At 60.5% G+C, this 57,413-nt stretch carries 47 protein-coding genes and 1 pseudogene (2 of these 48 running past the window's edge); 23 read left to right on the top strand and 25 right to left on the bottom strand.

All coding sequences use genetic code 11. From position 1 onward, the window contains the following. On the top strand, positions 1–165 hold the final stretch of the coding sequence (locus tag BCF11_RS27355) for a hypothetical protein (RefSeq protein ID WP_143751228.1). It extends 177 nt beyond the left edge of the window; the window shows 165 of its 342 coding nt (coding positions 178–342); the start codon falls outside the window, past its left edge; the stop codon is at positions 163–165. 94 nt (positions 166–259) lie between these two features. Here BCF11_RS27355 and BCF11_RS01510 read toward each other — a convergent pair whose 3' ends face one another. Next, a complete protein-coding gene (locus BCF11_RS01510) occupies positions 260–1,129 on the bottom strand; it encodes a LysR family transcriptional regulator (protein WP_098493184.1) in 870 nt (289 codons plus the stop codon). A gap of 109 nt (positions 1,130–1,238) precedes the next feature. Between BCF11_RS01510 and BCF11_RS01505 the strand changes: the two genes are divergently transcribed. After that, positions 1,239–1,679, top strand: coding sequence for a multidrug/biocide efflux PACE transporter (locus BCF11_RS01505; protein ID WP_098493183.1), 441 nt, complete (start codon positions 1,239–1,241; stop codon positions 1,677–1,679). Positions 1,680–1,751: 72 nt separating this feature from the next. Here the strand turns inward: BCF11_RS01505 and BCF11_RS01500 are convergent, their stop codons facing one another. The 8 genes and pseudogenes from BCF11_RS01500 to BCF11_RS01465 all read right to left on the bottom strand — a co-directional run bounded on the left by BCF11_RS01500 (position 1,752) and on the right by BCF11_RS01465 (position 8,433). Beyond that, positions 1,752–2,009, bottom strand: a complete 258-nt coding sequence (locus tag BCF11_RS01500; RefSeq protein ID WP_098493182.1) for a DUF1488 family protein — start codon at positions 2,007–2,009, stop codon at positions 1,752–1,754. A 275-nt stretch (positions 2,010–2,284) separates the two neighbouring features. Further along, positions 2,285–3,477 (bottom strand): annotated as a pseudogene (locus tag BCF11_RS01495) (ISL3 family transposase). A 213-nt stretch (positions 3,478–3,690) separates the two neighbouring features. Continuing rightward, a complete protein-coding gene (locus BCF11_RS01490) occupies positions 3,691–4,746 on the bottom strand; it encodes an adenosine deaminase (protein WP_098493181.1) in 1,056 nt (351 codons plus the stop codon). 102 nt (positions 4,747–4,848) lie between these two features. Continuing rightward, complete coding sequence (locus BCF11_RS01485) at positions 4,849–5,577, bottom strand: amino acid ABC transporter ATP-binding protein (RefSeq protein WP_098493180.1); 729 nt, start codon at positions 5,575–5,577, stop codon at positions 4,849–4,851. Further along, a complete protein-coding gene (locus BCF11_RS01480) occupies positions 5,558–6,214 on the bottom strand; it encodes an amino acid ABC transporter permease (protein WP_098493179.1) in 657 nt (218 codons plus the stop codon). The genes BCF11_RS01485 and BCF11_RS01480 overlap by 20 nt, the downstream gene beginning before the upstream one ends. After that, on the bottom strand, positions 6,211–6,891 hold the full coding sequence (locus BCF11_RS01475; RefSeq protein ID WP_098493178.1) for an amino acid ABC transporter permease: 681 nt from the start codon (positions 6,889–6,891) through the stop codon (positions 6,211–6,213). The genes BCF11_RS01480 and BCF11_RS01475 overlap by 4 nt, the downstream gene beginning before the upstream one ends. 23 nt (positions 6,892–6,914) lie before the next feature. After that, the gene (locus tag BCF11_RS01470) at positions 6,915–7,667 is read right to left on the bottom strand and encodes a transporter substrate-binding domain-containing protein (protein ID WP_369827830.1); all 753 of its coding nucleotides are present in this window, start codon (positions 7,665–7,667) and stop codon (positions 6,915–6,917) included. 28 nt (positions 7,668–7,695) lie between these two features. Further along, positions 7,696–8,433 (bottom strand): GntR family transcriptional regulator, encoded by a 738-nt coding sequence (locus BCF11_RS01465; RefSeq protein WP_098493176.1) that lies wholly within the window; start codon positions 8,431–8,433, stop codon positions 7,696–7,698. A 215-nt stretch (positions 8,434–8,648) separates the two neighbouring features. Between BCF11_RS01465 and BCF11_RS01460 the strand changes: the two genes are divergently transcribed. Both BCF11_RS01460 and BCF11_RS01455 read left to right on the top strand, forming a co-directional pair. Continuing rightward, positions 8,649–9,128, top strand: a complete 480-nt coding sequence (locus BCF11_RS01460; RefSeq protein ID WP_098493175.1) for a GNAT family N-acetyltransferase — start codon at positions 8,649–8,651, stop codon at positions 9,126–9,128. A gap of 59 nt (positions 9,129–9,187) precedes the next feature. After that, positions 9,188–10,294, top strand: a complete 1,107-nt coding sequence (locus tag BCF11_RS01455) for a mechanosensitive ion channel family protein (RefSeq protein ID WP_098493174.1) — start codon at positions 9,188–9,190, stop codon at positions 10,292–10,294. Positions 10,295–10,300: 6 nt separating this feature from the next. On the opposite strand, the gene ppc is transcribed toward BCF11_RS01455, so the two are convergent. Beyond that, entirely contained in the window at positions 10,301–13,180 is a 2,880-nt protein-coding gene (gene ppc / locus BCF11_RS01450; RefSeq protein WP_098493173.1) for a phosphoenolpyruvate carboxylase, read from the bottom strand. A gap of 253 nt (positions 13,181–13,433) precedes the next feature. Between ppc and hemC the strand changes: the two genes are divergently transcribed. From hemC to BCF11_RS01425, 5 genes are all read left to right on the top strand, one after another. Continuing rightward, a complete protein-coding gene (hemC, locus tag BCF11_RS01445; RefSeq protein ID WP_098493172.1) occupies positions 13,434–14,375 on the top strand; it encodes a hydroxymethylbilane synthase in 942 nt (313 codons plus the stop codon). A gap of 49 nt (positions 14,376–14,424) precedes the next feature. Then, on the top strand, positions 14,425–15,204 hold the full coding sequence (locus BCF11_RS01440; RefSeq protein ID WP_098493171.1) for a uroporphyrinogen-III synthase: 780 nt from the start codon (positions 14,425–14,427) through the stop codon (positions 15,202–15,204). Continuing rightward, complete coding sequence (locus BCF11_RS01435) at positions 15,201–16,400, top strand: uroporphyrinogen-III C-methyltransferase (protein ID WP_098493170.1); 1,200 nt, start codon at positions 15,201–15,203, stop codon at positions 16,398–16,400. The genes BCF11_RS01440 and BCF11_RS01435 overlap by 4 nt, the downstream gene beginning before the upstream one ends. Positions 16,401–16,404: 4 nt before the next feature. Further along, entirely contained in the window at positions 16,405–17,601 is a 1,197-nt protein-coding gene (locus BCF11_RS01430; protein WP_098493169.1) for a heme biosynthesis protein HemY, read from the top strand. A gap of 212 nt (positions 17,602–17,813) precedes the next feature. Further along, positions 17,814–19,139: a hemolysin family protein gene (locus BCF11_RS01425; protein WP_098493168.1), complete on the top strand. Its 1,326-nt coding sequence runs from the start codon at positions 17,814–17,816 to the stop codon at positions 19,137–19,139. Between the two features lie 36 nt (positions 19,140–19,175). Here the strand turns inward: BCF11_RS01425 and BCF11_RS01420 are convergent, their stop codons facing one another. From BCF11_RS01420 to BCF11_RS01410, 3 genes are all read right to left on the bottom strand, one after another. Further along, positions 19,176–20,057 (bottom strand): hypothetical protein, encoded by an 882-nt coding sequence (locus tag BCF11_RS01420; RefSeq protein ID WP_143751227.1) that lies wholly within the window; start codon positions 20,055–20,057, stop codon positions 19,176–19,178. A gap of 186 nt (positions 20,058–20,243) precedes the next feature. Continuing rightward, the gene (locus BCF11_RS01415; protein ID WP_098493166.1) at positions 20,244–21,026 is read right to left on the bottom strand and encodes a 3-hydroxybutyrate dehydrogenase; all 783 of its coding nucleotides are present in this window, start codon (positions 21,024–21,026) and stop codon (positions 20,244–20,246) included. 20 nt (positions 21,027–21,046) lie between these two features. Next, on the bottom strand, positions 21,047–21,787 hold the full coding sequence (locus BCF11_RS01410; RefSeq protein WP_098493165.1) for an acetoacetate decarboxylase: 741 nt from the start codon (positions 21,785–21,787) through the stop codon (positions 21,047–21,049). A gap of 565 nt (positions 21,788–22,352) precedes the next feature. Here BCF11_RS01410 and BCF11_RS01405 point away from each other — a divergent pair. Next, positions 22,353–23,681, top strand: coding sequence for a dicarboxylate/amino acid:cation symporter (locus BCF11_RS01405; RefSeq protein WP_098493164.1), 1,329 nt, complete (start codon positions 22,353–22,355; stop codon positions 23,679–23,681). 107 nt (positions 23,682–23,788) lie between these two features. Here the strand turns inward: BCF11_RS01405 and BCF11_RS01400 are convergent, their stop codons facing one another. Next, positions 23,789–25,477 (bottom strand): peptide chain release factor 3, encoded by a 1,689-nt coding sequence (locus BCF11_RS01400; RefSeq protein WP_098493163.1) that lies wholly within the window; start codon positions 25,475–25,477, stop codon positions 23,789–23,791. A 327-nt stretch (positions 25,478–25,804) separates the two neighbouring features. Between BCF11_RS01400 and BCF11_RS01395 the strand changes: the two genes are divergently transcribed. After that, positions 25,805–27,226: an alkaline phosphatase family protein gene (locus BCF11_RS01395; protein ID WP_098493162.1), complete on the top strand. Its 1,422-nt coding sequence runs from the start codon at positions 25,805–25,807 to the stop codon at positions 27,224–27,226. Between the two features lie 10 nt (positions 27,227–27,236). Here the strand turns inward: BCF11_RS01395 and BCF11_RS01390 are convergent, their stop codons facing one another. Beyond that, entirely contained in the window at positions 27,237–27,470 is a 234-nt protein-coding gene (locus BCF11_RS01390; RefSeq protein ID WP_098493161.1) for a hypothetical protein, read from the bottom strand. A 235-nt stretch (positions 27,471–27,705) separates the two neighbouring features. Here BCF11_RS01390 and hrpA point away from each other — a divergent pair, with 235 nt between their 5' ends. The 4 genes from hrpA (at position 27,706) to BCF11_RS01370 (ending at position 33,992) form a co-directional block, all read left to right on the top strand. Further along, positions 27,706–31,665 carry an ATP-dependent RNA helicase HrpA gene (gene hrpA / locus BCF11_RS01385; RefSeq protein WP_199110703.1) on the top strand — a complete coding sequence of 1,320 codons (3,960 nt, stop codon included), beginning with the start codon at positions 27,706–27,708 and terminating at the stop codon, positions 31,663–31,665. 111 nt (positions 31,666–31,776) lie between these two features. Further along, positions 31,777–32,343, top strand: a complete 567-nt coding sequence (dcd, locus tag BCF11_RS01380; RefSeq protein WP_038490827.1) for a dCTP deaminase — start codon at positions 31,777–31,779, stop codon at positions 32,341–32,343. Position 32,344: 1 nt separating this feature from the next. Continuing rightward, positions 32,345–33,565 carry a DUF2863 family protein gene (locus BCF11_RS01375; protein WP_098493159.1) on the top strand — a complete coding sequence of 407 codons (1,221 nt, stop codon included), beginning with the start codon at positions 32,345–32,347 and terminating at the stop codon, positions 33,563–33,565. 214 nt (positions 33,566–33,779) lie between these two features. After that, positions 33,780–33,992 (top strand): DUF1653 domain-containing protein, encoded by a 213-nt coding sequence (locus BCF11_RS01370; protein ID WP_098493158.1) that lies wholly within the window; start codon positions 33,780–33,782, stop codon positions 33,990–33,992. Positions 33,993–34,066: 74 nt separating this feature from the next. Here BCF11_RS01370 and BCF11_RS01365 read toward each other — a convergent pair whose 3' ends face one another. Together BCF11_RS01365 and BCF11_RS01360 are read right to left on the bottom strand one after the other, a co-directional pair. Next, positions 34,067–36,331, bottom strand: a complete 2,265-nt coding sequence (locus BCF11_RS01365) for an arginine/lysine/ornithine decarboxylase (protein ID WP_098493157.1) — start codon at positions 36,329–36,331, stop codon at positions 34,067–34,069. A gap of 361 nt (positions 36,332–36,692) precedes the next feature. After that, the gene (locus BCF11_RS01360) at positions 36,693–37,205 is read right to left on the bottom strand and encodes a dihydrofolate reductase (RefSeq protein ID WP_098493156.1); all 513 of its coding nucleotides are present in this window, start codon (positions 37,203–37,205) and stop codon (positions 36,693–36,695) included. A gap of 361 nt (positions 37,206–37,566) precedes the next feature. On the opposite strand from BCF11_RS01360, the gene BCF11_RS01355 reads away from it, so the two are divergent. The 6 genes from BCF11_RS01355 (at position 37,567) to BCF11_RS01330 (ending at position 48,556) form a co-directional block, all read left to right on the top strand. Then, complete coding sequence (locus BCF11_RS01355; protein ID WP_199110701.1) at positions 37,567–39,126, top strand: glucan biosynthesis protein G; 1,560 nt, start codon at positions 37,567–37,569, stop codon at positions 39,124–39,126. Positions 39,127–39,179: 53 nt separating this feature from the next. Beyond that, complete coding sequence (mdoH, locus tag BCF11_RS01350; RefSeq protein WP_369827720.1) at positions 39,180–41,714, top strand: glucans biosynthesis glucosyltransferase MdoH; 2,535 nt, start codon at positions 39,180–39,182, stop codon at positions 41,712–41,714. Positions 41,715–41,778: 64 nt separating this feature from the next. Then, entirely contained in the window at positions 41,779–43,374 is a 1,596-nt protein-coding gene (locus BCF11_RS01345) for a glucan biosynthesis protein (protein ID WP_098493153.1), read from the top strand. Positions 43,375–43,698: 324 nt separating this feature from the next. After that, positions 43,699–45,582, top strand: a complete 1,884-nt coding sequence (locus BCF11_RS01340) for an ABC transporter ATP-binding protein (RefSeq protein WP_098493152.1) — start codon at positions 43,699–43,701, stop codon at positions 45,580–45,582. Positions 45,583–45,814: 232 nt separating this feature from the next. Then, positions 45,815–47,071 carry an efflux RND transporter periplasmic adaptor subunit gene (locus tag BCF11_RS01335; RefSeq protein WP_233212331.1) on the top strand — a complete coding sequence of 419 codons (1,257 nt, stop codon included), beginning with the start codon at positions 45,815–45,817 and terminating at the stop codon, positions 47,069–47,071. A gap of 15 nt (positions 47,072–47,086) precedes the next feature. After that, on the top strand, positions 47,087–48,556 hold the full coding sequence (locus tag BCF11_RS01330) for an efflux transporter outer membrane subunit (RefSeq protein WP_233212330.1): 1,470 nt from the start codon (positions 47,087–47,089) through the stop codon (positions 48,554–48,556). A gap of 6 nt (positions 48,557–48,562) precedes the next feature. Here BCF11_RS01330 and BCF11_RS01325 read toward each other — a convergent pair whose 3' ends face one another. The 3 genes from BCF11_RS01325 to BCF11_RS01315 all read right to left on the bottom strand — a co-directional run bounded on the left by BCF11_RS01325 (position 48,563) and on the right by BCF11_RS01315 (position 51,547). Next, entirely contained in the window at positions 48,563–49,357 is a 795-nt protein-coding gene (locus tag BCF11_RS01325) for a thymidylate synthase (protein WP_098493150.1), read from the bottom strand. A 66-nt stretch (positions 49,358–49,423) separates the two neighbouring features. Beyond that, positions 49,424–50,431: a M48 family metallopeptidase gene (locus BCF11_RS01320; RefSeq protein ID WP_098493149.1), complete on the bottom strand. Its 1,008-nt coding sequence runs from the start codon at positions 50,429–50,431 to the stop codon at positions 49,424–49,426. Positions 50,432–50,443: 12 nt separating this feature from the next. Then, positions 50,444–51,547 carry a YjgN family protein gene (locus tag BCF11_RS01315; protein ID WP_098493148.1) on the bottom strand — a complete coding sequence of 368 codons (1,104 nt, stop codon included), beginning with the start codon at positions 51,545–51,547 and terminating at the stop codon, positions 50,444–50,446. A gap of 300 nt (positions 51,548–51,847) precedes the next feature. Here BCF11_RS01315 and BCF11_RS01310 point away from each other — a divergent pair, with 300 nt between their 5' ends. Next, the gene (locus BCF11_RS01310; protein WP_098493147.1) at positions 51,848–52,399 is read left to right on the top strand and encodes a polymer-forming cytoskeletal protein; all 552 of its coding nucleotides are present in this window, start codon (positions 51,848–51,850) and stop codon (positions 52,397–52,399) included. On the opposite strand, the gene BCF11_RS27350 is transcribed toward BCF11_RS01310, so the two are convergent. Beyond that, positions 52,396–52,608 carry a hypothetical protein gene (locus BCF11_RS27350; protein ID WP_143751226.1) on the bottom strand — a complete coding sequence of 71 codons (213 nt, stop codon included), beginning with the start codon at positions 52,606–52,608 and terminating at the stop codon, positions 52,396–52,398. The genes BCF11_RS01310 and BCF11_RS27350 overlap by 4 nt on opposite strands. On the opposite strand from BCF11_RS27350, the gene purU reads away from it, so the two are divergent. Next, a complete protein-coding gene (purU, locus tag BCF11_RS01305) occupies positions 52,600–53,469 on the top strand; it encodes a formyltetrahydrofolate deformylase (RefSeq protein WP_098493146.1) in 870 nt (289 codons plus the stop codon). The genes BCF11_RS27350 and purU overlap by 9 nt on opposite strands. 88 nt (positions 53,470–53,557) lie before the next feature. Here purU and tal read toward each other — a convergent pair whose 3' ends face one another. From tal to BCF11_RS01285, 4 genes are all read right to left on the bottom strand, one after another. Then, positions 53,558–54,493, bottom strand: coding sequence for a transaldolase (gene tal / locus BCF11_RS01300; protein ID WP_098493145.1), 936 nt, complete (start codon positions 54,491–54,493; stop codon positions 53,558–53,560). A gap of 130 nt (positions 54,494–54,623) precedes the next feature. Next, positions 54,624–55,769, bottom strand: a complete 1,146-nt coding sequence (locus BCF11_RS01295) for an ABC transporter ATP-binding protein (protein ID WP_098493144.1) — start codon at positions 55,767–55,769, stop codon at positions 54,624–54,626. A gap of 111 nt (positions 55,770–55,880) precedes the next feature. Next, the gene (locus tag BCF11_RS01290) at positions 55,881–56,774 is read right to left on the bottom strand and encodes a carbohydrate ABC transporter permease (RefSeq protein WP_098493143.1); all 894 of its coding nucleotides are present in this window, start codon (positions 56,772–56,774) and stop codon (positions 55,881–55,883) included. Beyond that, positions 56,764–57,413: the 3' portion of a carbohydrate ABC transporter permease gene (locus BCF11_RS01285; protein WP_098493142.1), read on the bottom strand. 304 nt of this gene lie beyond the right edge of the window; only the last 650 of its 954 coding nucleotides appear in the window; its start codon lies off the right edge, out of view; it ends in the stop codon at positions 56,764–56,766. The genes BCF11_RS01290 and BCF11_RS01285 overlap by 11 nt, the downstream gene beginning before the upstream one ends.

Genomic DNA, 57,413 nt, shown 5'->3' with positions numbered 1-57,413 from the left:
AAAGGAGAGAGTGGTGGTTGCTGCTTACTGATGGGGTTTGGCGGTCCGGCTTCGCTGCAGGCGGGCATTGGAGCGGGCGTTGCGGTTATAGCTGGAGAGGAAGCCGCGCGTCTTGAGTTCTTTGTGCAGCAGGAAAACGGCGAGCAGGGCGGCGAAACTGGCTGAGGCAAGGATGATTAACATTTTTTGTCGGCTTTCTGAGTGATACAGGAGCAGAGCAAAATTCGCGCCAGATAGGCTTATTCTTCACCCCGGCCGTTCATCGCGCCATCAGCGTATCCAGCAGCCAGCTGCCGGCCGGCCCCAATCCGCGGCGGCGCGACCAGACTGCATCCACCTGTATGCTTTTCGGCCAGCCGCGCACCTGCAGTTCCAGCAGGCTGTTGGCGGCAAAGCGCTTGGCCAGCCAGTACGGCAGTTCGGCCCAGCCAAAGCCCAGTTCTGTCATTTCCAGCAGCAGCAGATAGCTGGAGGCAGTCCAGGAGCGGCCTCGGCGGCGCTGCACCGCGTCGGCGCTGTCTTCGCCATAGGTGCTGAGACGCAGCTCGCGCGCGTTGTGCAGCATTTCGGTAGTAATGTGGCGCGCCTTGGCGAGTGGGTGCTGCTTGCCGACATACAGGCCGATGGCCGAGCGGTCGGGCACCGATTCGAAGCCGATGTCGGGCGGGTAATCCGCCTGCGCCGCCACCAGCCCGAGATGGGCGCGCCCTTCTTGCACCAGCGCTACCACGTCGTTGCGCTCCGCAATCAGGCATTCCAGCTCCAGTTCGGGATAGCGCTGTTCAAAACTGGTGAGGATTTCTTCAAAGCGGTCCGACTGGTAAGTATCGGACAGCACCAGGGTCAGCTGCGGTTCGAGGCCGTCGGCCAGCCGATGGGCAGAGCGTTCCAGGCGGTCGCTGGCCTCGATCACCTGCTGGGCGTACACCAGCATCGCCTGGCCCTGGGGCGTCAGGCTGGGACGGCGGGTGGCGCGGTCGAACAGGGTCAGGCCGAGGTCGATTTCCAGGTTGGCGATGGCCTCGCTGACGGTAGATTGCTGCTTGCCCAATTTGCGCGCCGCCGCGGAAAACGAGCCCAGCGTCGCCGCTTCGACAAACATGAACAGGGTTTCCAGCGAATGGCGCATGGCGTAATGGCTCCAATGTATCGGTTTAACCGATGGTAACTAGTTTTATAGTATCAGCTTAATCGAAGAAAATCCTTGCATCAGACATTTCTGAAGCAACGGAGGCAATATGAATACCAATAAAACCTGGGGTGAGCGCATCACTCACGCGCTGATTTTCGAAGCGTTGGCAGTCGGCCTGACCGCGCCGGTCTTGTCGTGGGTAATGAAAATGCCGATGGCGCACGCGGGCGCGCTGACGCTGATGATCTCGCTGGTGGCGATGAGCTGGAACATGATTTTCAACGCCATGTTCGACCGCGTCGAACGGCATTGGCGCATAGTCCGCACCATGGCGGTCCGGGCGGTGCATGCTGTCACGTTCGAACTGGGCCTGGTGGCGATCGTGGTGCCGCTGGTGGCGTGGTGGCTGGACATGAGCTTGCTCGATGCACTGATCCTCGACATCGGCTTACTGATGTTCTTCCTACCCTATACTTTCCTGTTCAATCTGGGCTACGACAAGCTGCGCGAAGCGCTGTTGAAGCGGCGCGCTCTGCTTAACAATTGAAGCGGAATGTGAACCGCCGTTGCAGGCCGTGATTGCCTGCGATGGCTTGAGGAATTCCGGGCAGCGTCCGGATTATTGAAAATAGCCGGTGCTGACCACCAGCGGTTTTCCTTCCAGGCCGGCGCTAATCAGGCGGCGGGCGACGCCTTCGATCTTGCTCTGGAAAGCCCGATAGGTATCGAGCAGGTCGAGCTTGGGATCTTTCGAATGCGACAGGTCGGAAAGGGTGGTTGCCGGCACCAGGCATTGATATTGTTTGAACTCGACTGTTACCGAAAACAGGATCCCGGCTTTAGTGAGAAGAGGTGCAGCAAGTACGTTGTCCATCATGTTCTCCACGATAATACGGTTGCGCAGAGTCAGACGGGATCGATAGGGCAGGCTATCTGGCTGCCTCTCAATGATGTACGCAAACTGTCCCGGTGGCAAGGACTATGCAAGCGCTGGTTTTGAGTTTTGTTATGCACTTCCCGAATATCAGGTATGTGAACTATAAAGCATACAAACATGGGTCGTATTGCTATAGTCACACCTGTCTCCTCCAACACCTCCTAGGTTTGGATTCAGCCCGCAAGCCTTAGCGCTGCGGGCTTTTTTTTGGTTCTTCACGGATTACCGGGATAGGCGGCTTTAATCTTCAGGAAGAAGAAGGCGCTATCCCGGTATCCGTATGCCATGCGCTTCATCACTTTGATGCGATTGTTAATTCCTTCGAGCTGCCCTGTGTGCATCGGCCAGCGTACCCTGGCTATGATTCCACGCCAGTAGATTTTGAGCTTTTTGGCAAATTTCTGTAGTGGCTCGATGCTACTGTCATGGGCCATCTTTAGCCAGGCGCGCCAGGCGTTGCGCCAATGCCAAGCGCTAGTGGCCTGCCATAGTTCCTTCAGACTGGCCTTCATAATGTAGACCGTCATCAATGCTTTGTTTGCAGCTAGCAGTTCGTCCAATTTCGGCTGCTGCTCGGACGGCACGTTGCTGCGATTGCGCAACAACAGCCATCGGGCGCGCTTGACGACACGCCTCATAGGGAGATCGCCTTTAAGGCGATTGGCCTCGTCCACGCGCACCCTGTCGATCACCTCCCGACCGTATTTGGCAATCACATGAAACAGGTCGTAGACCACTCTGGCTTGCGGGCAATGCAGCTGGACTTCGAGGTCGAAAGCCGTATTCATGTCCATGGCCACTGCCTTTATATCGGCGCAACGCGCCGGCCCTAGCCATTCACAGAACACGCGAATTGCCTCTCTGCTACGACCCTCGCCAACCCAGAGAACGCGGCGCGTGTCGGCATCGAGGACAACCGTGGCATAGCGATGTCCTTTGAACAGCGCGAATTCATCCATCACTAGCCTGGTTGGCTGGGCGTCAGGCAGCTCAGCCAATTTACCCTCCAGGCGTTGTCGGTCGATCTTGCGCACCGTTTCCCAGTGCAGCCCGGACAGCTTGCAGACGTGAGCCGCAGGTAGCTTCTCGCACCATAGACCAACGAATTGGGCCAGACGCTGAGTAATGCGTGCGTGCCGATCCAGCCACTTCACACGCTCGGTGCGTGTGCCACAGGAATCGCAGCGCAGCCGCCGAAGATTCACCTGCAGCCACACAGAATCGCCGAGCATCGGCATGTCACGTATGAGGTCTCGTGAACTTGGGAACAAGATTGCTCACAGCCGGAGCAAATCATTGGCGCGCCGTCAGTGGGCACAAGGCTGATCCAAGTGTCGTCGTCGCGTCGGTCAAAATTCCAGACGCGAAAGCCTTCCCAGAATGGGAGGTCAAGATTATTATCCGTCATTGAAAGCGGTGGGGTTGGGTAGAAACTGTTGGTCGCACAACAAGTTTAAACTTACTTCACCGCTTTCCCATTTCTAGATTACTTCCCGATAATCCGTGAAGAACCTTTTTTTTGTCCGCGGCGCGCATATGAAAAACCCGCCACGCCAGACTGGCGAGGCGGGTTGCGGTAAGTCCGCCAGCGTCTCAAACGGCGCCGGCTAAACCAGCGGAATCAATGCGCCATGCAATAGCCATCCAGCTCCAGCAGCAACTGCTGTTTGGCCGCAGCCGGCAGGAAAGTCGCTTCAAAGGCATTCCGCGCCAGCATCACCAGTTCGGTGCGGCTCAGGCGCAGCGACGCCGCCACCGCCAGGAAATTGGCATTCATGTAGCCGCCGAAATAGGCCGGATCGTCAGAGTTGACGGTGACCGCCAGGCCGGCGTGCAGCAGGCGCGCCAGGTTGTGCTTGCGCATGTCGTCGACCACGCACAGCTTGAGGTTGGAGAGCGGGCATACCGTCAGCGGAATGCGCTGTTCCGCCAGGCGTTTCATCAGGGCCGGATCTTCTTCGCTGCGGACGCCGTGATCGATGCGCTCGACATGCAGCATATCCAGCGCATCCGAAACGTATTGCGGCGGACCTTCTTCGCCGGCATGGGCGACCAGGTGGAAGCCGAGTTCGCGGCAGCGCGCGAACACTCGCGCAAATTTTTCCGGCGGATTGCCGCGCTCGGCTGAATCCAGGCCGATGCCTATCCACAGGTCGCGGTACTCGGCGCGCAGCGGCAGCGCTGCTTCCAATGTGGCGAAGGCGTCTTCTTCCGACAGATGGCGCAGGAAGGACATGATGATGGCGCTGCTGAAGCCGTGCTGGTCGCGCGCCTCGCGCAAGGCGCGAGCGATGCCGGCGAACACCACCTCGATGGCGATGCCGCGCTCGGTATGGGTTTGCGGGTCGAAGAAAATTTCAGAATGGCGGACATTGTCGGCGCGCGAGCGGACGATGTAGGCCATGGTCATGTCATAAAAATCCTGCTCGGTCTGCAGCACGGCGGCGCCGGCGTAGTAGAGGTCGAGGAAGGATTGCAGGTCGGTGAAAGCGTAGGCTGCGCGCAGTTCCTCGACCGACGCGTAGGGTAGAGTGACGTTGTTGCGTTGTGCCAGTGCAAACAGTAATTCTGGTTCCAGCGTGCCTTCGATATGCAGGTGCAATTCCGCTTTCGGCAAGCCTTCGATGAAGGAAACAAGGTCTGCTGCAAGCGGCGGGGTGGTGCTTATTGAATTCATGTGTGCTTCCATTATTAACGGTGCCTAATCCGCAATTTTACAGAATTGCGCAAGCGTTCCCCCGTTTTTGCCAACAAGCTGCCATTTTCAGGCAGCCTGCCGTCAGTTGGCAGCCCCCAGAAACTGCTGCAGCTCGGCCGTTTTCGGATGTGCAAAAATCTCTTCCGGCGGCCCGATTTCATGCACTTTTCCCTGATGCATGAACACCACACGGTCGCAGACTTCGCGGGCGAAGCGCATTTCATGGGTCACCATCAGCAAGGTCATGCCTTCTTCCGCCAGGCTGCGCACCACGGTCAGCACTTCGTTCACCAGTTCAGGGTCCAGCGCCGAGGTAATCTCGTCGCATAGCAGCGCCTGCGGCTGCATCGTCAGCGCACGCGCAATCGCTACCCGCTGCTGCTGGCCGCCGGACAGCTGGTCCGGGTAGGCGTCGAATTTTTCCGCCAGGCCGACCCGCGCCAGGTTGTCTTGCGCCGACTTGCGAGCCGCCGCTTCGCTAGTGCCTTTGACGATCATCGGCGACAGCATCACATTGCGGCCGACTGTCAGGTGAGGAAACAGGTTGAACTGCTGGAAGATCATGCCGACCTTGAGGCGCAGCGCGCGCAGTTCCAGCTCGCTCTTGCCCAGGTGGGCGCCGCCGACGCTGATATTGCCCTCGTCTATGCTTTCCAGGCCGTTGATACAGCGCAGCAGGGTGCTCTTGCCGGAGCCGCTCTTGCCGATGATGGCGATCACTTCGCCGGCTTCCACGTCCAGCCGGATGCCCTTCAGCACCTGGTTGTCGCCGAAGCTCTTCTTTACATTGTCAATCGCGATGAGTGCCATTGAATTTCCTTTCCAGAGACTGACTGTATTTGGACAGCGGCCAGCACAACGCGAAGTACATCAGCGCGACCACGGCATACACCGTGAACGGCTGGAAGGTGGCGTTGGTGATCATGGTGCCGGCTTTCGACAGCTCGACGAAGCCGATGATCGAGGTGACCGCGGTGCCTTTGACGATTTGCACGCTGAAACCGACGGTAGGCGGAATCGCGATGCGCAAGGCTTGCGGCAGGATCACATGGCGCATCTGCTGCAGATAGGTCATCGCCAGCGACGACGATGCTTCCCACTGGCCGCGCGGAATCGCTTCCACGCAGCCGCGCCAGATTTCCGCCAGGTAGGCGCTGCTCCAGCAGGTCAGCGCCAGGCCCGCCGCCAGCCAGGCCGGAACGTCGAGGCCGAACAGCGCCAGGCCGAAAAAGGCCAGGAACAATTGCATCAGCAACGGCGTGCCCTGGAACAGTTCGATGTACATCTTGGTGACGCGCCGCAGCCAGGTCTGCTTGGAGGTGCGCAGGAACAGCACGATCAGGCCGAGCAGGCCGCCGAGGGCAAACGAGGCCAGCGACAGCAGCACGGTCCAGCGCAAGGCCAGCAGCAGGTTGCGCACGATATCCCACAGTGAGAACGAAATCATGCAGCCCCCTTTGGCGTCCGCCGTCCGAACAACAGGTTGCCGAGCAGGTGCAATAACTGGCGTAGGCCGATGGCCAGCAACAGGTAGATGGCGGTGGACAACAGATAGGATTCAAACGAACGGAAATTGCGGCCCTGGATGAAATTGGCCGCGTAAGCGAGTTCTTCCACCGCGATCTGCGAGCAGACCGCCGAACCCAGCATCACGATCACCACCTGGCTCGACAGAGCCGGCCAGATCTTTTGCAAGGCCGGCGGCAGGATCACGTGGCGGAAGATCTGCATGCGGGTCATCGCCAGGCTGAGGCCGGCTTCGATCTGCCCGCGCGCCACGGCGGCGATGCCGGCGCGGATGATTTCGCAGCTGTAGGCGCCCAGGTTGATCACCATGGCCAGCAAGGCCGCTTCCATCTCGGAGATTTGCAAACCGACTCCGGGCAGCCCGAAAAAGATGAAAAACAGCTGGATCAGGAACGGCGTGTTGCGGATCAGCTCGACATAGGCGCTGACCAGCGGCCGCAGCCAGCGCGGTCCCTGGGTCTTGGCCCAGGCCGCACAGATGCCGACCGTGATGCCGAGCACACCGCCGATGGCGATCAGCTCGATCGTGACCAGCACGCCCTTGATGAGCACGGCGGGATAGTCGAACGCGGCCAGGAAATCAAAATGGTAGCTCATGAGACTGGTTCCGCAGCTGGCAATTACAGGTTGGCCGGCAGCGGCAGTCCCAGCCACTTGACGCTGATCGCGTTCAGTTCGCCGTCCTTCTTGGTTTCCGCCAGGATGGCGTTGACCTTGTCGAGCAGCTTCTTCTCATCTTTGTTGAGGCCGATCGAGCATGGCGAATTCTTGATCAGGAATTTTGTTTCGGGCTTCTTCGGCGGATTCTTGGCGATGATCGCCGCCGCCACCACGTTGCCGGTTGCTACCAATTGAACCTGGCCCGAGAGGAAGGCGCTGATGGTGCCGTTATTGTCTTCATAACGCTTGATAGTGGCGCTGGCTGGAGCGATCTTGCTCAGTTCCAGGTCTTCCACCGCGCCGCGGGTCACGCCCACGGTCTTGCCGGCCAGGTCGGCCGCGCTGGCGACTTTCTGATCGGCGCCGCCGAACACGCCGTTATAGAAAGGAGCATAGGCTTCGCTGAAATCGATGACTTTTTCGCGCTCCGGGTTCTTGCCAAGGCTGGAAATGATCAGGTCTACCTTCTTGGTTTGCAGGTAAGGCACGCGGTTGGCGCTGGTGACCGGCACCAGTTCGACCTTGACGCCCAGTTTCTTGGCGATCAGGGTGGCGACGTCGATATCCAGGCCTTGTGGCTTGAGATCGCTGGTGACCGAGCCGAACGGCGGGAAGTCCTGCGGCACCGCGACCTTCAGCACACCGCTCTTGACGATCTGGTCAAGCGCATCGGCCCGGGCGGTGCTGCTGAACAGGGCGGTAACGGCGACCATGGCAAACAGAATCTTGGGAAATTTCATGTTAAAACTCCTTCAGCTGGGGTGGTATTGCGAATGACTGCTTGTCGAAATTTTCATTGAGCGGCGCCAGCGCCTGCTGCAGCGGCGACAGCGGGCCACGGCCACTATGCAGCGACTCTTCCAGGCCCGCTTCAACGTTGCATAAATGGCTGTGCATCAATTGTTCCGCCTGCTCCAGGTCGCCGTTTTCCAGGGCGGCGACGATGCCGACGTGTTCGGCGCAGGATTGCCTGGCGTGATGCGATGACTGGTATTGCATGGCGGTCAGCGTGGTGCGCGTGGTCAGGTCGCGCAGCGTGTCGGCCAGCAATGGATTACCGAACGATTCGCACAGGCAGACGTGGAAATCGCCCAGCAGGAAGCTGCGGCCGGCGACGTCGTCGCCTTCCAGCGCCGCCTGTTCGCGCTCGACATGCAGGCGCAGGGCACGGATCGCTTCCGAGCTGATCGGCCGCGCATGGCGCAGCAGGCCCAGTTCCAGCACCCGCCGTGCTTCAAAAGCGGCGCGCGCATCTTCCGGCGTCGGTTCGATCACATACCAGCCGCGGCGCGCGCTGACCGTAACGATCCCGCGCGTCACCAGCCGCGTCAGCGCTTCGCGGATCTGGGTGCGGCTGACGCCAAACAATTCCGCCAGCTGCTGCTCGCCCAGACGGGTGCCGGGCGCAAGTTTGCGCGCCAGCATCGCTTCGGTGATCCGTTCGGCGATCTGGGTGGAGGATTTGGCGGTGGCGGTCATGCCGGACTACCAGCAAGTCGTATGCCAGGTGATATTTGAGACTGATGCACCAATCTGATATACAAGATTGATGTATCAGCTCACCAAATTGGTAAGCGCTGTCGATAATTGTCACTAAAACAGGGAGTAGCTGCGCTTTTTTGGCACCTGCCGGGGATTGCCGGCATTGATATAAAATCAGAAACATTCATCAATACTGAACCAGGATCAAGAACATGACTCAGATAGTGAACGCCGATTTCGCCAATGCGCGCCATGCCACTGCAATTGTGGAGCTGTTGAACGGTTATGCAATGGACGCCATGGGCGGCGGCCAGCAACTCACCAATTTCGTCAAAAGCAACCTGGTCGCCACCCTCGGCAAAAGAAACGATGTCCATGTGGTGCTGGCCTTTGCCGGCGACGAGCCGGCGGGAGTGGCGATCTGCATTGAGGGATTCTCGACTTTTGCCTGTCAGCCGCTGCTGAATATCCACGATCTGGCGGTTGCGGAGAAATTTCGCGGCCGCGGGATTTCGAAGCAGCTGATCGCGCAGGTTGAGCAGGTAGCGCTCGGACTGGGCTGCTGCAAGATCACCCTGGAGGTATTGGAAGGCAACCAGCGTGCCCAGGCGCTCTATAAGTCGACCGGGTTTGCCGCTTATGAACTGGATCCGGCCATGGGCAAGGCAATGCTGCTGCAGAAAAAACTCTAGTCCGACGCCGGCCGTGAGTAGCGGGGATGCCGGATTCGATCAAATAATGGAGTCCCTGGATGAATCTGAGCATTTTTCCCGAGTTGCAATACCTGGAAGCCGGCCTTTATGTGCTTGGCGCTGCCTTGTTAGCGGCGCTGCTGGCCGGCGTGCTGCATCGTGTGGGTATCATGCTGCTGCGGCGGATGGGCCGGAACCGTCCCTACCTCACGAATGCCAGTTTTATCGCTTATCGCGCCAGCCAGGCGTGCCTGATCCTGTTCGCGGTCCGCCTGGTGCTGACCGGGGCGCCGGACGAGACTCCGTGGCTGCTGCCGCTGTCCTATCTGACCTCGGTAGCGCTGATCGCCGCCTTGACCTGGCTGGCGATGCGCTGCATCCGGGCGTTAAGCGCCACCGTGGTCCAGCTCAACCCCGTCAGTGCCGCCGATAACCTGAAAGCCCGCCGTATCGTGACCCAGACCAGGGTGCTGACGCGTAGCGCCTACTTCATTACCGGCCTGCTCGGCTTGAGCTTCGTTTTACTGACCTTGCCCGGCGCCCGTCAGTTCGGCGCCAGCTTGCTGGCCTCCGCCGGGATAGCGGGCCTGGTCGCCGGCATCGCGGCGCGGCCGGTGCTGGGGAATTTCATTGCCGGCATGCAGATTGCGTTTTCGCAGCCGATCTGCATCGACGATGTCTTGATCGTCAAAGGCGAGTGGGGGCGGGTCGAAGAAATCACCGGCAGCTTCGTGGTGGTGCGGATCTGGGATGAAAGGCGCCTGATCGTGCCTTTGCAATGGTTTATAGAAAACCCGTTTGAAAACTGGACGCATAAATCCTCGACCATCCTCGGCACGGTTTTCCTGTGGCTGGATTTCGCTGTCCCGGTGCCCGCCGTGCGCGCCGAATTCGAGCGCATATGCAAACAATCGCTATTGTGGGATGGCCGAGTTTGCGTGCTGCACGTGACCGACGCCAGCGAGCGCGCCATGCAGTTACGCTTGCTGGTCAGCGCGAAGGATTCTGGCGCGGCCTTCGACTTGCGCTGCGCCATTCGTGAAGAGATGATCGCTTTCATCGCCCGGCGCTATCCGGAGAGCCTGCCGCGCTTGCGCGCGGCGCTCGACGCCGAGCCGGTCAAAGCGACCGATCCCGACGTTGAGCCGCCCGCCGCTTCCAGCTAACCGTGGTCAGCCGGTATTGCGCAAGCCCGCAGCAATCCCGTTGATGCTCAAGTGGATGCCGCGCTTGACCCGCTCTTCTGTCGTGCGGCCAGCAGCGGTCACGCTGCGGTGGCGCTTGATCAGCTCGACCTGCAAGTGATTCAGCGGATCGAGATAGGCGAAGCGGTTCTTGATCGAACGCGCCAGCAGCGGATTGCCGGACAGGCGGTCCTTGGCGCCGGTGATGGCCGACAGGATGCTGCTGGTGCGCTCATGTTCATCGACGATGCGCTTGAAGATGCTGTTGCGCAGCTTGCGGTCGGTGACCAGCCCGGCGTAGCGCGAGGCCACCGCCAGGTCGGTTTTCGACAACACCATATCCATGTTCGACAGCAGGGTGGCGAAGAACGGCCATTCCTTGTACATCACGCGCAGGGTCGCCAGTTTCTGGCTTTTCAGCTTGGCGTCTTTGCCGCTGTCGTTATCTTCGTCCAGCCAGCTTTCGATGGCGCTGCCGAAGCCGTACCAGCCCGGCAGCAGCAAGCGGCACTGGCCCCAGGAAAAGCCCCATGGAATCGCCCGCAGGTCTTCGATGCGGCGCGTCGATTTACGCGAAGCAGGGCGCGAACCGATATTCAGTTCGGCGATTTCGGCGATCGGCGTGGCGGCGAAGAAGTAGTCGGTGAAGCCCGGGGTTTCATACACCAGGTTGCGGTACGACTGGTAGGCGCGTTCCGACAAGCCATCCATCAGTTCTTCAAACTCGCCCAGCTTTTTCATCTGCTTGCTGTCGGCGGTGTTCGGCATCAGGCTGGCTTCCAGCGTCGCCGCCACCAGCAGCTCCAGGTTGCGGCGGCCGATTTCCGGATTGGAGAATTTGGAAGCGATGATTTCGCCTTGTTCGGTCAGGCGGATCTGGCCGTTGACGGTGCCTGGCGGCTGCGCCAGGATCGCCTGGTAGCTTGGGCCGCCGCCGCGGCCGACGGTGCCGCCGCGGCCATGGAACAGGCGCAGCTTGACGCCGGCCTGGTCGAACACGCGCACCAGCTGGATCTCGGCCTTGTACAGTTCCCAGTTGGAGGTGAGGAAGCCGCCGTCCTTGTTGGAATCGGAATAGCCCAGCATCACTTCCTGCAGCTTGCCTTGCTTGGCGATCAGGCGCGCCACCGGTGGCAGCGCCATGAACTGTTCCATGATCGCAGCCGCGCGGCGCAGGTCGGGAATGGTTTCAAACAGCGGGATCACCATCACTTCCAGCGTGCCGCTATCCTTGCCATCCTTGCTCGCCTTGTCCTTGCCTTCAGGACGCAGCAAGCCGGTTTCCTGCTGCAGCAGTAACACTTCCAGCAGGTCCGACACGGTTTCGGTATGCGAGATGATGTAGTTGCGGATCGAGCGCGCGCCGTAGCGCTTGCGCATCTCGCCTGCCGCGCGCAGGATCGATAACTCCGAAACGGTCTCGTCGGAGTAATCGATATACGGCGAGTACAGCAGGCGCGGCTTGGCCAGTTCGGCCAACAGCAGGTCGATCTTCTGTTCTTCGCTCAGCTTGTCGTAGGCGCCTTCCACCTGCGCCTGCGCGAACAGCTCGGTCAGCACCCGTTCATGCACATCGGAACTCTGGCGCATGTCGAGCGAGGCCAGGTGGAAGCCGAAAATCTCGGAGGCGCGCTTGAGCGTCGCCAGCCGCGGCTTGATCAGGGCGCTGCCATGGTGGGCGCGCAGCGAGTCTTCGACGATCTGCAATTCGCGGGTGAATTCCTGCGGCGCCATATAGTGGGCCGCGGCGCCGACTTCCTGGCGCAAGATGTTGGTGGCGCCCAGTTCGCGCGCGGTCGAGGCCAGCCGCGCGTAAATCCCGATCAGAGCGCGGCGATAGGGTTCGTCGGCACGATGGTCCGAGGTGTCCGGCGAATTTTCCGCCAGCGCCAGCAATTCCTGGTTGACGCTAACCATCAAGGTCGAGACCGATAGTTCGGCGCCGAGGGCGTGCACTTCTTCCAGGTAGAAATCGAAAATGGTGGTCGATTGCCGCGTCAGCGCGCGCTGCATGGTGCCAGCGTTGACGTTCGGATTGCCGTCGCGGTCGCCGCCGATCCAGCTGCCCATCTGCACGAACGGCGCCAGTTCGGTGCTGCCCTGGCGGCCGCGGGTCGGGAACTGGGTGGCGATTTCGCCTTCGATGTCGTCGTACAGCGCCGGCAGTTCGCGCAGGAAGGTGATGCGGTAATAGGACAGGGCGTTTTCGATTTCATCGGCCACGGTCAGCTTGGTGTAGCGCAGCATACGGGTCTGCCAGAGGGTGGCGATGCGGCCGCGCAGCAGTTCAGTATTATCGCGCAGTTCCTTGGCGGTCAGCGGACGGTCGCGCTCGGCAAGCAGGCGGGCGATTTCGCGTTCGGCGTCGAGGATGCTCTTGCGCTGCACTTCGGTCGGATGGGCGGTCAGCACCGGTGAAATCAGCGCATCCTTGAGGAAGTTGCGCACGGTGGCGCCGGAAACGCCGGCGTCATCCAGTTTGCTCAAGGCATGGGCGACGCTGCCGGCTTGCGCGGCCGAGCCGGCCAGCAGGTGGGCGCGGCGGCGGCGGTTGTGATGCTGGTCTTCGGCGATATTCGCCAGGTGCGAAAAATAGGAAAATGCCCGCACCACCGAATTGGTCTGGTCGCGGGTGAGTTTTTTTAGCAGCTTGTCGAGATCGGCGCCGGCTTGCGGGTCCGACTCGCGGCGGAAACGCACGGCCGTCTGGCGGATGGTTTCTACTACTTCAAATACCGCATCGCCCTCTTGTTCGCGCAGCACGTCGCCCAGCAAGCGGCCCAGCAGACGGATATCTTCCTTGAGCGGCGCATCTTTGTTGGGAGGGGATTTTTTTACCTGGACAGCAGAATTCAATTGTTTTGCCATAATAACGAGTGCAATCAGCTTTTCTGGGGTGAGGGACGAAGGGCGTGTAACAGTTGCTAAGGGGTCAAACGCTTGCGATATAACTATTCCGATATAGGATGTACAACTGAGGCTACAGGGAGCGCATGTTAAAATCCGCAGTGGAAACAATGCATTTCGTTGGGCGTTTTTGATATGGCTTGTTAGCGGTCAGATAACTCTGTCCGGCGACGTCTGCTGCATCAAGATGCATGGCTAATACCTGAAAGAACCTGTGTCGAAAATATCCTCCCCCTCCAAGTTGATCATTGCATCGCGTGAAAGCCGTCTCGCCATGTGGCAAGCGGAACACGTGCGTGCGCGCTTATCTGCATTATATCCAGACTGTAATATAGAAATCCTCGGCATGACCACCCGCGGCGATCAAATTCTTGACCGCACCTTGTCCAAGGTGGGCGGCAAGGGCCTGTTTGTGAAGGAGCTGGAAGTGGCGATGGCGGAAGGCCGCGCCGACCTGGCGGTGCATTCGCTGAAAGACATGCCGATGGATCTGCCGCCCGGCTTTGCGCTGGCGGCCGTGCTGGAGCGGGAAGATCCGCGCGATGCTTTCGTTTCCAATGACTACGCCGGACTGGAACAGTTGCCGGCCGGCGCCGTGGTCGGCACCAGCAGCCTGCGCCGCCAGTCGCTGATCGCCGCGCGCTTTCCGCATTTGCAGATCAAGCCCTTGCGCGGCAACCTCGACACCCGGCTAGCCAAGCTCGATCGCGGCGAGTACGCCGCCATCATCCTGGCCGCCGCCGGCCTGAAACGGCTGGGTCTGGCGGACCGGATCAAGGCGCTGATCGAGCCGGAACAGAGCTTGCCGGCGCCGGGGCAGGGCGCGATGGCGATTGAAATTTGTGAGGACCGCGCCGATCTGCAGCACATCCTGGCGCCCTTGAACCATTTGCCGACCGCGCAGGCGGTGACAGCGGAGCGTACCTTGTCGCGTGCTTTCGGCGGCAGCTGCCAGATTCCGCTGGCAGCCTTCGCCACCATAGATGGCGGCCAGATGCGCTTGCGCGCCATGATCGGCACCCCGGACGGCAAACATGTGGTGACCGCCGACGCCAGCGGCGCGGCCGATGCAGCGCAGGCGCTGGGCGGAAAAATTGCCGAGGAGTTGGCGGCGCAGGGTGCGGCGGCAATTCTCGCGCTTTGCCGGGAGGCCTAGTGCGCCACATGCCATTCCCGCAAGCAGTGCGGCCAGCCATCTAGTATCTATGTCGCCTAGCCCATCTCCCATCATCATCACCAGGCCGGCGGCGCAAGCTACGGCGCTGGCGCAACAGATTGCGGCGCGCGGCCGCCAGCCTATTGTCTTCCCCTTGCTGGAAATCCTGCCTTTGCGCGACAGCGCGCCTTTGCAGGCGGTGCTGGCGCGGCTCGACGACTACGCCTTGGCGGTGTTCGTCAGTCCGAACGCGATCGACGCCGCCATGCGCCATGTGTCCAGCTGGCCGCGGCAGGTGGCGATCGGCATCGTCGGCGAGGGCAGCCGGGCAGCGCTGGCGCAGTACGGCCTGACTGCGCAAAACGCCACTATCTTCAGTCCGCCCGATCCGGCCCGCACGGATTCGGAAGGCTTGCTGCAGGCGCTCGACCTGGACGCCTTGCGCGGCGCCAAAGTGCTGCTGGTGCGCGGCGAAAGCGGCCGCGAATTTTTTGCCGATGCCTTGCTGGCGGCCGGCATCCAGGTGCAGGCGATTGCCGCCTATCGACGCCAGGCGCCGCAGCTGGACCAGGCGCTGGCAACCCGGCTGCAGCAATTGCTGGACAGCCGGAATGACTGGATAATCACCAGTTCGGAGGCGCTGCGGCATCTGCTGGAGCTGGTGCGGCAGGTCGAAAGCGGCAGCGGTGTTGCAAAAATCCAACAGCAGCATCTCCTTGTGCCACATGCCCGTATTGCCGAAACTGCACATGCGCTTGGATTTAGCGACGTTACTCTCACCGGCTCAGGCGACGAACGGCTGCTAGCCGCGTTACAATTCCCGCTATGAACGAATCGATACCCACTCCAGAATTGAACCAGTCCGCTGGTCCCGCCGCCAGTGCGGCGACATCGCCGTCCTCGGGAGCGCAGCCGGTGCTGCAGCCTTACCCGATCAACAGCGGCAAAGGCGGCGGCAGGCCGCTGGGCCTGGTGTACCTGGCTTTGCTGCTGCTGGCCGTGCTGCTGGCCGGCCAGTGGTGGGTGATGCATAGCGAAAATAACAAGCTGCGCCAGGAAATCGCGCGCCGCCTGCAAGCCGGCGACAGCACCAATACCGAAACCAAGGTGCTGGTGAAGTCGGTGCAGGACGGCGCCAAGGAGTTGCAAGGCAAGGTCAGCGTCTTGGAAAGCAAGCAGCTGGAGTCGCAAAGCCAGCAACTGGCGCTGGAGCAGCTGTACAAGGATCTGTCGAAGAATGGCGATGAGCAAGCCTTGTCGGAAGTGGAAGAAGTGCTGTCGACCGCCAGCCAGCAGCTGCAACTGGCCGGCAATGTCCAGGGCGCGCTGATCGCTTTGCAGAACGCCGACAAGAACCTGTCGCGCTCCGACAAGCCGCAATTCATCATCGTGCGGCGCGCCATCGCCAGCGATATCGAAAAACTCAAGGCTCTGCCGACGCTGGACGTGACCGGCATCGCCGTGCGCCTGGACAGCGTCATCGGCCAGATCGACAGCATGCCGCTGCTGTCGGATGAAAAGCCGGTGGCCGGCGTCAGCCAGCCGAGCAACCAGGCGCCGCTCAGCAGCAAGGCCAAGCCGGCCAAGGCTGCCGCCAACCCCAATATCGCCAAGTCGCAGGCCGCCACCGACGCTGCCGTGACCGACTGGAAAAACCGCGTGCACGACCTGTGGCAAAGCTGGAGCTCTGAAATGTGGACCGAAATCAGCCAGCTGATACGGGTGCGCACGGTGGCGACGCCGGATGCCTTGCTGTTGTCGCCGACCCAGGCCTACTACGCCCGCGAGAACCTGAAGCTGCGCTTGCTGAATGCGCGCCTGGGTCTGTTGTCGCGCAATGAATCGGCTTTCCGCAGCGACCTGATTGCGGCGCAGGAAACCATCACCAAGTATTTCGACACTCGCGCCAAACAGACGCAGACCGTGCAGACCATGCTGAAGCAGGTCCAGAACAGCAATCTTTCGATCACCATGCCGGCGCTGGACAGCCCCACGGCGATCCGTACTTACAAAGGCAAGCCATAGTCATATGCGATTCTTTCTCCGGCTTGTAGCTCTGTTTGCGGTCGCCATCGGCCTGGCTGTGTTGGCGCGTTACAACCCCGGCAACGTGGTGCTGTTTTTCCCACCTTACCGGATCGACCTGTCATTGAATTTCTTTGTCGTCCTGCTGCTGCTTCTGTTCATCCTCCTGTATGTGGTGATCCGCACCATCCGCGTGACCCAGAAGCTGCCTGCGCGCGTGATCGGCTATCGCCGCCACAAGCGCGAGACCACAGCCAACAACGCCTTGCGCGATTCTCTCAAATCCCTGTTTGAGGGCCGCTTCGGCCAGGCTGAAAAGGCCGCCACGCGTGCCGCCGAACTGCAGGACAACCTGGGCGTGGCGGCGCTGATCGGCGCTCGCGCCGCGCATCGCATGGGGCAACCCGAGCGGCGCGATATCTGGCTGGCCAGCATCGAGGACGACGAGCCGCTGAAAACCGCGCGCCTGATCACCACCCTGGATCTGCTGGTGGACGAACACAAGTCGCAGGCGGCGCTGCAAGCCGTGAGCGAGCTGAATGCACGCGGCACGCGCCATATCCACGCCTTGCGGCTGGCGCTGAAGGCTAACCAGCAAGCCAAGAACTGGCCGGAAGTGTTGCGCCTGGTGCGTACGCTGAACAAGCATGATGCCTTGCATCCGGCATTGTCGACGCGCCTGCGCGAACTGGCTTATGACGGTTTGCTGTCGGACGATGTGCACGATGCCGAATCGATCACGCGCCTGTGGGCCACCGTGCCTAACGAAGACCGCAGCAAGCCGTTCATCGCCATGCGCGGCGCCGGCGCCTTCAACAAGTGCGGCCTGCACGCCGAAGCACGTGCCATTGTCGAAAAATCCATGGCGACGGAATGGGATCCGCGCCTGCTGGCGACCTACCGCGACGCCGTCGCTGCCGAAGGTACGCCGGAATTGCTGGCGCAGATCGAGCATTGCGAACGCTGGGCCGCCAAGGCGCCGAACGACGCCGAGCTGGCGCTGACCCTAGGCAGCTTCTGTTTCAAGCAGAAATTGTGGGGCAAGGCCCAGCGTCACCTGGAACAGGCTTTGTCGGACGCGGTAGCGCCGGTCACGGTGCGTGAGGCGCATCTGCGGCTGGGACAGTTGCACGAAGCGATCGAGCAGCCGGAACTGGCGGCCGAGCACTACCGGCAGTGCGCGCTGGCGACAGCACTGTAACTGGAAAAATGATCAGGCGCCGACTGTTTGCGGCGCCGAGGTGGGGCAGGGTTTTATGTGCTGATGGCGCGTAAATGACTCTGCCCCATTTTTATTGACGGGCTTTTTCTCTTTTGTCAAACAGGCTTCGTGATGTGTAAAAACGCCGATTTTGTCGAAATGGCCATGCTCGCCTATACTAATGGTCCGTCATTACCTGTGAAAGAGATTCATTGAACAACCTGCTACTGGTTATCGCAGCATTATTTTTGGTAGCCCTCAACGGTTTTTTCGTTGCTGCCGAATTCGGTTTAGTCAAATTACGCCAGACGCGCATCCGCGCCATCGCCAAGACCCAAGGTTTGCGCGGCCGCATCCTGGCCATCGTGCACCGCCAGCTGGACGCTTACCTGTCCGCCTGCCAACTCGGTATTACCCTTGCATCGCTCGGCCTCGGCTGGATCGGCGAGCCGGCCTTCGCCAGCCTGCTGCAGCCGCTGTTCGGCCTGCTCGGCGTCAGCTCGCCGGAACTGATACACGGCGTCTCGTTTTTCTTCGCCTTCTTCCTGATTTCCTTCCTCCACATCGTGATCGGCGAACTGGCGCCGAAGACCGTCGCCATCCGCAACCCGGAAGTCATCGGCCTGTGGTGCGCCCTGCCGTTGTACGGCTTTTACTGGGCCATGTATCCCGCAATCTGGGCGCTCAACGCCAGCGCCAACTGGATCCTGCGCGTGGCCGGGCTGGCCGCCGCCCATGGCCACGATGCGCAGTATTCGGCCGACGAACTGAAGCTGATCCTGCGCGGCAGCCACCACATCGGCGAAAAATTCAACCGCGACGAATGGAACGTGCTGGCGCAGTCGCTCGACTTCAGCGAGCTGGAAGTGTCCGACCTGATGCGCCCGATCAATGAGATCACGGCGCTGCACCAGGCCGCCAGCCTGCAGGAAAACCTGCAGACCATCTATCGCCACCGCTTTAGCCGCTACCCGTTCTTCGACCAGGACGGCGTCAACGTGCTGGGCGTGATCCATCTCAAGGACTTGTTCATCGCGCAGCAGGAAGGCAAGCCGATCGACGGCCTGAACGCTTTCCTGCGGCCGGTGGAGTACGTCTCGCCGCGCATGCCGGCGCTCGAACTGTTCCGCCGTTTCCGTACCGGCGCGCCGCATTTCGCCATCATCGGCAAAAAGGGCAGCAAGCCGGAAGGTTTCATCACGCTCGACAACATACTGGGCGCGATGGTGGGCGAGATCCGCGACGAATTCCGCCGCAACGACAATGAATGGAGCCGCCTCGACGACGGCACCTTGCTGGGCAAGGGCAGCCTGCCGATCTTCAGCCTCGAACGCATCCTCGGCATCGACGTCGTCATCGACGGCGATGAAGACGTCGATTCGGTCGGCGGCCTGATCATGGCCAAGCTCGGCGATCTGCCGCATGAAGGGCAGAAGATCGCATTCGACGGCTTCGACATTGTGGTCAAGAAAATGAACGGTCCGCGTATCGTGCTGGTGAAGGTGTATCCGGCGCCGCGCGCGCTCGACCTCGGCTAATGCGCAGGTAGGCACCACAGCCGCGCTATTGATCAATTACGGCAGAAACGCCCCCAGCCGCACCGACCAGCTTGCCATCGGCGTGGCCGACCAGGCTGCGCGGTTGAACAGGTAGAGGCGCTGGCTGCGCAGCTTGTCAGGCCATGGCTGTTCATCCAGCGAAAGCCCCAGGCTAGGCTGGCATTCCGGGCGCGGAAAGCGGCCGTCGTGGATCAGGATCTCTTGCGTGCGCTTAACGTCGCCGCTCATGCGGAACGCCATCGGCACCACCTCGTCGACCGGCAGGTCGGCCAGCCAGGCGTCACCCACGCACCAGGATGCCTGCGCAGTGATCGACAGCGCGACATTGTCCGGCAGCGCAATCCGGCTGCGCTGGATGACGTCGGCCAGGAACGGTTTCTGGCTATGTGCGACGTCAAAATCCAGCTGCACTACCTGGCTCGGGCTGCGCTTTGCGGCTGCTGCAATAGCCCTGACGATGGTCTGTTTTTGTCGCTCGTTGAGAGCCGGCTTGTGGGGCGTGCGCGCCATGTCGATGTGGACGATGGGGACTACCGGTGCTTTCGGCTGCAGGTTGCCGGCGGCATACCATTCCGGCGGCAGGCGCAAGGGTTGCTGGCGGCGCCGCACGGTGGCGCTGCCGTCGCGCAGCAGCACGGTGGTGTCCAGTACGGCGACGCCTATGCGTTGCGCTTGCAGGTCGGCGCCTGCGGCGTCGCCTGCTTCGGAGGATTTTGAGGATCTGGCGCTGTTGGCAAGCCAGGAGCGGATGTCGTCGGGCCGTTCCCAGACCCACAGCATCAGCGGCGGCAATGCGGCCAGCGCTGCCTGCCTGCTGGCGAATGCCGGCGCTGAAACGGACGCAGTAGCGGACGCAGAAGCGGGCGCTTTCGCCGGGAGGCTTTTTGCCGGCAGCATCGGGCTGCCGGTCAGCAGTAACAGGCAGCATGTAAGCCGCAAACGGCGGGCAGTGCGGGGCAAATAATAAGATGCGCTCAAAATGAATTCCAGGATCAGTGTTTTGCAGCATCGCGCATTGATAAAAAAAGGCAAGAACTGCTTCTTGCCTTTTTGTTCACGCCAATGATTGCAAGGTAGTAATAATTACTGCATGAACCAGCCGTGGCTGACCACGATCGACTGGCCGGTCAGCGCATTCGATTCGAAGCCGCCGAGGAAAATCGCAGTCTGGGCGACGTCGTGGGTGGTGGTGAACTCACCGTCCACGGTGTCTTTCAGCATGACAGTCTTGACCACCTGGTCTTCGGTGATGCCGAGTTCCTTGGCTTGTTCCGGAATCTGTTTTTCCACCAGCGGCGTGCGGACGAAGCCGGGACAGATGACGTTGGCGCGGATCTGATTCTTGGCGCCTTCCTTGGCGACCACTTTCGCCAGGCCGATCAAGCCGTGCTTGGCGGTGACGTACGGCGCTTTCAGCGGCGAAGCTTCGTGCGAGTGGACCGAGCCCATGTAAATGATCGAACCGCCGTTGCCCTTTTTGATCATCTCGCGCATCGCGGCGCGGGTCGTCAGGTAGGCGCCGTCCAGATGGATCGCCAGCATTTTTTTCCAGTTGTCCAGGGTCGAGTCGACGATAGGGGCGATGATCTGGATCCCGGCATTGCTGATCAGGACATCGATGCTGCCGTAGGCGGCGACGGTGTCGGCGATGCCTTTGTCTACCTGCGCTTCGTCGGTGACGTTCATGGCTACCGCCATGGCGATGCCGCCCGACTGCGTGATTTCATTGGCGGTTGCGGTGGCGGCATCGAGCGCCAGGTCGGCGATCACGACCTTGGCGCCGGCGCGGGCGTATTCGATGGCGATTTCCTTGCCAATGCCGCTGGCGGAACCGGTGATCAGTGCGACTTTATCTTTGAGTGACATGGTATTCCCTTTTGATGTGGTTACTTGGCGAGATAATCATAAACGACGGTGCCCAGCGGCAGCGTCAGGTCGGACAGGATGTGCACCGCGGAGATGACTTCCAGCACCGGCAGGTCGGCGATAGGGGCCAGTGCATGCGCATGCAGGTCGAGCGCGCCGGGCCCGCTCCAGGCGCCTTTGACGGTGATGTCGGTCAGGCTGTACTGTACCAGTTCGCAGATGCGCGGAGTGCCGTCGACATGCGGAATGATCTTCAGCAGGAAGGCTGGCGTTTCCAGCGATTTCTTGATGACGTCGTTGTCGAGCGTCTTGTGCTTGAAGCCCATGGTGCCGGTGGCGATACGGAAATCGCTGTAGTCCAGCGTTCCCATCAGGGTATCGGTATGGACCTTCAGTTCCGGATTGCCGAGTTTCTTGGGGAAGCCCCACAGTTCACGGCCGCCGGCGATCGGCGGGTGATCGTTCAGGTACATGCTGTGCACATAGCCGCCGGCGACGCCGTCCAATGTTACCGGGATGACCTGGCCCGATTCGCAGTAGTGGCCGAAGCCGGTGGAGTCCGGCATCTTGATGAATTCGAACTTGACGATGGGCTCGACAAACTGCAGCGGCGCCGGGATGATTTTCTTGAGTGCTTCAGGATCGGTGCGATAGGTGATGATCAGGAATTCGCGATTGACGAAGCGGTAAGGACCGGGTGGAAAGGCCGGATTGTGGATTGGCATCGCAAAGGCATTTTTGCGGACATCGTTTTCAGTCATATATCTTCCTCGTTATGAAAAGACCTGCTGTACGGCTTGTCTGAGACAGCTTGAACAAGCGAAAGGTTGCCATTACTTTCCATCTCCCGCGGCGCGCCGGTTTACGGTTGCACAGCACGATTGCAGCTTGCTTAAATTGAAATTGAACATATGCGCCTCCACGGCCCAAGATACACACACATTGTGACAAGACTATCTCAAGTCCCGTTTGGCAAATATCTCATGCGGGAATTTACTTGAAGAGCAATACAGCACAGAATGCAATTATATTCACTGTCGCCGTTTCAAGTTGTGCACTGCAAGATGATTGCACAAAATGCAATTTCCTGCCGATGCGCTTAAATAATAACTTGAGCGGTGGTAGCGTTATCAGATAAAGTTGCGCTCTTTTTTCCATCTTTCGGTTTCAGGTGTCGGGGAGGATGCGCTGGCGGATCGATGGCTCAAAAATACAGCAGTGCCCGCAACAAGATAAGCAGCAAGGCAGTAAGATCAACGCCGGCGCCGTCATCTCGGCAGCGGCGATATTCTAAAAAGAACGTAATCTAATCGGAGAGGACAAAAAATGGCAAAACCAGCGTTCTACAAATCACTCTATGTACAGGTATTGACCGCCATCGTGATCGGCGTCGTGCTGGGGCATCTCTATCCGGAAACCGGGGCGGCCATGAAACCGCTCGGCGACGGTTTCATCAAATTGATCAAGATGATCATCGCTCCGGTGATTTTCTGTACCGTGGTGATCGGCATCGCCGGCATGGAAGACATGAAGAAGGTCGGCAAGACCGGCGGCCTGGCCCTGTTGTACTTTGAAATCATGAGCACGGTGGCGCTGATCCTGGGCATGGTCGTGGTTAACGTCTGGCATCCAGGCACCGGCATGCACATCGATCTCACCACACTGGACACCAAGAGCCTCGCTGCCTATACCGGTCCCGGCAAGATGGAATCGACGGTCGATTTCTTCTTCCACATCATTCCAGGCAGCTTTGTCGACGCCTTTGCCAAGAACGAGATCCTGCAAGTGCTGCTGATTGCGATACTGTTTGGCTTCTCGCTGCATAAATTCGGCGGCCGCGGCACGCTGGTGTTCGATTTCATCGAAAAATTCTCGCATGTGCTGTTCGGCATGGTCGGCCTGATCATGAAGGTCGCACCGATCGGCGCCTTTGGCGCGATGGCTTTCACCATCGGCAAATACGGTGTCGGTTCGCTGCTGTCGCTGGGTCAGCTGATGGGCGCGTTCTACCTGACCTGCCTGCTGTTCATCTTCGGCGTGCTGGGCGTGGTCGCCAGGGTGCACGGCTTCAGCGTCTGGAAGTTCGTCAAGTACATCAAGGAAGAACTGCTGATCGTGCTCGGCACCTCGTCGTCGGAATCGGTGCTGCCGCGCCTGATGGGGAAACTGGAAAACCTGGGCGCCAAGAAGTCGGTGGTCGGCCTGGTGATCCCTACCGGCTATTCCTTCAACCTGGACGGTACCTCGATCTATCTGACCATGGCCGCGATATTCATCGCCCAGGCGACCGATACGCCGATGTCGCTGATGCAGCAGTTGACCCTGTTGGCGGTCTTGCTGCTGACTTCTAAGGGCGCTGCAGGCGTCACCGGCAGCGGCTTCATCGTGCTGGCAGCGACCCTATCCGCAGTCGGCCACGTGCCGGTCGCGGGCCTGGCGCTGATCCTTGGCATCGACCGCTTCATGTCGGAAGCGCGGGCCCTGACCAACACTATCGGCAATGGCGTGGCGACGCTGGTGGTGGCGAAATGGACCGGCGAGCTGGATGAGCAGCAGCTGCACCGCCAGCTGGACGGCAAGGCAGTGGATGCAGAGCAAGAACTGGTTGCGCATGATGCGGCGGTGGCGCAGGCCGACCAGCGCGAGCATTCGTAAACCAGGCAGCGTGGGCATTGACGCCCACGCTACGCCTACGCCGGATTCCAGAAATAAAAAAGGAGATGCAATCGCATCTCCTTTTTTTACATCTGCAGCTTGCCGGCTTAGCCCAGCTTGACCGCATGCTCCCGCGTTTCATGGAACACCACCTGCGGCCAGCGTTCCTGCGTCAGGCGCAGGTTGACGCCGGAAGTGGCCAGGTAAGCCAGGTTGCCGGCGGCATCGTAAGCGAGATTGTTGCCGGCCGTGGATTTTTCGAAATCGGCCAGGATCTTCTTGTCGTCGCAGGTGATCCAGCGTGCGCTGCTGATGCTGGTGCCTTCGAACACGGCGTCGACGCCATACTCGTTGAGCAGGCGGCTGGCGACCACTTCAAACTGCAGCACGCCGACCCCGCCCAGCACCAGGTCGCTGCTGGTGACCGGCTTGAACACCTGGATCGCGCCTTCTTCGCCGAGCTGCTGCAAGCCTTTGTGCAGCTGCTTGATCTTGAGCGGATTGCGGATCCGCACCGAGCGGAAAAAGTCCGGCGCGAAGTAGGGGATGCCGGTGAACTGCAGCAGTTCGCCTTCGGAGAAGCTGTCGCCGATCTGCATGTTGCCATGGTTCGGCAAGCCGATGATGTCGCCGGCGTAGGCTTCTTCCACCTGCTCGCGGCTGGACGCCATGAAGGTCACCACGCTGGAGACCTTGATTTCGCGGTTCAGGCGTAGGTGCTTGATCTTCATGCCGCGCTGGAAGTGGCCAGAGCAGACGCGCAGGAAAGCGATGCGGTCGCGGTGGGCCGGGTCCATATTGGCCTGGATCTTGAAGACGAAACCGGAAAAATTGGCTTCCTTCGGCTCCACCGTGCGCACGGTGGCGTCGCGCGAGCCTGGCGGTTGCGCCCAGTCGATCAGCGCATTGAGGATTTCGCGGATGCCGAAGTTGTTGATGGCGGAGCCGAAGAAGACCGGGGTCTGCACGCCGGCCAGGAAAGCTTCCTGGTCGAAAGGATGGGAGGCGCCGTGCACCAGTTCGACTTCCATGCGCAGCTGTTCGATTTCGCGCGGGAACATTTCATCCAGGCGCGGATTGTCGATGCCCTTGATGACTTCAAAAGTCTGGTCAGCCTTATCGCTGCCGGCCGCGAACAGCAAGATCTCGTCGCGCAGCAGGTGATACACGCCGCGGAAAGTCTTGCCCATGCCGATCGGCCAGGTCACCGGCGCGCACTGGATCTTCAGCACCGATTCCAGCTCGTCCAGCAATTCCAGCGGATCGCGGGTTTCGCGGTCCATCTTGTTCATCAGCGTGATGATCGGCGTGTTGCGCATGCGGCAGACGTTGAGCAGCTTGATGGTCTGGGTTTCCACGCCCTTGGCGGCGTCGATCACCATCAGCGCCGAGTCGACCGCGGTCAGCACGCGGTAGGTATCTTCCGAGAAGTCCTGGTGGCCCGGGGTGTCGAGCAGGTTGACCACGTGGTCGCGGTACTCGAACTGCATGACCGAGCTGGCGACCGAAATGCCGCGCTGCTTTTCGATGTCCATCCAGTCCGAAGTCGCATGGCGGCCGCTCTTGCGGCCCTTGACGGTGCCGGCCAGCTGGATCGCACCGGAAAACAGCAGCAGTTTCTCGGTCAGCGTGGTTTTGCCGGCGTCCGGGTGGGAAATGATGCCAAAGGTGCGGCGGCGCGCCACTTCGCTGGCGATCTGTTCGACGGAGACATTGTGGGCGATGAGGTCGGCGCTATCGGCCGCGCCAGCGTCAGCGCCGGTCAGGTCCGGCTGCTCGGAAACGGGTTCTTGCATGATGCGTGGTTCAGGCGATCTCGGCCGCCTGCCTTGATAAATAGAGATACGGGAAAACGGCAAGCGTGGCTACTGCCGCTGTGCGGGCAGCATTTGCTTCCAATAACCCGCGATTATAACGTATGTAACAGCGCGGCTGACGCTTCCGGCGCCCGCGTTGCGGATGGCGTCATGGCTGATTTACGCCATGCGGCGCCAGCCGCGCCTGCATTCGATGTCGAAATTGCATCAAGACGACTGTTGTTTATGTCAGGTGCCGCAGCCTGGAGGTGCTGTTTGCTTGATCTTCGCCGTGGCCGTACTACACTTTTCCCAAAGGAGATGCTTATGGGAAAGATCTTGCCGCAGGTCGAGCACATTGTCGTGGTCATGCTCGAAAACCGCTCTCTCGACAATATGCTGGGCTGGCTGTATGCGAACGGCAGTTCGCCGGCAATGGTTTTGCCGAACGCAAGCGCCAAACAGTTCGACGGCCTGCATGCAGATATGTGGAATCCGGTGAATTCAGGCTATTTTGGCGGCGATCCGCCGCAAAAGGCGCTGGTCGGGCGCGGCTCGAGCAGCGGCACCATACCCGATCCCGACCCTGAGGAAACCTTCGATAACGTGACTTATCAGCTGTACGGCCCGCAGGGCGCAGCCGCCGCGCCGTCCTGGCCGATGCAAGGCTTCGTCGTCAATTACGCCACCACGACGACCACGGACGCGAGCCAGATCATGCAATGCCACGATTGCGCCCAGATACCGGTGCTGGCGGCGCTGGCGCGGCAATACGCGGTATCCGACGCCTGGTTCGCATCGGTGCCCAGCCAGACTTGGCCGAACCGCGCCTTCGCGCACGCCGGCACTTCCAACGGCCGTATCAACAACGGCAGCCCGCCGGATCCGTTTCAATGGGACGTGCCGACCATCTACAACGTGCTGCAAGCGATAGGCAGCAGCTGGTCGGTATACAGCAATACGCTGTTGACGCCGTCGCTGACGCGCACCATGTTTCCCAAGCTGTGGGACCCGCTGCTGAACGCGCATTTCAGCCGGTTTACGGAGTTTGTCGACGCCTGCGCCAGCGATACGCTGCCGGCCTACAGTTTCATCGAGCCCTGCTTCCTGCTGGAACCGAACGACCAGCACCCGCCGCACGATATCCAGGCGGGCGAGGCGTTCCTGCACGACATCTGGACGGCAGTCAGCACATCGCCGGGCTGGAACAGGACTCTGTTGATCATTACCTATGACGAGCACGGCGGTTGCTACGATCATGTGCTGCCGCCGGCCGCTGCGCAGGCGCCGGATGCCGCCAGCGCGCCTGGCGATGCCGGTTTCGGCTTCGACCGTTTCGGCGTGCGCGTGCCGGCGGTGCTGGTCTCGCCCTATATCGCCGCGGGCACGGTGTTCCGCTCCGCCACGGGCGTTCCTTGCGACCACACCTCGATACTGGCGACCTTGCGCGACTGGATCGGCATAGCGGCGGCAGACATGTTGCCGAGCAAGCGCATTGCCGCCGCGCCGACGCTGGAACAGGTATTGACGCTGGCTGCGCCGCGCACCGACCTGCCGCAAATTGCCGCCCCGGCTGCAAACTGGCTGGCGCCGCCGCCGTCAACGCCGCTCAACGATTTGCAGAAAAGCCTGGTGAGCGGCTCGGCGCGGCGTTTCGGCCTCGATCCTGGCGCCACGCTGACCAAGATCCAGACGCGCCAGCATGCGGTGGATTTCTTCAAGCGCCGACCGACCAAGGTCAATTCTTGAATGGCGCCGTTCAGCGCGTTTTTCCGCCGGCAGGGAAAGGCGTCATGCTGCTCCCGTAGTTGGCGGGCAGTAGTGGCTGACTATCCTGGTCGCTGCTGGCCTTCCTGGCATGCGTGGGAATGATCGAGCCGGTGACGTATTGCTTGGGCTCGGCATTGGCCGCCTCGTCGGCGTCCGTGGGGCTGCTGCTTGCGCATGCAGACAAAAGCGGCAGGGCAAAGGCGAGCATCAGGATAGTCTTCATGTAGTCATTCCGTCACGGTAAGAGTGGTTGGAAAACAGAATCCAGCTAGTGCGAACGCATTGATGTCGGGATAATTGCTGTTACTCCCGAGAAATTTAGGTTAGCATATTGCTGTTGTTTTGCCAGCAAGAATTTACCTGGCGCAATGCCTGAATCGACAGGCGTGGAGGCATCCGCCGCCGGCGCCTCTATAAGATGCTCATCCGTGGATGACGCTCTGTATAATCCCATCCTCATGTCAACACCAGAATCCATCAAATCACCGCGCTCGCGCGAAATGCCGGCTCCGCAACGCAATCCCTTGCCGACCATCGTCTTCCCCGAGGAACTGCCGGTTTCAGGAAAGCGTGCGGAAATCTCTGCCGCCCTGAGCGCCAACCAGGTCATCATCGTCTGCGGCGAGACCGGCTCCGGCAAGACCACCCAGCTGCCGAAGATCTGCCTGGAGCTGGGCCGCGGCCTGCACGGCATGATCGGCCATACCCAGCCGCGCCGGATTGCCGCTTCCTCGACCGCCAAGCGCATCGCGCAGGAACTCAATTCGCCGCTGGGCGAGCACGTCGGCTACAAGGTGCGTTTCAACGACACCCTGACCAAGGGCGCCTGGATCAAGCTGATGACCGACGGCATCCTGCTGGCCGAGACCCAGACCGATCCCTTGCTGTGGCAGTACGACACCATCATCATCGATGAGGCGCATGAACGTAGCCTGAACATCGATTTCCTGCTGGGTTACCTGAAGCAGCTGCTGCCCAAGCGGCCTGATCTGAAAGTCATCATCACCTCGGCCACCATCGATGCCGACCGCTTTGCGCGCCATTTCGGCAGCGCCGACAAGCCGGCGCCGGTGATCGAGGTCTCCGGCCGCCTGTATGAAGTCGAAGTGCGCTACCGTCCGGTCGACAATGCCGACCGCAGCGGCGTCAACCCAGCCAATACGGCTGCCGCAGCCAAGCCGAATGCGCCGCAAAGCGCGGCCCAGCGCGACCGCGAGCAGCGCGATCTGATGGATGCCGTGGTCGACGCCGTCGACGAGCTGGCGCGCATCGGTTCCGGCGACGTGCTGGTGTTCCTGCCGGGCGAACGCGAAATCCGCGACGCCGCCGAAGCGCTGCGCAAGCACCATCCAGCCCACGTCGAAATCTTGCCTTTGTTTGCGCGCCTCTCGGCGCAGGAGCAGGAGCGGGTGTTCAAGGCGTCCAACGCGCGCCGCATCGTGCTGGCTACCAACGTCGCTGAAACCTCGCTCACCGTGCCGGGTATCCGCTACGTGGTGGACGCCGGCCTGGCGCGCGTAAAACGCTACAGCTACAGGAACAAGGTCGAGCAGCTGCAGATCGAGCCGATCGCGCAGTCAGCCGCTAACCAGCGCGCCGGTCGTTGCGGCCGGGTGGCAGCGGGCGTCTGCATCCGCCTGTATGAAGAGCAGGACTACCTGCAGCGGCCGAAGTTTACCGAGCCGGAAATCCTGCGCTCGTCGCTGGCCTCGGTCATCTTGCGCATGAAATCGCTGCACCTGACCGATGTCGAAACCTTCCCCTTCATCGAACCGCCGCCGGGCCGCGCCATCGCCGACGGCTACCAGCTGCTGCAAGAGCTGGGCGCGGTGGACGACAACAACCTGCTGACCAAGACCGGGCGCCAGCTGGCCAAGCTGCCGCTGGATCCGCGCGTCGGCCGCATGATCCTGGCGGCGCTGGACAATGTCTGCCTGAGCGAGATGCTGATCATCGCAGCGGCGCTGTCGGTGCAGGATCCACGCGATCGCCCGATGGAAGCGCAGGGCGCGGCTGACCTGGCGCACAAGAAATTCGCCGATGAAAAATCCGAATTCCTCAGCTACCTGAAGATCTGGAAATGGTTTGAAGACGCCATCGAACACAAGAAAACCAATCGCCAGCTGATGGATAACTGCCGCGCCAATTTCCTCTCGCAGCTGCGGCTGCGGGAATGGCGCGACGTCCATTCGCAGCTGCTGACGATCGTGCGCGAGCAGGGCTGGCGCCTCAACGAAGCGCCGGCCACCTACGAGCAATTGCACTGCGCCTTGCTCACCGGCTTGCTGGGCAACGTCGGCTTCAAGGCTGACGACGATCCGCATTACCTCGGCGCGCGCGCCATCAAGTTCTACCTGTGGCCAGGTTCGCATCTGTTGAAGAAGGCGGGCAAATGGGTGATGGCGGCCGAGCTGGTCGACACCAGCCGTCTGTACGCGCGCTGCATCGCCCAGATCCAGCCGGAGTGGCTGGAAAAGGTCGGCGCCCATCTGCTGAAGAAGTCGTATGGCGAGCCGCGCTGGGAAAAGCGCACGGCGCAAGTGTCGGCGTCCGAGCGCGCCACCTTGTACGGGCTGGTGGTGTACAGCCAGCGGCGCATCAATTTCGGCCTGATCAATCCGGCCGAAGCGCGCGAAATCTTCATCCGCGACGCACTGGTCGGCGGCGAGTTCGATACCCGCGCGCCGTTCTTCGCCCACAACCAGAAACTGATCCGCGAGATCGAGAACCTGGAGCACAAGTCGCGCCGTCTCGACGTGCTGGTGGATGATGAACTGATCGCGGCGTTCTATGACAAGCTGCTGCCGGCCGATATTTGCAACGGCATCAGCTTTGAAAAATGGCACAAGGACGTCAGCCTGCAGACGCCCAAGCTGCTGTTCCTCAACCGCGACGAGCTGATGCGGCACGAGGCGGCCGGGATCACGACTGAACTGTTCCCGAAAGTGATGCGGGTGGCCGGCATCGAGATGGTTCTGTCGTATCACTTCGAACCTGGCACGCCGCGCGACGGCGTCACCCTGACGGTGCCGCTGTATGCGCTCAACCAGGTGTATGCCGACCGCTGCGACTGGCTGGTGGCCGGCATGCTGAAGGAAAAAGTCCATCTGCTGCTGAAATCCCTGCCGCAGAAAATCCGCCGCAATTGCGTGCCTTTGCCTGACTATGCGGCCGGCTTCTGCGAACGCATCCAGGCTCGCCACGTGTTCGGCCACGGCAATCTGCTGGATGCGCTGATGGCGGATATCCGCAGCGAAACCACGGTGATTGCCCGCAGCACGGACTTCAAGCTGGAAACCTTGCCGGCCCATCATTCGATGAACTTCAAGATCGTCGACGAGCATGGCCGCCAGCTGGATATGGGACGCAATCTGTCGTCCTTGCAGGATGAGTTTGGCGGGCAGGCGCGCGAGAGTTTCCAGAAGCTGGCGGAAAACACGGCGGTGGCCAGTGATGTGGCGCAGGTATCAGCACAAGTATCGGCGCAGCAGGGGGTGCAGAAAACTGGCCTTGGCAAGCCCGCCGCCAAAGGAGCGGACGCTGCGCCAGCCAAGCCGGCCGGCCAGTACAGCATGCTGACCAGTTGGACTTTCGGCGAACTGCCGGAGCTGCTGGAAATCCAGCAGGGCAAGCAGACCTTGATCGGTTTCCCGGCGCTGGTGGACAAGGCGAGCCATTGCGATCTCGAAGTATTCGACGATCCTAACGAAGCGGCACGCATCCACCGCCTCGGCTTGCGCCGCCTGTTTGCCTTGCAGCTGAAAGAGCAGCTGAAATTCCTGGAAAAGAATATTCCGGGCTTGCAGCAGATGGGGATGCAGTTCATGGCCCTGGGGTCGCAGGAAGAGTTGCGCGACCAGATCATTTCCGCCGGACTGGAACGCGCCTGCCTGCAAATGCCCTTGCCCCGGAATGCGGAACAGTTCGCTCAGCGCAAGGATGAAGGCAAGTCGCGCCTGGGTTTGCTATGCAATGAAATCGCCCGTCTGGCGGGCCTGATCCTGGCGGAATACCACGGCTTGCCAAAGAGACTGCAGGGCGCCAAGGGCCATGCGCAGGCGGTGGCCGACATCCAGTCGCAATTGCAGGCGCTGGTCGGCAAGCGTTTTATCGCCGACAACGACTACGCCAACCTGACGCATTTCCCGCGCTACCTGAAGGCGGTTAACGTCAGGCTGGAGAAATTAAGGGCCGATCCGACCCGCGATGGACGCTTGTTGACGGAATGGCTACAAGTCGCCACACCCTGGCAACGGGCGCAAAAAGACCGTGGCAGCAAGAATTCCGATCCGAAGATGAACGAATTCCGCTGGCTGCTGGAGGAGTTGCGGGTCTCGCTGTTTGCGCAGGAGCTGAAGACGCCGATGCCGGTCTCGGCCAAGCGCTTGCAAAAAGTGTGGGAAACCATGCAGCGCTAGCCTGGAAAATTGCAAGGATTGAAGCGAAGCCGGCGAGATAGCCGTTTTAAAGGCTATTTGGCGTAAAATTGCGCAAAATATATACCTAAACCAACTGATTGATAGAAGACAATGACGATTAAATCCGACAAATGGATACGCCGCATGGCGCAGGAAACCGGCATGATCGAGCCTTTCGAGCCCGGCCAGGTGCGCGAGGCCAACGGCCAGAAGATCGTGTCTTACGGCACCTCGTCTTACGGCTACGATATCCGCTGCGCCAACGAATTCAAGATTTTCACCAACATCAACTCGACCATCGTCGATCCCAAGAATTTCGACGAGAAATCGTTTGTCGATTTCAGCGGCGACGTCTGCATCATCCCGCCGAATTCCTTCGCGCTGGCGCGCACCATGGAATATTTCCGCATCCCGCGCAGCGTGCTGACCATCTGCCTCGGCAAGTCGACCTATGCGCGTTGCGGCATCATCGTCAACGTCACCCCGTTCGAGCCCGAGTGGGAAGGGTACGTGACGCTGGAGTTTTCCAACACCACGCCGCTGCCGGCCAAGATTTACGCCGGCGAAGGCTGCGCTCAGGTGCTGTTCTTTGAAAGCGATGAAATCTGCGAGACTTCCTACAAGGACCGCGGCGGCAAGTACCAGGGCCAGCACGGCGTAACTTTGCCGAAGGCCTGAGATGCCGAAGAACAAGCGCCCTGTGCCGCGGAAATCCAGCCTGTCCCCTGAAGACAAAGACGAAGCCGTCACCCAGCAGCTGTGCAACCTGGCGATCGACCTGGCCGAGCAGGATGGCGACGAAGCCGAAGGCGTGGCTGCCGGCGCCACTTTGCAGCAGGCCGGCATCGATTTCCACAAGATCATCAAGAAGAGCCTGCAGCAGCAGAAGGATGACATCCTGTACGACGCGATCGAGCGCACCAAGTACGCCGATCTCGACGCCTGGCGCTTCCTGAAGGAGCAGGTTGAAGAAGCCTCGGAGATTTTGCTGGTGCGCCGTGATGAAGGCAAGGTGCTGGAGCTGAATGCTTTCGTGGTGCCTTTCTTCGCACACGCCCGCGGCGGCCTCAAGCGCGAGCAGTGCTTCCAGGACCAGGAAGCATTCGATGCGCTGTCCGCCAGCTTCAAGCAGGCGCAGCTGGAAGGACCGGAGGCGACTGTAGTGCTGGTCAGCCACGCCTACCATCTCGATGAAATCGACAGCATCCGCTACAGCCATCTGTTTGAAATGAACCGCGACGCCTTCGGCGCCATGGCCGACAAGAAGCTGGCGGCGACCACCGCCATCGAACGCAGCATCAGTGGCTGGCCGGACAACCAGTTCGGGCTGGACGACGATGCGGTCGAGCTGCGTTTCCTGCTAGGCTTTTCGCTCAAGGCTACCGACGACGCGTTTTATAAAGTGCCGGACGATGAAGCTGGCGCCGACGCTTATTTCAGTGCGCGGGAAGAGCGCTTCCACGGCTGGACCGAACAGGTCGCACCCTTGCTCAAGCGCTGCCTGGTCACCGATGGCAGCGAGATCGATCTGCATTTCCTCTACCAGGACCTGTTCCACGGCGGCAAGGAGCGCGGCATAGCCGAATACTTCACGCTGCAGATGATGTCCGAGCTCAACCACGGCCTCGATCAGCACGGCGTTGCGTCTTTCGACGCCAATGCTGTGGTCGGTCCGGCCGACGTGCGCGGCGACATCGTGTTGCGGGTGAATTTGTACGGTAAGGACGGCGCCTTGCTGGCCTCCTCGGAGAAGCCGCTGGTCGCCGGCGCCGACCTGCAAGTGGAAGTCGACGATACCTACGATGCGCTGCGTACCATTGGCGTCACGTCGCTGGCGGTGACGGCGAGATTTGAAGCGGACGGCCAGCCGTCCGAAGTGCAGCCTTACGAGGCAGCCTGAATACGTGTGGGTGACACCGGCTACGCACTGCGAGCTAGGTACCCCTACCTCGTCGACTCCGTCTAGGCGACCTCGTCTAGGCGACCCCAGCTGCGCGCCCCGGTCATTCCCGCGAACGCGGGAATCCAAATTGCTGGATAGGACAGTGAAAATGGATTCCCGCGTTCGCGGGAATGACGGAGTTTGTAGAGATCATTATATGTTGGAGAATTGAGTGACTGAAGAAGACGCAAAGAAAATTGCCACCCACCGGCATTACAAAGGTGGCTTGTACCGCTACATCGGCCTGGCAAGGCATTCGGAAACCGAAGAAGCCATGGTGGTCTACGAACACCTGTGGCCGCATGCGCCGGGCCTGTGGGTGCGGCCGGCGGAGCTGTTCAACGGCTTGCTGGAAAACGGCGCACGGCGATTCGCGCCGCTATAAAAGCAAAGACGTAAAAAAACCGGGACGCTCGATTGAGCCTCCCGGTTTTTTGTTGACCGCGCTTATGGCTGTGCTTACTGCCGTACGCAATCCACGAAGTAATCGCGCTTGCCGTTCACTTCCCGTTTCACCAGGCCGTGCACGTCGGTTTCAAAGCCCGGGAATTTCTCGTTGAAATCGCGCGCGAACTTGAGATAGTCGACGATGGTCTTGTTGAAGCGCTCGCCCGGAATCAGCAATGGAATGCCGGGCGGGTAAGGCGTCAGCAGGATCGAGGTGACGCGGCCTTCGAGCTGGTCGATAGGGACGCGGTCGATTTCGCGATGCGCCATCTTGGCAAACGCATCGGACGGCTTCATGGCCGGCTGCATGTCGGACAAATACATTTCCGTTGTCAGGCGCGCCACGTCGTATGACTTGTAGGTCTCGTGGATCTGCTGGCACAGGTCGCGCAGGCCGAGCCGCTCGTAGCGCGCGTTCTTGCCGTTGTTGGCGGCGGCGAACTCAGGCAGGATGCGCCAGATCGGCTGGTTCTTGTCGTAGTCGTCCTTGAACTGCTGCAAGGCGGTCAGCAGGGTGTTCCAGCGGCCCTTGGTGATGCCGATGGTGAACATGATGAAGAACGAGTACAGGCCGCATTTTTCGACGATAACGCCGTGTTCGGCCAGGTATTTGGTGACGATCGAAGCCGGGATGCCGCTCTCGCCGAACTTGCCTTCCAGCGACAGGCCGGGGGTGACGATGGTGGCCTTGATCGGATCGAGCATGTTGAAGTTCGGCGCCAGGTTGCCGAAGCCGTGCCAGTCGTCCTCGGCACGGATGACCCAGTCTTCGCGGCTGCCGATGCCGTCTTCAGAAAAGCTGTTCGGTCCCCACACTTGGAACCACCAGTCCTTGCCCCATTCTTCGTCGATCTTTTTCATGGCGCGGCGGAAATCCAGCGCTTCCAGGATGCTTTCCTCGACCAGGGCGGTGCCGCCCGGCGCTTCCATCATGGCGGCGGCGACGTCGCAGGAGGCGATGATCGAATACTGCGGTGAAGTCGAGGTGTGCATCAGGTAGGCTTCGTTGAAGGCGTCCTGGTCCAGTTGCACGCTTTCCGATTCGCGCACCAGGATCTGCGAAGCCTGCGACAGGCCGGCCAGCAGTTTGTGGGTCGATTGGGTCGAGAAGATCATCGACTTCTTGGCGCGCGGGCGGTCCTTGCCGATCGCGTGCATGTCTTTGTAGAAATCGTGGAAAGTCGCGTGCGGCAGCCACGCTTCGTCGAAGTGCAGGGTATCGATTTCGCCGTCCAGCATGTTCTTCAGTGTCTCGACGTTATAGATCACGCCGTCGTAGGTCGACTGCGTGATGGTCAGGATGCGCGGCTTCTTGTTGACAGCTTCGCGCGCAAACGGATTGGCTTCGATCTTCTTGCGGATGCTTTCCAGCGTGAATTCTTCCAGTGGGATCGGGCCGATGATGCCGAGGTGGTTGCGGGTCGGCATCAGGAACACCGGGATCGCGCCGGTCATGATGATCGAGTGCAGGATCGATTTGTGGCAGTTGCGGTCGACCACCACGATGTCGCCCGGCGCCACCGTCGAATGCCACACCATCTTGTTGCTGGTGCTGGTGCCGTTGGTGACGAAGTAGCAGTGGTCGGCGTTGAAGATGCGTGCGGCGTTGCGCTCGGAAGCAGCGACCGGACCGGTGTGGTCGAGCAGCTGGCCGAGTTCTTCGACGGCGTTGCAGACGTCGGCGCGCAGCATGTTTTCACCGAAGAATTGGTGGAACATCTGGCCGATAGGCGATTTCAGGAAGGCCACGCCGCCCGAGTGTCCCGGGCAGTGCCACGAGTAGGAACCGTCCTGGGCGTAGTGCACCAGCGCGCGGAAGAAGGGCGGCGACAGGCCGTCCAGGTAGGACTTGGCTTCGCGGATGATATGGCGCGCGACGAATTCCGGCGTGTCTTCGAACATGTGGATGAAACCGTGCAGTTCGCGCAGGATATCGTTGGGGATATGGCGCGAGGTGCGGGTTTCGCCGTACAGGTAGATCGGGATGTCGGCGTTCTTGTGGCGGATTTCTTCGACGAAGGCGCGCAGCGATTTCAGCGCGTGGTCGGTTTCTTCAAACGAACCGGCGCCGAATTCCTCGTCGTCGATCGACAGGATAAAGGCGGATGCCCGCGATTGTTGCTGGGCGAACTGCGACAGGTCGCCGTAACTGGTCACACCCAATACCTCCATGCCCTCGGCCTCCATGGCGTCGGCGAGCGCGCGGATGCCAAGGCCGGAAGTGTTTTCGGAGCGGAAGTCTTCGTCAATGATGACGATGGGGAAGCGGAATTTCATCGAGGTCTCCAGGAGACGGTGGTTGATAACAAGGCTGCGGACAGGGCCGTGCAACGGCTATAAAAAAACATTGTCCCGTTGCGCCACGGGCGGTCACGGGTGTTGCCTGGATAGGGCAATGCAGCCTATCGTTTCCAGCATATGCATGGATAAATGCCGTACTTGCGGCCACGACGTTAACTTACAAAGTTTATCGTCGCCGCATTCGCGGCTATGCGTTAACTTAGTAATTTTATCGCCGCCGCATTCGTGGCTACGCTGAAAAAGAAAGTCGAATTTTCGCAGATATGCACGAAATTGGGGACAAAGATGATGGAAAACCAGCAGAAAACAACAGATGTCATTCCATCATCGGGCCGGGTCAGCTGCTGGCCTCGCTGACGCTGACGGGCCGGCGCTGGTAGACCACGAAAGCATAGTCGAAACCGTTGGCTTCGGAATGGTGGTTTTCGCGCGAGATTTCCTGCCATTGCAGCGGATCGCGGGCAGGGTAGAAGGCGTCGCAGTCGAAGCTGTGGTGGATCTCTGTGACGATCAGGCGCTGCACCAGGTCTTGCGCCGCGGCGTAAATCTCTGCGCCGCCGATGATGAAGGCCTCGGCGTCGCCGACCAGCGCCGCCGCGGCAGCCAGCGAGGGCGCGCTTTCGACGCCGTCGTGACGCCAATCGGCATTGCGGGTGATGACGATATTGCGTCTCTGCGGCAGCGGCCGGCCTATCGATTCAAAGGTCTTGCGGCCCATGATGATGGCGTGGCCCGAGGTGGTGCGTTTAAAGTGCGCCAGATCCTCCGGCAGGCGCCAGGGCAAGGTGTTGCGGATGCCGATGCCATTGTTGGCGTCGGTGGCGACGATAATCGTGAGGCGTGAAGTCATGGGCGCGTTGCATGAGCCCGCTTGAGGCGGATTTGTATTAAAAGCGTGATCTTACTATAAGTTTCGGATGGAACTTTGTTGCCGATGCTTGCTCTTAAAAGTCGGGGCCTGTTAACCCAGGCTGGGGGTTTTTGCTGAAATGGCGCGTGACAAGGCCATTTTGCTGCCAATTTGGCAAGTTATGCCAATCAATGTTGCAAGTCTTGGTCGTTGCTGGCGCAGGCAGTAAAGCGCCACAACTCACTCATTGCCTGATGGATATAAAAAATTATAGAACACTGATAGACTACCGCCTACTCTCGATGAAGCCTGCAAGGCTTGGTCGGGCAGGTCAATCAAAGCAGTGTCAGATGGGAATCCAATGTATTTGAATTTGTCTCAGCGGACGCAAACGCGTATTTCCGCTCTAGCCCGGGTGCGCATCCTGCCATTTGCCGTGGCGCTGCTGCTGGCAAGCCCAGACGGCGCATTTGCCTTCGATTTCAATAACGTTGCCAAGCAGGCAAAGGATCTGGCCGCCAGTTCCTATAGCAAGCCTGAGAGCAATCTGCCCAAGGAAATCAGCAATCTCGATTTCGAGCAGTACAGGGACATCCGCTTTCGCCCGGAAAAATCCGCCTGGCGCAGCCAGAAACTGCCTTTCGAGCTGGCGTTTTTCCATGAGGGCTACTCCTTCGACCAGCCGGTAAAGATCAGCGAGATCAATGGCCAGAGTGTGCGTGAAATCCGTTTCGATCCCAGCGATTTCGATTTCGGCGCCAACAAGGTTGACCCGCGCAAGATGCGCGCGCTAGGCTTCGCCGGCTTCCGCGTGCACTTTCCCCTGAATACGAATAAATACAAGGACGAAGTCCTCTCCTTTCTCGGCGCCAGTTATTTCCGCGCGCTGGGCAAGGACCAGACCTACGGCCTTTCGGCCCGGGGGCTGGCGATTGATACCGGGCTCAGTTCCGGCGAAGAGTTTCCCCGTTTCACGGAGTTCTGGGTCGAGCGGCCCAAGGCCAGCGACAAGGAGCTGACCATTTACGCACTGCTCAATTCGCGCCGCGTGACCGGCGCCTATCGCTTCGTGCTGAAGCCGGGCGTGGATACCACGGTCGACGTCAAGGCCCAGCTGTACTTGCGTGAAAACGTCAGCAAGCTGGGGCTGGCGCCGCTCACCAGCATGTTCTTGCACGGCGACAACCAGCGCTCGCAGGTCGAGGACTACCGGCCTGAGGTGCACGATTCGGACGGCTTGTCGGTGGCCTCCGGTACTGGCGAGTGGATCTGGCGGCCGCTGGTCAATCCCAAGCGTTTGCTGGTGACATCCTACTCGTTGAGCAATCCAGCCGGCTTCGGCCTGATGCAGCGCGACCGCAATTTTGCCGATTATCAAGACCTGGACGCTCACTATGAGAGGCGGCCCAGCGCCTGGGTCCAGCCCAAGGGCAACTGGGGCAACGGCAGGGTAGAGCTGGTACAGATCCCGACCCCGGACGAAACCAATGACAATATCGTCGCCTTCTGGGTGCCGGAAACGGCGCCCAAGGTAGGCCAGCCATTCAATCTGGAATACACTTTGTCATGGCAGAAGGATGCGGAAAAGCGGCCGCCTTTGTCGTGGGTGACGCAGACCCGGCGCGGCCTCGGCGTGCTAAAGAAGAGCGATGACAACAGCATCGGCCTGGTGGTCGATTTTGACGGTCCGGTATTCAAGAAGCTGTCGGACAAGGTGCAGCCGGAAGGCGTGGTCAGCTCTGACGACAACGGCAAGGTGCTGGAGACCAAGGTGGAGCGCAATGACGCCACCGGCGGCTGGCGCATGACGGTGCGGGTACGCCGCAATGAAGACAACAAGCCTGTCGAGCTGCGCGGCTTTCTGCGCGGCGGCAGCACTACCTTATCTGAGACCTGGAGCTACATATTACCGCCCAACTAGACCGCAAGCCGATGTCACCGCCGAGTGCAGCCGAACTGCAGGATTCGTCTGATATGACGCCTGGAATCAGTGAGCGTTATCTCGATCGCCTGCCGCTTTCGGCAGCGCGGCGCGCAGCGTTGTCCGCGCAACTGGACGCCGCCGGCGACAGTTCGCTGGCGGCGGTGCACCAGGCCTTGGCGGCTGGCAGCGCTGCCAGCCCCGGCGAGCTGTCGACGCTGGCCCATGCCAACCCGGCCTATGGTTCGGTCGCTGCGCGCTTGCAACTGGCCTTTGCCGAACCGCCGTCGGCGCAGCCGGCGGCACAGATCAGCATCGATGCCGGCGGCCGCTCGCGCATCGCGATTGCACCGCCGCTGCAACGTACGCCGATTGTCGCCCATCCCTGGGGCACCCTGAATCCGCTGGTGCGCTGGGTCGAAGGCGCCAACCGCGAGTTTGACCTGCGTCCGCGCGCCAAGCAGCGCCGCTACAAAAAGGCCGCACGCTCGACCGCGCTGCCGCAGCCGGAACCAATGCCGGTCGCCGCAGCAGACAGCCAGGATCAGCACGAGAGCAAATCGCGCGGCAATCTGCGCCGCATCGTGCTGCTGATGCTGATGCTGGCGCAGACCGCGATGGCGACCTATTTCATGAGCGCCGTGCTGCCCTACCATGGCGACAAACCGCTGGAGCTGGTGACGCTGGGCTTGTTCGCCTTGCTGTTTTGCTGGGTCTCGGCCGGCTTCTGGACCGCCATGGCCGGCTTCCTGGTGCTGATGCGGGGCAGCGACCGCTATGTGATCTCACGCGAAGAGGCAGCGCCGGGACCGATCCCGGCCAGCGCCCGGACCGCCATCGTGATGCCGATCTGTAATGAGGACGTGACCCGGGTCTTTGCCGGGCTGCGCGCGACCTACGAATCGGTCGCGGCCAGCGGCGAGCTGGACCGTTTCGATTTTTTCGTGCTGAGCGACAGCGGCGACAGCGACATCTGCAGCGCCGAACTGGACGCCTGGGCCAGCCTGTGCCAGACGGTGGGCGGTTTCGGCCGCATTTTCTACCGGCACCGGCGCCGCCGCGTCAAGCGCAAGAGCGGCAACATCGACGACTTCTGCCGGCGCTGGGGCGCCAACTACAGCTACATGATCGTGCTCGATGCCGACAGCGTCATGAGCGGTGCTTGCCTGACCACGCTGGTGCGCCTGATGGAAGCCAATCCCACCGCCGGCATCGTGCAGACCGCGCCGCGCGCCGCCGGCCGCGACACCTTGTACGCCCGCATCCAGCAGTTCTCGACCCGCGTGTATGGCCCCTTGTTTACCGCCGGCCTGCATTACTGGCAGCTGGGCGAGTCGCATTACTGGGGACATAACGCCATCATCCGCCTGCAGCCCTTCATGGAGCATTGCGCGCTGGCGCCGCTGCCGGGCGAGGGCGCGCTGGCCGGCGAGATTCTTTCCCACGACTTTGTTGAAGCGGCGCTGATGCGGCGCGCCGGCTGGGGCGTCTGGATTGCCTACGACCTGGCCGGCAGCTACGAGGAAATGCCGCCTAACCTGCTGGACGAACTGAAGCGCGACCGCCGCTGGTGCCAGGGCAACCTGATGAACTTCCGCCTGTTCCTGGCGCGCGGCATGCATGCCGTGCACCGCGCGGTGTTCGTGACTGGCGTCATGGCTTATCTGTCGGCGCCGCTGTGGTTCCTGTCGCTGCTGCTGTCGACGGTATTGCTGGCGGTGCATACGCTGGTGGCGCCGGAATACTTCGTGACGCCGGGGCAGTTGTTCCCGGTGTGGCCGGAATGGCATCCGGAGCGGGCGCTGGCTTTGTTCACCGCGACGGCGACCTTGCTATTCCTGCCGAAAGTGCTGAGCGTGGTGCTGATCTGGGCCAAGGGCGCACGCGAGTTCGGCGGCGCCGTGCGGCTGACCTTGAGCATGATCATGGAGCTGCTGTTTTCGATGCTGCTGGCGCCGGTGCGCATGCTGTTCCACACGCGCTTCGTGGTCGGCGCCTTCCTTGGCTGGACCATCAGCTGGAAATCGCCGCCGCGCGAAGATGCGGAAACCAGCTGGGGCGAAGCTTGCCGCCGGCATGGTGGCCATACCTTGCTGGGTTTGCTGTGGGGCGGCGCTGTGTACTGGCTGGAGCCGGGCTTCCTGTGGTGGCTGCTGCCTATCGTCGGTTCGCTGATGCTGTCGATCCCCTTGTCGGTCTTTTCCAGCCGGGTCACGCTCGGCCGCAGCTTCCGCCACGCGCGTTTGTTCGTGATCCCGGAAGAAGTCGATCTGCCGCCGGAGCTTGCAGCAACCACGGCATATAACGACAACGGCAAGACGCTGGCGGGTTTCAACGATGCAGTAGTCGATCCGGTAATCAACGCTTTGCTGTGCGCGGCGGTGACGGCGCGTCCAGCGGTGCCGGCGGCGACCCAGGCGGCGCGTGCTGCGTTGCTCGACAACGCCCTGAAAGGCGGCCCCGACAGCCTGACGCCGCGCCAGAAAAATGCGCTGCTGGACGACCCCCTGACGCTGTCTCGCCTGCATTTCGAGATCTGGAATTCGGCTGCGGCCAACCGGCGCTGGCAGGCTTTGCTCAAAGCCTGAACCAAGGCTTGATGCAACACCAGCGCCATGCCGCAGCCATCGACATCATCAAACAAGGAGCACCATGTTACGACGTGATTTTCTGAAAGCGTCGGCAGCACTTGCCGCTGCCGGTTTCCCTGCTAGTTCGCTGCTGGCCGCGGCGAATGCGCCAGGGCAGCTGAAATTCCTGGGCGCGCCGCAGGCTTTCGATTATGCCTGGCTGAAAGGCCAGGCCCGGCAGCTCGCCGCCCAGCCATACAAGTTGCCGGAGAATCATATTCCGGACGAGGTCAAGGCGCTCGACTGGGATAAATACCAGGCCATCGGTTATCGCGACGATCATGCCTTGTGGAGCAAGGATCAGTTGCGTTTCCAGGTCAAGTTCTTTCATCTCGGCCTGTTTTTCAAGAACCCGGTGCAGATTTATGAATTGAAGAACGGCCAGGCGCAAGAACTGGCCTACGATCCAGCCATGTTCAATTACGGCAAGAGCGGCCTGAAGGCGGAACACATGCCGAAAGACCTCGGCTTTGCCGGCTTCCGCGTGAATTTCCACACCGACCTGCAGCGCGACATCACGGCTTTCCTGGGCGCCAGCTATTTCCGCGCCGTCGGCGCCGAGTGGCAATACGGTTTGTCGGCGCGTGGCTTGGCGATCGATTGCGGCATGGAACGGCCGGAAGAATTTCCCATGTTCACCCACTTCTGGCTGGAGCGTCCGGCCAAGGATTCGGGCAAGCTGGTGGTGTACGCCTTGCTTGATTCGCCCAGCGTTTCCGGCGCCTACCGCTTCGAGATCCAACCATCGGCGACCATGGTGATGGATGTCGACGTCGCCCTGTATCCGCGCAAGACGATAGAGCGGATGGGGATTGCGCCGCTGACCAGCATGTTCCAGTACGGCGAGAATGACCGCCGCGCCGGCGCCAGCGACGACTGGCGTCCTGAAATCCACGACTCCGACGGCTTGTCCATGCAGCGCGGCAATGGCGAGTGGGTCTGGCGGCCGCTGGTCAACCCCGAGCATCTGCGTTTCAATGCCTACCAGGACGAGAATCCGCGCGGCTTCGGCCTGCTGCAGCGCGACCGTAATTTCGATCACTACCAGGACGATGGCGTGTTCTACGACCGCCGCCCGAGCTTGTGGGTGGAGCCGAAGGCCGGCTGGGGCAAGGGCGCGGTACAGCTGGTGGAAATCCCCACCGTCGATGAAACCTTCGACAACATCGTGGCGTTCTGGAATCCTGCCGATAAGCCGCAGGCAGGGCAGGAGCGCCTGTTTGCCTATCGCCTGCACTGGGGCGCCAAGATGCCGTTCGCTTCGCCGCTGGCGCAAGTGGTCGCAACCCGTACCGGCATGGGCGGCGTGATCGGCCAGAAGCGCGCTTATTACTCGCGCCGTTTCGCCATCGATTTCGCTGGCGGCGACCTAGCTCTGCTGGGCAAGGATGCCAAGGTGCAGCCGATGATCAGCGCCTCCCGTGGTAAGATAGAGATCAGTTCAGCGCGCCCGCTGGATGCAATTCACGGTTACCGCGCAATGTTCGACCTGAAGCCGACCGACGACAGCGTCGAGCCGATTGACGTGCGGGTATATCTGGCGGCCGATGGCCAGCCTTTAAGCGAGACCTGGTTATACCAATGGACTCCGCCAGCGCCGGAAAAACGCCATTATTGAAATCAAGAAGCAGGGTTAAAAAACCGTCCTGCTTCTTGACGCGGTTAATTTGGCGAAAAAACAATAGCTTGGATTAGCCCAGGCAAAACCAGCCCCGCGTGTTCGGGCAGGTGGATCCGCCTCTCTTAAGGGAAGTTCCCGGCCCGTCACCTTGCATCCCACTGCAGCGCAATTGCCGGTCATTCCTGGCCGGCATCGTCGGTTTACACTACCTCAATCCGACCTGTGCTGTTTCTTCCATTGCCAGGTAGAAGCGCCTGCAACATTTACAATATACTGTCTGGCTTGGGCCGTTTTTGCCCTGCCTATTTTTTGGAGCGTTCCATGTTTGGTTGGTTTGAAAGACTGTTGCATCCTTATCCGGATACGGTCATGACGCCGCCGCCGCGCGGATTTTTTGCGTTTGTCTGGGCCTGCACCAAGGGCTTGCGCCCTTATATTATCGCCATGACCTTGCTGACCGCCGTCACCGGCGCCTTCGAGGCTTTACTGTTTGCCATGATGGGGCGCATCGTCGACTGGCTCGGCCATGCCGAACCGTCCACGCTGTGGACCCACGAAAGCAGCAACCTGCTGTTGCTGGCGGCTATCTTGCTGGCCAGTCCCATCGTGGTCGCCTTGCAAAGCATGTTCAAGCAGCAAGCGCTGGCAGGCAATTTCCCGATGCTGCTGCGCTGGAAATTCCATCGCCTGATGCTGAATCAAAGCATGCATTTTTATCAAGATGAATTCGCCGGCCGGGTCGCCACCAAGGTGATGCAGACTTCGCTGGCTGTGCGCGACGTCTGCATGATCCTGTGCGACATCCTGGTGTTCGTGGTGATCTACTTCTTCACCATGGTGGCGGTGGTGGGCAGCTTCAGCGGCTGGATGCTGGTGCCGTTCCTGAGCTGGCTCGCCTTGTATACGCTGGCGCTGCGCTATTTCGTGCCGCGCCTGAGCAAGGTCGCCAAAACCCAGGCCGATGCGCGCTCGCTGATGACTGGCCGCATTACCGATGCCTACACCAATATCGCGACGGTCAAGCTGTTCTCGCACGCTGGCCGCGAAGCCGGTTATGCGCGCTCGGCGATGCAGGAATTCCTGCAGACCGTGCACGGCCAGATGCGCCTGGTGACAAGCTTTGAAATCGTCAACCACACCTTGAGCATGCTGCTGATCCTGAGCACAGCTGGCGCTGCCCTGTGGCTGTGGACCCAGGGCCAGGTCGGCATCGGCGCGGTTGCTGCGGCGACGGCGATGGCCTTGCGCCTGAACGGCATTTCGCATTGGGTGATGTGGGAATTCGCTTCCTTGTTCGAGCAGGTCGGCACGGTGCAGGACGGCATCAATACCTTGTCGCGGCCGCACGCCGTGCTGGACCAGGCCGACGCCAAACCGTTGCAGGTCAGCCAGGGCAAGCTCGATTTCGAGCAGGTCGGCTTTGCCTACGGCGGCCAGCGGCCGGTGATCGACCAGTTGTCGCTGCAGATACGGCCCGGTGAAAAGATCGGCCTGGTAGGCCGTTCCGGCGCCGGCAAATCGACCATTGTCAACCTGCTGCTGCGTTTCTACGATGTCGAACAGGGCCGCATCCTGATCGATGGCCAGGATATTTCGCATGTGACCCAGGACAGCTTGCGGGCGCAGGTCGGCATGGTGACGCAGGATACTTCCTTGCTGCACCGCTCGGTACGCGACAATCTGCTGTACGGCCGTCCGGACGCTACCGATGCCGATATGCTGACGGCGGCGAAGCGGGCCGAGGCGCACGAGTTCATCCTGACCCTGACCGATCCCAAGGGCCGCACCGGCTACGACGCCCACGTCGGCGAACGCGGCGTCAAGCTTTCCGGCGGCCAGCGCCAGCGCATCGCGATCGCCCGCGTGATGCTGAAAGACGCGCCTATCCTGCTGCTGGACGAAGCCACCAGTGCCCTCGATTCGGAAGTCGAAGCGGCGATCCAGGCCAGCTTGTACCGCCTGATGGAAGGCAAGACCGTGGTGGCGATCGCCCATCGTCTGTCAACCATTGCCGCGATGGACCGTCTGATCGTGCTCGACAAGGGCCGCATCGTCGAGCAGGGCGATCACCGCAGCCTGCTGGAACAGGGCGGCTTGTACGCGCGCCTGTGGGCGCACCAGAGCGGCGGTTTCCTGGGCGAAGAGGTGGATGAAGAAAGCGCGCCGGCTGCAACCGTGGGCGGAGCGCAGACGGAACCGGCTTAAGCCGCTGCTGTCTGTATTTAACCTAGTGCAGTGTTTCGCACATAATGACACTTAATAAACGGCGTCTTTTCGCGCCATGCGTCGTTGCAAATCCTCGCGATAGCTCACTATCGCTCCGGTTTGCGCGGGGCGGCCATCCGCCTAGCCTGACACGAAAATACACCATTTTTAAGCGCCATTACATGCGAAACACTGCACTAGACTGAAACTGATTAACCCTGAGTTTGCATCAATGACTGCTGAACCGACCGACAAGTCCGCTGCGCTAAATTCTTTCGGCCATTCCAGTCGCCGCTGGCTGATTGCTATCCTGGCTGCGCTGATCGCCGTCGGCGCCGGCTTCCTGTTGTGGAAAGGACTCTTGCAGCGGCCGCCTCCGCCGCCCAGGCCGGCGCCGGTGCGCCTGCAGACGGAAGCGGTGCAGCGTGGCGATATCGAACAGGCAGTGTTTGCCAACGGCAAGCTGCAGTTGCATAAGTACAGCGATGTGATGGCGCAGGTATCGGGCCAGATCAAGGATGTGCTGGTGATGGTGGGCGACGACGTCAAGGCGGGCAAGATGGTGGTCGAAATCACGCCGACCTTGCCATCGGCGCGGGTCGAGAGCAATCGCGCCCAGCTGGCAAGGCTGCAGGCGGAGCTGGCGGACCAGCGCGCGCAGCAGGACTTCGCCGAATTGCAATACAAGCGGCAGACGCAGCTGAAAGCGGAAAACGCTACCCGCGAGGAATCCTATGAATCGAGCCGCATGAGCATGTATTCCGCCGCCGCCAAGGTCGAGGCCATCAATGCCCAGATTCGTCAGATCGAGGCGACCGTCAAAGACGATGATGTCACGCGCAGCCATACCCAGGTGCTGGCGCCGATCAGCGGCACGGTGGTATCGGTGGGGGCGCGCACCGGGCAGATGGTCAGCGCCGGCCAGCCGGTTGCGCCACTGGTGCGGATCGCTGACCTCAGCCGCCTGACGGTGCAGGCGCGGGTGGCGGAAATCGACGTGCCGCTGCTGCGCAAAGGCATGACTGCCTATTTCACCACCCCCGGTTATCCCGGCAAGCGCTGGAGCGGCAAGCTGCGGCAAGTGGTTCCGGTGCCGGCCGATGGTTCGGGCGAGCAGGGCAAGCAGACTTTCTATAACGTCTTGTTCGAAGTCGATAATCCGCAAGAAGAACTGATGAGCGGCATGAGCACGCAAGTGCGCTTTGTGCTGGCGCAGGCGCGCGATGCCGTGCTGCTGCCGGTGGCGTTGCTGGGTAAGCCGGAAGCCGACGGCAGTTATCGGGTGAAGGTGGTCGACGCCAATCAGCAAGTCAGCTCGCGCGCGATCAGGATCGGCGTCCGCAACCAGCAGATGGCGCAAGTCCTGTCGGGGTTGCAGGCGGGTGAGCAGCTTGTGGTGGAGTCCGCGCCGGCGCCGGCGCTTAAAAATGCCGCGGCATCCGCCAGCGCTTCTGCGTCTTCGTCCGTACCTGCCGTCAAGGCGCATTGATTGATGGTCACTAGCATGCCTCTTTTTTTTCAGCGCTCCCGCAGCATCGCCACGGTTTGCTCAAGCACCGTGCTGCTGCTCTTGTTATCCGCCTGCGCCAGCCATATCGAGATGCGGGAAGCCACGCCCAGCGTCGAGATTCCGCAGAGTTGGGATCTGTCGGCCAACAATGGCGAACAAGACTGGCCGGATACCGGCTGGTGGCAGCGTTTCGGCAGCGACGAGCTGAGCCAGCTGGTGGCTCAGGGGCAGGCCAGCAACCTGGAAATTGCCGCCGCTGTATCGCGCGTACGCCAGGCGGAAGCGCAAGCCCGGATCGCCGGTGCGCCGCTGCTGCCGAATGCGGATTTTTCCACCAGCATCAATCGTGCCTTGCCGCTGGCTTCCAGCGGCAGTGCCGTCACCTCGACCAGCGGCCTGGTCGAGATCGGCTACGAGGTTGATTTCTGGGGCAAGAACCGGGCTGGGCTGGTGGCGGCTGAAGCCTCTTTGCAAGCCAATCGCTATGACCGCGAAACGGTGGCGCTGACCGTCACCAGCGGCATCGTCTCGACCTATCTGCAAGTCTTGTCGCTGCGCGACCGCATCGAGATCGCCCAGCAGAACGTCGACAACGCCGAGCGCGTGCTGAAACTGGTGTCGGCGCAGAGCCGCGCCGGCTCGGCCTCGCCGCTGGACCTGGCGCGCCAGCGCTCGGCGGTGGCAGGGCAGCAGGCGGTGATTCCTGATCTGAAACAGCAAGAGCGCGAGGCGCAGACCGCGCTGGCGATCCTGCTGGGACGGCCGCCGCAGACTTTTACCGTCAATGAGCCCGGGCTGGCGAAGATCCTGCTGCCGCAGGTGACGCCCGGCTTGCCGTCGGAACTGCTGTCGCGCCGGCCCGATATCCGTCATGCGGAATCCGAACTGGCCGCCGCCAACGCCAATGTCGCCGTGGCGCGCGCGGCGCTGTTCCCCAGCATCCGCCTGACCGGCTCGGCCGGCGGCCAGAGCAATGCCTTGCTGTCGCTGTTTAACGGCCCCAACATGCTGGTCAACCTGGGCGCCGGGCTGGTGGCGCCGATCTTCGACGCCGGCCGCCTCAACAGCCAGCGCGACCTCGCCGTCGCCCAAAAGCAGGAGCTGGTGCAGATTTATCGCTCGACCGTGATCGCGGCGCTGTCGGAAGTCGACACCGCGCTCGGCCAGATCCGCAGCCTGGACGAACAGCGCAAATTAAAAGTCACGGAAATGGAACAGGCGCGCTTCGCCTTCGAACTGTCGGAAATCCGCTACCGGGTCGGCGCGGAAGATTTGATGACGGTGCTGGATACCCAGCGCTCGCTGTCGGAAGTGCAGAACGAACTGGGGCAGATCAAGCTGAAGCGCTTGAAGGCGACGGTGTCGCTGTACAAGGCCCTTGGCGGCGGCTGGCAGGATGTGCATGCCAGCCAGGCGGGGGAAGCGCAGGCGACGACAGCTGGCAAGCCGTCGCCGGAAAAATAAGAACGGTCAGACCGCCACCGGCGCCTTGATATGCGCCTGCGGATGATAGCCGCTGATTTCAAAATCCTCGAAACGATAGTCGAAAATCGACGCTGGCTTGCGTGTGATGGTCAGCTTGGGCAGCGGCCCCGGCGTGCGCGACAACTGCAGCTCGACCTGCTCCGCATGGTTGGAGTACAGATGACAATCGCCGCCGGTCCAGATGAAATCTCCCACCTCAAGCCCGCATTGCTGCGCCATCATGTGCGTCAGCAGGGCATAGGATGCGATATTGAAAGGCACGCCGAGGAAAATGTCGGCGCTGCGCTGATACAGCTGGCAGGACAGCTTGCCCTCGGCTACATAGAACTGGAAGAAGGCATGGCAGGGCGGCAGCTTCATCTGCGGGATGTCGGCGACGTTCCAGGCGGAGACGATCAGCCGGCGCGAATCCGGATTGTTCTTGATCTGCTCGACCAGCTGCGTGATCTGGTCGATATGTCCGCCGGACGGGGTCGGCCAGGAGCGCCATTGATAACCATAGATCGGTCCCAGATTGCCCTCGCTGTCGGCCCATTCGTCCCAGATCTTGACGTCGTTGTCTTTTAGATACTGGATGTTGGTCGAGCCGTTGAGAAACCAGATCAGCTCATGGATGATCGACCGCAGATGCAGCTTCTTGGTGGTCAGCAAGGGGAAGCCGTCTTGCAGATTGAAACGCATCTGGTAGCCGAACACCGAGCGGGTGCCGGTGCCGGTGCGGTCGGTTTTGACGGTGCCATGTTGTTGCACATGGCGCATGAGGTCGAGGTATTGGCGCATTTTTATCTTGATTGCTGACTCTAATTCCAAGATTGTAACGCATCCGGCATGGCTGCCGCCCGAGGCTTATTCCGCCTGCGCCTTGAGGATCCGCGTAATCCGTTCCTGGCTGGGCGGGTGGGTCGACAGGTAGGGCGAGAAAGCGGCGGGCTGGCTGTCGAGCTTTTCAAAGGTGCGCGCCAGCCTGGTGAGGCTGATGCCGTTTGCCTTGAACATGGCAATCGCGTAATCATCCGCTTCCAGCTCGATATCGCGTGAGTACTTGAGATCGAGCAGCAGCGGCGGAATGGTCGCCACCAGGGCCGAGACATCGCCGAACAGCAGCGTCGCGGTGGCGCCGACCGCGGACACCTGGATCAGCCGCCGCATCAGGTGGCGCTGATGCAGGTGGCCGAGTTCATGCGCCAGCACTCCCATCAAGGCATCGTCATCGTCCAGCAGCCTGACCAGCTCGTCGGTGACCAGGATGTCGCCGGACGGCAGGGCGAAGGCATTCGGGCCGATCTTGCTTTTGCGGAAAATGATCTGAAATCGCGGCGCCCCCTGGCGCGGCGGCTCAAGCGCGCGGAAGCGGCTGTCGATGGAGGCTTGCTGCGATGGCGGCAGGGTAGAAGCGCTGAATACGCGTTCGTCCAGGAAATCCAGGGTGCTGCCGCCGATTTTTCTTTCGACCGACTCGGGCAGGGCGTTGGCGATCCAGCCCGATGCCGCCGGCAACAGATATAAATAACCAAGCACCAGGATCAGTACCAGTGCGCCGGCCGCTTGCCAGACGCTGCGCCAGCTTTGCTGCATGCGCACTACCAGCGAGTCGGCGTGGCCGGTGCTCGCCAGCAGTTCGGCAAAGGCATCGAGATCGATGATTTCAAGATAGGCGCCGTCGGCAAAGGTAACCTTGCGGGTGGCGCTGGAAACCCTTTCCGACACCCGCAGTTCCTCAAGCGGCGCTTGCCTCTGTGCTTCGCCGGAAATGCTGGCGATGCCTGCCGCGACTGTCAGTTCGACCGTATAGCGGTGCGAGGTCTTGCCATCGAAATAGAAAGCCTGCACCGCCCGCGCTTGCGCATTCTGCATCTGAGCGCGGCTTTATAGCGACAAGTCGAAATCGAGCAGATCAGACATGCCTTCGCCGGCGGCGGAGCCCTGCGGTTCTGCATCGGCCAGAAAATGATCGAGCGAGCCTGCCGCCAGCAAGCTGACCGATTCAAGCCGGTATTTGAGCGAGCGGATCTGCGCAAACGGAGTGAACAGGCCCAACGTGCAGACGATGGCGATCAGGTTGGTGATCATGATGAAAGCCACCTTGGTCCATTTCAGCTTGCTCTGGAATTGATGGTCCGCCAGCCTGGTGTGGTTCCAGATTAGGTTCTGGACCATGGTCAGGGCCAGCGGAACAATCAGGAAGGTCCACGCATACATGGAAAATATCATGCTGAATATAGGGCCTGCGTAGGCTGCCGGCGCAGCGTGCTTGCCGGCGCTGGCGCTGGCGACGGCCATGAGGCTGCCGCTGAAGAGTATGCCGATGCCGATATAGCCAAGCACGGCGATGGCGAAACAAATGAGAAAAATTTGATAAAAAGAGCCTACACTGGCGTCAAAGGAAAAATGCGTCGCGCCGAACTTGCTTTCCGTGTGCAGGTATTTTTTATTGCGTTGATAGGCGAAAGGCGAGAGCAGGCCGAGAGAGAAGGCTGATATTAGCGGCAACACCAGATAATTGAAGTAAGACTTGCCGGCGCTGCCTTGGAAGCCGAAACGGATGCCGCGGTAGCTGGAGTTGTAGAGCTTGAATTGATAGCTTCTCCAGATCAGCCATGGCATGACCGACAACATCAGCGCCAGCGCCAGCAGTCCAAGTTTCGGACTCAGCCTGAAGGCGATCTGGTAGCCGCCGATCAGCACCAGCGCGATGATGCGCCCTTTCAGGATCGCGATCGGGTTGCCGTGGTATTCGAAGCTGCTGCCGGCGACCCTGGTGTTGTCATAGAAATAGCGGGTGCGGCGCACCTTGGCCCAGGCCGAGTAGATGCCGAGGGTGACGATGGATAGTAGAAGATTAACTATCCATATGCGGAAATATTCGCTGCCGCGGCCGGAAAAGATGAATGCTTCCGGCGTAGGCTGGTGTGGCGGAGGAGGGTTTGCTGCAAAGCCGGAAGGCGGTGTGCCGGAAGTTACGGTGTTCATCCCTGATTCCCTTTGTTTTATTGGTTTGATTGATTATCCGGCAGGCTATAAAAAATGACAATCAAAGTCTGTTGGGCAATTGTTATTGTTGGTGTTCCGGAGTTTCCTCTGGTTACAAATTAATGGTTTTCTCCATGAACTTTTCCGGAACAGGGTCCTCGAAAGCTGGAGACCTTTGTCTCATACGGTCATGCAGTATCAGGTCGTTTTTATCTGGCCATTTTGATCTGGTCATTTTCATATTCATTTGCATCAGCGTGCTGGCCGCACTAATGCAGGCAACACCATTCAGGAGATCACATGCTTAAATCAGATACGTTTTTCGGCGGCAAGCGAGAAACCCCGACCCCAAATTCACCGTTCAGCGCCAGCAGCAATCTCACTTCCGGCAGTTCTTCCAATATTCCAAAGGCTAGCAACCCTGTGAGCACTCCGGTCAACCACTCGTCGTCCAGCACTAACGAAGTCGGCAGCAAACTGATTGTCGGCCCGAACATCAAGCTCAAAGGCGTTGAGATCACCGATTGCGACACGCTCGTGGTCGAAGGCCGGGTGGAAGCGACCATGAATTCGCGCGTGATCCACATCGCCGAAAAAGGCGCGTTCAAGGGTTCCGCTGAAATTGACCTGGCTGAAATCTATGGCGAGTTCGACGGCGACCTGACTGTCCGTGAAAAGCTGGTGATTTATTCAACCGGCAAGGTTTCCGGCAAAATCCGCTATGGCAAGGTTGTCATCGAGGAAGGCGGCCAGCTGACTGGCGAAGTCCAGGTCGGCACTTCCTCCAAGCCTGCTGCCGCTAGTCCTGCCAGCAGCGCGACTACCAGCGCTGCAGCAGCTGCTGTAGTCTAAAGCTTGCCGCCGGCCAGGCCGGCGCGCAGTAGTTTCAGCTTTTCCGGCCGGGAATCCCGGCCGGAGGGCGTTATTTTTGCAAAACAACCAGAGTGGCGGCGATCCATTCTGGTTTTTGTCATGTGCATGCAGGCATGCGACAATAGCGCTTTTGGCATTCTGCCAAGCGCCATTTCCAATTGCCCGTACCCGCCAAACTCATGAGCCATCCAGAATATATCCTCACCTTGTCCTGCCTCGATCAGCGCGGAATCGTCCATCGCGTCTCAGGTTTTCTGGCCGATCACGGTTGCAATATCATCGATTCAGCCCAGTTCGGCGACGCTCAGTCCAAATTGTTTTTCATGCGTGTGCATTTTTCGTCGGAGGATGCGGCGATTGCAGATGAGGGCCTGCGGGCGGAATTTTCCGCGCTGGCCGGCAGCATGCAGATGAACTGGCAATTGCACGATGCCGGCAAGAAGCCTCGCATGATGCTGATGGTGTCGAAGATCGGCCATTGCCTGAACGACCTGCTGTTCCGCTACAAGAGCGGCCTGCTGCCGGTGGAGATCAGCGCCATCGTCTCCAATCACACTGATTTTTACCAGCTGGCAGCCAGCTACAACATCCCTTTCCATCATCTGCCATTGGCGACAGGCGCCTCGGCCGAAGCCAAGCAGGCGCAGGAAGCGCGCGTGATGGAAATCGTCGAAGCGAACAATATCGACCTGGTGGTGCTGGCGCGCTACATGCAGATTCTGTCGCCGGCCATGTGCACCGCGCTGACCGGACGCGCCATCAATATCCACCATTCCTTCCTGCCCAGCTTCAAGGGCGCAAAGCCCTACTACCAGGCGCATGACCGCGGCGTGAAGCTGATCGGCGCCACCGCCCATTTCGTCACCGGCGACCTGGACGAAGGACCTATCATCGAGCAGGACGTGGCGCGCGTCGATCATGCGATGGAGCCGGAGACGCTGACCGCGATCGGGCGCGACGTCGAGTGCGTGGTGCTGGCGCGGGCGGTCAAGTGGTTTATCGAGCACCGGATCCTGCTCAACGGGCACAAGACGGTCGTGTTCAAATAAAGAATTGCAAAGAACGAAAAAATGGCCTCGGTGTGAACCGAGGCCATTTTTTTATTGCACGGAGCCTGCCTGCCGGGCCGGCACGACGTTAGCGCAAAGCATCCACCATCTTTTCCAGCTTGACCGCATCGGCGCTGAACTGGCGTATGCCTTCCGCCAGTTTTTCGGTCGCCATCGCATCGTCGTTCAGCATGGTGCGGAAGATGGTTTCATCCAGGTCGATTTTCGCCAGGTCGCTGTGCTGTGCGACTTCCGGGCTGAGCTTGCGGCTGACCGCCGTCTCGCTTTCGGCCAGCGCCTGCAGCAGTTCGGGGCTGATGGTGAGCAGGTCGCAGCCGGCCAGTTCGATGATCTGTGACGTATTGCGGAAGCTGGCGCCCATGACTTCGGTGGCGTAGCCGAACTTGCGGAAATAGCTGTAGATCTGCTTGACCGACTGCACGCCTGGGTCGTCGGCGCCGCTGTAGTCGTGGCCGCTGGATTTCTTGTACCAGTCGTAGATGCGGCCGACGAAAGGCGAGATCAGCTGCACCTTGGCTTCGGCGCAGGCAATTGCCTGCGGCATGGAAAACAGCAGGGTCAGGTTGCAATGGACGCCGGCCTTTTGCAGCACTTCCGCGGCCCGGATGCCTTCCCAGGTGGAAGCGATCTTGATCAGCACGCGGTCGCGGTCTATGCCGGCCGCTTCATACAGCTTGATCAGCGCATGGCCCTTGTCGATCGTGCCCTGGGTGTTGAACGACAGGCGCGCATCGGTCTCGGTGGAAACCCGGCCCGGAATCAGTTTCAGGATTTCCTGGCCGAAGGTGACCAGCAGATGGTCAATGATCTCTTGCGTCGACAACTGGCCGTGATCCTTCACCGCCCGCGCCAGCAGGGGCTGGTATTCCGGCTTCTGCACGGCTTTCAGAATCAGCGACGGGTTGGTGGTGGCGTCGCGCGGCGCAAACGCCTTGATCGACTGGAAATCGCCGGTGTCGGCGACGATGGTGGTGAATTGCTTGAGTTGTTCGAGTTGGTTCATGGCGGCGTAGAAAAGCAGAGACTGTTAATCGGAAATGCTTTTCTGCCATTCTACGCATTTTATGAGCTTCTGCCACAGTTGGCAGAAGCAGTACTGTCTTACTTTGTTATTACCGCGAGCTGCGCCCGATTCAGCTGATCCGTTCTTCCGTCTTGGCGTCGAACAGCACCGCCTTCGACAGGTCGAAGGCCAGCTGCATTTCATCCTTCGGCTTGGCTGCCGCGCGCGGGTGCGTACGGCAGGTGACGCGGGCGTCATTGAAAGTAGTGAACACCAAGGTGTCCGGACCGGTTGGCTCGGTCAGCTCCACTGTGCAGCCGACTTCGGTCGGATGATAGTTGCTGTCGGTATCGCCGGCGTCCGAGGTACGGGCGCTTTGGGCGTCGGTGACATGTTCCGGACGGATGCCGAGGATCACTTCCTTGCCGAGCCAGGCGCCGATTTCCGGCCTTTGCGCCTGCGCTGGCGCCAGCGGCAGCAAGGTCTTCCGGCCGTCGTGGAGCAGTTCGAAAGCCGGGCCATGGCCGTTTGCCACAAGGTTGCCGCGCATGAAGTTCATCGACGGCGAGCCGATGAAGCCGGCCACGAACAGGTTGCTAGGATTGTCGTAGATTTCCTGCGGGCTGCCGAACTGCTGCACCACGCCGTCTTTCATCACGGCGATGCGGTCGCCCAAGGTCATCGCTTCGATCTGGTCATGCGTCACATAGACGATGGTGCTGCCCAGGCGCTGGTGCATCAGCTTGATTTCAGCGCGCATTTCGACGCGCAGCTTGGCGTCCAGGTTGGACAGCGGTTCATCGAACAGGAACAGCGACGGATCGCGCGCAATCGCGCGGCCCATGGCGACGCGCTGGCGCTGGCCGCCCGACAGCAGGGCCGGCTTGCGGTCCAGCAGATGGGTGATCTGCAGGGTGTTGGCGACGCGGTCGACGATTTGTTTCTGTTCGGCTTTTGGGACCTTGCGGATGCCCAGGCCGAAGGAAATGTTCTCGCGCACTGTCATGGTCGGATACAGCGCATACGACTGAAACACCATGGCGATGTCGCGTTCCTTGGGCGGCACGTCGTTGACGCAGCGGTCGCCGATCATGATCTGGCCTTCGGAGACTGTTTCCAGTCCGGCGATCATGTTCAGCAAGGTGGATTTGCCGCAGCCGGAGCCGCCCACCAGGATCAGGAACTGGCCGTCTTCGATTTCGAGATCGATGCCCTTCAGGACTTCATTGCCGTTCGGGTAGACCTTGCGCACATTGCGAATTGATAAGCTTGCCATCTTTAACTCATTCCTTAAGTAATTATCATTGTGGGACAGAGTTTAAGAGTCGCCGCAGCGCGGCGAATTACTCTGTCCCCAACTGACTAGAGCGGGCGTAAAAAAACGCTCTCAGCCCTTGACCGCACCCGCAGTCAGGCCGCGCACAAAATATTTCCCGGCCAGCAGATACACCACCAGGGTCGGCAGGGCGGCGATGATGGCTGCCGCCATGTTGACGTTGTATTCCGTCACGCCGGTGGACGTATTCACCAGATTGTTCAGGGCTACCGTCACCGGCTTGGCGTCTGAACCGCCGAACACCACGCCGAACAGGAAGTCGTTCCAGATCTGCGTGAACTGCCAGATGAAGCAGACCATGAAAATCGGCAGCGACAGCGGGAAGATGATCTTGCGGTAGGTCATGAAGAAGCCGGCGCCGTCGATGCGGGCTGCTTTGACCAGTTCTTCCGGCACCGTGACATAGTAGTTACGGAAGAACAAAGTGGTGAAAGCGATACCGTAGACGATATGCACAAACACCAGTCCCGGCGTGGTGTTGGCCAGGTTGACGGTGCCCAGCAGGCGCGCCATCGGCAGGATCACGACCTGGAACGGGATGAAGCAGCCGACCATCAGCGCCGTGAACAGGATCTCGGAGCCGCGGAAGCGCCAGTGCGCCAGTACATAGCCGTTGAGCGAACCGACCAGGGTCGAGATCAGCACCGCCGGCACCGCCATCTTGATCGAGTTCCAGAAGAACGGCTGCAGGCCGTTGCAGTCGACGCCGGTGCAAGCGCTGCTCCAGGCTTTGCTCCAGGCGGCGCTGGTGGGCGACATCGGCAGCGACAGCAGGTTGCCGGTACGGATTTCATCCAGCGTTTTGACGGAAGTGCTCAGCATCACATACAGCGGCGCCAGATAATACAGCGCGCACAATACCAGCAGCGCGTAGATCACCACGCGGCCGGCGGTCAGTTTGCTGCCTTCGTTATAGATGGTGTTGCTGGTGCTGTCAGCGGCCATTGCGCGCTCCTTTGGTTTCCAGGTACATCATGGGCACCAGCACTGCCAGTACGGTAGCCAGCATCATCATTGCCGATGCCGCGCCAAGGCCAAGTTGACCGCGTGAGAAAGAAAATTGATACATGAAAATTGCCGGCAGGTCGGAAGAAGTGCCCGGACCGCCCGCAGTCAGCGCCATCACCAGGTCAAAGCTCTTGATCGCGATATGCGCCAGCACCAGCAGCACGCTGAAGAACACCGGACGCAGCGCCGGGATGACGATGCGGCGATAGATGGTCGGCAAGCTGGCGCCGTCCACCATGGCAGCCTTGATGATGCTGTCGTCGATGCCGCGCAGGCCGGCCAGGAACAGCGCCATGACGAAGCCGGATGATTGCCAGACGCCGGCGATCACCACGGTATAGATAGAGAAGTCGGAATTCACCAGCCAGTCGAAATGGAAATTGGCGAAGCCCCAGTCGTGCATCATTTTTTCCAGGCCCAGGCCGGGATTCAAGATCCATTTCCAGGCGGCGCCGGTGACGATGAACGACAGCGCCATCGGATACAGGTAGATCGCGCGCAGCGCGCCTTCGGCGCGGATTTTCTGGTCCAGCAGGATCGCCATGATCAGGCCGATCGCCAGGCAGAACAGGATGA

The sequence above is a fragment of the Collimonas sp. PA-H2 genome (genome assembly GCF_002564105.1).
GTDB lineage: Bacteria > Pseudomonadota > Gammaproteobacteria > Burkholderiales > Burkholderiaceae_D > Collimonas.
The sequence above is the reverse complement of the archived record's forward strand: the minus strand, read 5'-3'. Positions and strand labels throughout refer to the sequence as shown.

What these genes read in the sequence shown, in the direction of transcription:
- BCF11_RS01510 (WP_098493184.1), bottom strand. Translation starts at nt 1,129, where the DNA reads ATGCGCCATTCGCTGGAAACCCTGTTCATGTTTGTCGAAGCGGCGACG.
- BCF11_RS01505 (WP_098493183.1), top strand. Translation starts at nt 1,239, where the DNA reads ATGAATACCAATAAAACCTGGGGTGAGCGCATCACTCACGCGCTGATT.
- BCF11_RS01500 (WP_098493182.1), bottom strand. Translation starts at nt 2,009, where the DNA reads ATGATGGACAACGTACTTGCTGCACCTCTTCTCACTAAAGCCGGGATC.
- BCF11_RS01490 (WP_098493181.1), bottom strand. Translation starts at nt 4,746, where the DNA reads ATGAATTCAATAAGCACCACCCCGCCGCTTGCAGCAGACCTTGTTTCC.
- BCF11_RS01485 (WP_098493180.1), bottom strand. Translation starts at nt 5,577, where the DNA reads ATGGCACTCATCGCGATTGACAATGTAAAGAAGAGCTTCGGCGACAAC.
- BCF11_RS01480 (WP_098493179.1), bottom strand. Translation starts at nt 6,214, where the DNA reads ATGATTTCGTTCTCACTGTGGGATATCGTGCGCAACCTGCTGCTGGCC.
- BCF11_RS01475 (WP_098493178.1), bottom strand. Translation starts at nt 6,891, where the DNA reads ATGAGCTACCATTTTGATTTCCTGGCCGCGTTCGACTATCCCGCCGTG.
- BCF11_RS01470 (WP_369827830.1), bottom strand. Translation starts at nt 7,667, where the DNA reads ATGGTCGCCGTTACCGCCCTGTTCAGCAGCACCGCCCGGGCCGATGCG.
- BCF11_RS01465 (WP_098493176.1), bottom strand. Translation starts at nt 8,433, where the DNA reads ATGACCGCCACCGCCAAATCCTCCACCCAGATCGCCGAACGGATCACC.
- BCF11_RS01460 (WP_098493175.1), top strand. Translation starts at nt 8,649, where the DNA reads ATGACTCAGATAGTGAACGCCGATTTCGCCAATGCGCGCCATGCCACT.
- BCF11_RS01455 (WP_098493174.1), top strand. Translation starts at nt 9,188, where the DNA reads ATGAATCTGAGCATTTTTCCCGAGTTGCAATACCTGGAAGCCGGCCTT.
- ppc (WP_098493173.1), bottom strand. Translation starts at nt 13,180, where the DNA reads ATGGCAAAACAATTGAATTCTGCTGTCCAGGTAAAAAAATCCCCTCCC.
- BCF11_RS01440 (WP_098493171.1), top strand. Translation starts at nt 14,425, where the DNA reads ATGTCGCCTAGCCCATCTCCCATCATCATCACCAGGCCGGCGGCGCAA.
- BCF11_RS01435 (WP_098493170.1), top strand. Translation starts at nt 15,201, where the DNA reads ATGAACGAATCGATACCCACTCCAGAATTGAACCAGTCCGCTGGTCCC.
- BCF11_RS01430 (WP_098493169.1), top strand. Translation starts at nt 16,405, where the DNA reads ATGCGATTCTTTCTCCGGCTTGTAGCTCTGTTTGCGGTCGCCATCGGC.
- BCF11_RS01420 (WP_143751227.1), bottom strand. Translation starts at nt 20,057, where the DNA reads ATGCTGCCGGCAAAAAGCCTCCCGGCGAAAGCGCCCGCTTCTGCGTCC.
- BCF11_RS01415 (WP_098493166.1), bottom strand. Translation starts at nt 21,026, where the DNA reads ATGTCACTCAAAGATAAAGTCGCACTGATCACCGGTTCCGCCAGCGGC.
- BCF11_RS01410 (WP_098493165.1), bottom strand. Translation starts at nt 21,787, where the DNA reads ATGACTGAAAACGATGTCCGCAAAAATGCCTTTGCGATGCCAATCCAC.
- BCF11_RS01405 (WP_098493164.1), top strand. Translation starts at nt 22,353, where the DNA reads ATGGCAAAACCAGCGTTCTACAAATCACTCTATGTACAGGTATTGACC.
- BCF11_RS01400 (WP_098493163.1), bottom strand. Translation starts at nt 25,477, where the DNA reads ATGCAAGAACCCGTTTCCGAGCAGCCGGACCTGACCGGCGCTGACGCT.
- BCF11_RS01395 (WP_098493162.1), top strand. Translation starts at nt 25,805, where the DNA reads ATGGGAAAGATCTTGCCGCAGGTCGAGCACATTGTCGTGGTCATGCTC.
- BCF11_RS01390 (WP_098493161.1), bottom strand. Translation starts at nt 27,470, where the DNA reads ATGAAGACTATCCTGATGCTCGCCTTTGCCCTGCCGCTTTTGTCTGCA.
- hrpA (WP_199110703.1), top strand. Translation starts at nt 27,706, where the DNA reads ATGTCAACACCAGAATCCATCAAATCACCGCGCTCGCGCGAAATGCCG.
- dcd (WP_038490827.1), top strand. Translation starts at nt 31,777, where the DNA reads ATGACGATTAAATCCGACAAATGGATACGCCGCATGGCGCAGGAAACC.
- BCF11_RS01375 (WP_098493159.1), top strand. Translation starts at nt 32,345, where the DNA reads ATGCCGAAGAACAAGCGCCCTGTGCCGCGGAAATCCAGCCTGTCCCCT.
- BCF11_RS01365 (WP_098493157.1), bottom strand. Translation starts at nt 36,331, where the DNA reads ATGAAATTCCGCTTCCCCATCGTCATCATTGACGAAGACTTCCGCTCC.
- BCF11_RS01360 (WP_098493156.1), bottom strand. Translation starts at nt 37,205, where the DNA reads ATGACTTCACGCCTCACGATTATCGTCGCCACCGACGCCAACAATGGC.
- BCF11_RS01355 (WP_199110701.1), top strand. Translation starts at nt 37,567, where the DNA reads ATGTATTTGAATTTGTCTCAGCGGACGCAAACGCGTATTTCCGCTCTA.
- mdoH (WP_369827720.1), top strand. Translation starts at nt 39,180, where the DNA reads ATGACGCCTGGAATCAGTGAGCGTTATCTCGATCGCCTGCCGCTTTCG.
- BCF11_RS01345 (WP_098493153.1), top strand. Translation starts at nt 41,779, where the DNA reads ATGTTACGACGTGATTTTCTGAAAGCGTCGGCAGCACTTGCCGCTGCC.
- BCF11_RS01340 (WP_098493152.1), top strand. Translation starts at nt 43,699, where the DNA reads ATGTTTGGTTGGTTTGAAAGACTGTTGCATCCTTATCCGGATACGGTC.
- BCF11_RS01335 (WP_233212331.1), top strand. Translation starts at nt 45,815, where the DNA reads ATGACTGCTGAACCGACCGACAAGTCCGCTGCGCTAAATTCTTTCGGC.
- BCF11_RS01330 (WP_233212330.1), top strand. Translation starts at nt 47,087, where the DNA reads ATGCCTCTTTTTTTTCAGCGCTCCCGCAGCATCGCCACGGTTTGCTCA.
- BCF11_RS01325 (WP_098493150.1), bottom strand. Translation starts at nt 49,357, where the DNA reads ATGCGCCAATACCTCGACCTCATGCGCCATGTGCAACAACATGGCACC.
- BCF11_RS01320 (WP_098493149.1), bottom strand. Translation starts at nt 50,431, where the DNA reads ATGCAGAATGCGCAAGCGCGGGCGGTGCAGGCTTTCTATTTCGATGGC.
- BCF11_RS01315 (WP_098493148.1), bottom strand. Translation starts at nt 51,547, where the DNA reads ATGAACACCGTAACTTCCGGCACACCGCCTTCCGGCTTTGCAGCAAAC.
- BCF11_RS01310 (WP_098493147.1), top strand. Translation starts at nt 51,848, where the DNA reads ATGCTTAAATCAGATACGTTTTTCGGCGGCAAGCGAGAAACCCCGACC.
- purU (WP_098493146.1), top strand. Translation starts at nt 52,600, where the DNA reads ATGAGCCATCCAGAATATATCCTCACCTTGTCCTGCCTCGATCAGCGC.
- BCF11_RS27350 (WP_143751226.1), bottom strand. Translation starts at nt 52,608, where the DNA reads ATGGCTCATGAGTTTGGCGGGTACGGGCAATTGGAAATGGCGCTTGGC.
- tal (WP_098493145.1), bottom strand. Translation starts at nt 54,493, where the DNA reads ATGAACCAACTCGAACAACTCAAGCAATTCACCACCATCGTCGCCGAC.
- BCF11_RS01295 (WP_098493144.1), bottom strand. Translation starts at nt 55,769, where the DNA reads ATGGCAAGCTTATCAATTCGCAATGTGCGCAAGGTCTACCCGAACGGC.
- BCF11_RS01290 (WP_098493143.1), bottom strand. Translation starts at nt 56,774, where the DNA reads ATGGCCGCTGACAGCACCAGCAACACCATCTATAACGAAGGCAGCAAA.